Source organism: Brachyspira pilosicoli, assembly GCF_008016535.1.
Lineage (GTDB): Bacteria > Spirochaetota > Brachyspiria > Brachyspirales > Brachyspiraceae > Brachyspira > Brachyspira pilosicoli_A.
The window spans coordinates 1-57671 of the sequence record NZ_SAXY01000025.1 but is presented as its reverse complement, the minus strand read 5'-3'; the positions used below and the strand labels follow the sequence as shown (position 1 = coordinate 57671).

40 protein-coding genes, 2 tRNA genes, 1 other RNA gene, 6 pseudogenes and 1 riboswitch are annotated in these 57671 nt (G+C 26.5%); of the genes and pseudogenes, 25 read left to right on the top strand and 24 right to left on the bottom strand.

Features of this window, described 5'->3' with window-relative positions; translation table 11 throughout:
- Positions 1-163: 163 nt before the first annotated feature.
- Positions 164-382 carry a hypothetical protein gene (locus tag EPJ72_RS03795; protein WP_147730905.1) on the bottom strand — a complete coding sequence of 73 codons (219 nt, stop codon included), beginning with the start codon at positions 380-382 and terminating at the stop codon, positions 164-166.
- 117 nt (positions 383-499) lie between these two features.
- On the opposite strand from EPJ72_RS03795, the gene mutL reads away from it, so the two are divergent.
- Positions 500-2335 (top strand): DNA mismatch repair endonuclease MutL, encoded by a 1836-nt coding sequence (gene mutL / locus EPJ72_RS03790; RefSeq protein ID WP_147730904.1) that lies wholly within the window; start codon positions 500-502, stop codon positions 2333-2335.
- A 389-nt stretch (positions 2336-2724) separates the two neighbouring features.
- Here mutL and EPJ72_RS03785 read toward each other — a convergent pair whose 3' ends face one another.
- Both EPJ72_RS03785 and rpmE read right to left on the bottom strand, forming a co-directional pair.
- Positions 2725-2940 carry a hypothetical protein gene (locus EPJ72_RS03785; protein WP_147730903.1) on the bottom strand — a complete coding sequence of 72 codons (216 nt, stop codon included), beginning with the start codon at positions 2938-2940 and terminating at the stop codon, positions 2725-2727.
- 99 nt (positions 2941-3039) lie between these two features.
- Entirely contained in the window at positions 3040-3243 is a 204-nt protein-coding gene (rpmE, locus tag EPJ72_RS03780; protein WP_013244860.1) for a 50S ribosomal protein L31, read from the bottom strand.
- Between the two features lie 190 nt (positions 3244-3433).
- Here rpmE and EPJ72_RS03775 point away from each other — a divergent pair, with 190 nt between their 5' ends.
- Positions 3434-4369 carry a DDE-type integrase/transposase/recombinase gene (locus EPJ72_RS03775; protein WP_147730902.1) on the top strand — a complete coding sequence of 312 codons (936 nt, stop codon included), beginning with the start codon at positions 3434-3436 and terminating at the stop codon, positions 4367-4369.
- A 202-nt stretch (positions 4370-4571) separates the two neighbouring features.
- On the opposite strand, the pseudogene EPJ72_RS03770 reads toward EPJ72_RS03775, so the two are convergent.
- From EPJ72_RS03770 to EPJ72_RS13600, 5 genes and pseudogenes are all read right to left on the bottom strand, one after another.
- Positions 4572-4730: pseudogene (locus EPJ72_RS03770) on the bottom strand (ATP-binding cassette domain-containing protein); the annotation flags it as partial.
- 208 nt (positions 4731-4938) lie between these two features.
- Positions 4939-5772, bottom strand: coding sequence for a carbohydrate ABC transporter permease (locus tag EPJ72_RS03765; protein WP_147730901.1), 834 nt, complete (start codon positions 5770-5772; stop codon positions 4939-4941).
- Positions 5769-6626, bottom strand: a complete 858-nt coding sequence (locus tag EPJ72_RS03760; protein ID WP_147730900.1) for a carbohydrate ABC transporter permease — start codon at positions 6624-6626, stop codon at positions 5769-5771. Before EPJ72_RS03760 ends, EPJ72_RS03765 begins: the two co-directional genes overlap by 4 nt.
- A 95-nt stretch (positions 6627-6721) precedes the next feature.
- Positions 6722-7321 carry an extracellular solute-binding protein gene (locus EPJ72_RS13605; RefSeq protein ID WP_277871907.1) on the bottom strand — a complete coding sequence of 200 codons (600 nt, stop codon included), beginning with the start codon at positions 7319-7321 and terminating at the stop codon, positions 6722-6724.
- Positions 7302-8042 carry an ABC transporter substrate-binding protein gene (locus EPJ72_RS13600; RefSeq protein WP_277871906.1) on the bottom strand — a complete coding sequence of 247 codons (741 nt, stop codon included), beginning with the start codon at positions 8040-8042 and terminating at the stop codon, positions 7302-7304. Before EPJ72_RS13600 ends, EPJ72_RS13605 begins: the two co-directional genes overlap by 20 nt.
- A 263-nt stretch (positions 8043-8305) precedes the next feature.
- On the opposite strand from EPJ72_RS13600, the pseudogene EPJ72_RS03750 reads away from it, so the two are divergent.
- From EPJ72_RS03750 to EPJ72_RS03735, 3 pseudogenes are all read left to right on the top strand, one after another.
- Positions 8306-10911: pseudogene (locus tag EPJ72_RS03750) on the top strand (BspA family leucine-rich repeat surface protein).
- 366 nt (positions 10912-11277) lie between these two features.
- Positions 11278-13554, top strand: a pseudogene (locus EPJ72_RS03740) (BspA family leucine-rich repeat surface protein).
- Between the two features lie 78 nt (positions 13555-13632).
- Positions 13633-16175 (top strand): annotated as a pseudogene (locus EPJ72_RS03735) (BspA family leucine-rich repeat surface protein).
- A gap of 93 nt (positions 16176-16268) precedes the next feature.
- Here EPJ72_RS03735 and EPJ72_RS03730 read toward each other — a convergent pair.
- From EPJ72_RS03730 to EPJ72_RS03720, 3 genes are all read right to left on the bottom strand, one after another.
- Positions 16269-17591, bottom strand: a complete 1323-nt coding sequence (locus tag EPJ72_RS03730; RefSeq protein WP_147730899.1) for an ABC transporter substrate-binding protein — start codon at positions 17589-17591, stop codon at positions 16269-16271.
- 172 nt (positions 17592-17763) lie between these two features.
- On the bottom strand, positions 17764-19086 hold the full coding sequence (locus tag EPJ72_RS03725) for an ABC transporter substrate-binding protein (RefSeq protein ID WP_147730898.1): 1323 nt from the start codon (positions 19084-19086) through the stop codon (positions 17764-17766).
- A gap of 172 nt (positions 19087-19258) precedes the next feature.
- Positions 19259-20569: an ABC transporter substrate-binding protein gene (locus tag EPJ72_RS03720; RefSeq protein WP_147730897.1), complete on the bottom strand. Its 1311-nt coding sequence runs from the start codon at positions 20567-20569 to the stop codon at positions 19259-19261.
- Positions 20570-20780: 211 nt separating this feature from the next.
- On the opposite strand from EPJ72_RS03720, the gene EPJ72_RS03715 reads away from it, so the two are divergent.
- The 6 genes and pseudogenes from EPJ72_RS03715 to EPJ72_RS03690 all read left to right on the top strand — a co-directional run bounded on the left by EPJ72_RS03715 (position 20781) and on the right by EPJ72_RS03690 (position 27320).
- Positions 20781-21956: a DNA-methyltransferase gene (locus EPJ72_RS03715; RefSeq protein WP_147730896.1), complete on the top strand. Its 1176-nt coding sequence runs from the start codon at positions 20781-20783 to the stop codon at positions 21954-21956.
- Complete coding sequence (locus EPJ72_RS03710; protein ID WP_147730926.1) at positions 21946-22815, top strand: CfrBI family restriction endonuclease; 870 nt, start codon at positions 21946-21948, stop codon at positions 22813-22815. The genes EPJ72_RS03715 and EPJ72_RS03710 overlap by 11 nt, the downstream gene beginning before the upstream one ends.
- Positions 22816-22841: 26 nt before the next feature.
- Positions 22842-25496 carry a valine--tRNA ligase gene (locus EPJ72_RS03705; RefSeq protein WP_147730895.1) on the top strand — a complete coding sequence of 885 codons (2655 nt, stop codon included), beginning with the start codon at positions 22842-22844 and terminating at the stop codon, positions 25494-25496.
- 311 nt (positions 25497-25807) lie between these two features.
- A pseudogene (locus EPJ72_RS13595) lies at positions 25808-25978 on the top strand (uracil-DNA glycosylase family protein); the annotation flags it as partial.
- Between the two features lie 131 nt (positions 25979-26109).
- Complete coding sequence (locus EPJ72_RS03695) at positions 26110-27135, top strand: glycosyltransferase family 8 protein (RefSeq protein WP_147730894.1); 1026 nt, start codon at positions 26110-26112, stop codon at positions 27133-27135.
- A 14-nt stretch (positions 27136-27149) separates the two neighbouring features.
- Positions 27150-27320, top strand: a complete 171-nt coding sequence (locus tag EPJ72_RS03690; protein WP_199749261.1) for a glycosyltransferase — start codon at positions 27150-27152, stop codon at positions 27318-27320.
- A gap of 128 nt (positions 27321-27448) precedes the next feature.
- Here the strand turns inward: EPJ72_RS03690 and EPJ72_RS03685 are convergent, their stop codons facing one another.
- From EPJ72_RS03685 to EPJ72_RS03675, 3 genes are read right to left on the bottom strand one after another with little or no spacing between them, the layout of a single operon-like run.
- Complete coding sequence (locus EPJ72_RS03685; protein ID WP_147730893.1) at positions 27449-28516, bottom strand: glycosyltransferase family 2 protein; 1068 nt, start codon at positions 28514-28516, stop codon at positions 27449-27451.
- A 15-nt stretch (positions 28517-28531) separates the two neighbouring features.
- On the bottom strand, positions 28532-29545 hold the full coding sequence (locus EPJ72_RS03680) for a glycosyltransferase family 8 protein (RefSeq protein ID WP_147730892.1): 1014 nt from the start codon (positions 29543-29545) through the stop codon (positions 28532-28534).
- 30 nt (positions 29546-29575) lie between these two features.
- The gene (locus tag EPJ72_RS03675) at positions 29576-30487 is read right to left on the bottom strand and encodes a glycosyltransferase (protein ID WP_147730891.1); all 912 of its coding nucleotides are present in this window, start codon (positions 30485-30487) and stop codon (positions 29576-29578) included.
- 286 nt (positions 30488-30773) lie between these two features.
- On the opposite strand from EPJ72_RS03675, the gene glgA reads away from it, so the two are divergent.
- The gene (gene glgA / locus EPJ72_RS03665; protein WP_147730890.1) at positions 30774-32267 is read left to right on the top strand and encodes a glycogen synthase GlgA; all 1494 of its coding nucleotides are present in this window, start codon (positions 30774-30776) and stop codon (positions 32265-32267) included.
- Positions 32268-32289: 22 nt separating this feature from the next.
- Positions 32290-32805 (top strand): DJ-1/PfpI family protein, encoded by a 516-nt coding sequence (locus EPJ72_RS03660; RefSeq protein WP_147730889.1) that lies wholly within the window; start codon positions 32290-32292, stop codon positions 32803-32805.
- A gap of 265 nt (positions 32806-33070) precedes the next feature.
- Here EPJ72_RS03660 and EPJ72_RS03655 read toward each other — a convergent pair whose 3' ends face one another.
- Positions 33071-34414 (bottom strand): MATE family efflux transporter, encoded by a 1344-nt coding sequence (locus EPJ72_RS03655; protein ID WP_147730888.1) that lies wholly within the window; start codon positions 34412-34414, stop codon positions 33071-33073.
- Between the two features lie 128 nt (positions 34415-34542).
- Between EPJ72_RS03655 and EPJ72_RS03650 the strand changes: the two genes are divergently transcribed.
- From EPJ72_RS03650 to ffs, 4 genes are all read left to right on the top strand, one after another.
- Positions 34543-35031: a GNAT family N-acetyltransferase gene (locus EPJ72_RS03650; RefSeq protein WP_147730887.1), complete on the top strand. Its 489-nt coding sequence runs from the start codon at positions 34543-34545 to the stop codon at positions 35029-35031.
- Between the two features lie 230 nt (positions 35032-35261).
- Positions 35262-35335: transfer RNA gene (locus tag EPJ72_RS03645), tRNA-Arg, on the top strand.
- A 16-nt stretch (positions 35336-35351) separates the two neighbouring features.
- Positions 35352-35436: transfer RNA gene (locus EPJ72_RS03640), tRNA-Ser, on the top strand.
- A 24-nt stretch (positions 35437-35460) separates the two neighbouring features.
- Positions 35461-35555, top strand: an RNA gene (ffs, locus tag EPJ72_RS03635) — signal recognition particle sRNA small type.
- A gap of 570 nt (positions 35556-36125) precedes the next feature.
- Here ffs and EPJ72_RS13590 read toward each other — a convergent pair.
- The gene (locus EPJ72_RS13590; RefSeq protein WP_277871905.1) at positions 36126-36257 is read right to left on the bottom strand and encodes a hypothetical protein; all 132 of its coding nucleotides are present in this window, start codon (positions 36255-36257) and stop codon (positions 36126-36128) included.
- Positions 36258-36323: 66 nt separating this feature from the next.
- Between EPJ72_RS13590 and EPJ72_RS03630 the strand changes: the two are divergent.
- A pseudogene (locus tag EPJ72_RS03630) lies at positions 36324-37229 on the top strand (integrase core domain-containing protein).
- Here EPJ72_RS03630 and EPJ72_RS03625 read toward each other — a convergent pair.
- Positions 37226-38122 carry a transposase gene (locus EPJ72_RS03625; RefSeq protein ID WP_242004902.1) on the bottom strand — a complete coding sequence of 299 codons (897 nt, stop codon included), beginning with the start codon at positions 38120-38122 and terminating at the stop codon, positions 37226-37228. The pseudogene EPJ72_RS03630 and the gene EPJ72_RS03625 sit on opposite strands and share 4 nt — an antisense overlap.
- A gap of 144 nt (positions 38123-38266) precedes the next feature.
- Positions 38267-38379: riboswitch (TPP riboswitch) on the top strand.
- Between the two features lie 175 nt (positions 38380-38554).
- On the opposite strand from EPJ72_RS03625, the gene EPJ72_RS03620 reads away from it, so the two are divergent.
- The 3 genes from EPJ72_RS03620 to EPJ72_RS03610 all read left to right on the top strand — a co-directional run bounded on the left by EPJ72_RS03620 (position 38555) and on the right by EPJ72_RS03610 (position 42168).
- A complete protein-coding gene (locus EPJ72_RS03620) occupies positions 38555-40195 on the top strand; it encodes a peptide ABC transporter substrate-binding protein (RefSeq protein ID WP_147730886.1) in 1641 nt (546 codons plus the stop codon).
- Positions 40196-40496: 301 nt separating this feature from the next.
- Positions 40497-41276, top strand: a complete 780-nt coding sequence (locus EPJ72_RS03615; RefSeq protein ID WP_147730885.1) for an NYN domain-containing protein — start codon at positions 40497-40499, stop codon at positions 41274-41276.
- A 55-nt stretch (positions 41277-41331) separates the two neighbouring features.
- Entirely contained in the window at positions 41332-42168 is an 837-nt protein-coding gene (locus EPJ72_RS03610; RefSeq protein WP_147730884.1) for a prephenate dehydrogenase, read from the top strand.
- Between the two features lie 366 nt (positions 42169-42534).
- Here EPJ72_RS03610 and EPJ72_RS03605 read toward each other — a convergent pair whose 3' ends face one another.
- The gene (locus tag EPJ72_RS03605) at positions 42535-44154 is read right to left on the bottom strand and encodes a CTP synthase (RefSeq protein WP_147730883.1); all 1620 of its coding nucleotides are present in this window, start codon (positions 44152-44154) and stop codon (positions 42535-42537) included.
- Positions 44155-44316: 162 nt separating this feature from the next.
- On the opposite strand from EPJ72_RS03605, the gene EPJ72_RS03600 reads away from it, so the two are divergent.
- From EPJ72_RS03600 to EPJ72_RS03590, 3 genes are all read left to right on the top strand, one after another.
- Positions 44317-44823 (top strand): hypothetical protein, encoded by a 507-nt coding sequence (locus tag EPJ72_RS03600; protein WP_147730882.1) that lies wholly within the window; start codon positions 44317-44319, stop codon positions 44821-44823.
- Positions 44824-44951: 128 nt separating this feature from the next.
- A complete protein-coding gene (locus EPJ72_RS03595) occupies positions 44952-45353 on the top strand; it encodes a hypothetical protein (RefSeq protein ID WP_147730881.1) in 402 nt (133 codons plus the stop codon).
- A gap of 111 nt (positions 45354-45464) precedes the next feature.
- A complete protein-coding gene (locus tag EPJ72_RS03590; RefSeq protein ID WP_147730880.1) occupies positions 45465-48053 on the top strand; it encodes an ABC transporter substrate-binding protein in 2589 nt (862 codons plus the stop codon).
- Between the two features lie 5 nt (positions 48054-48058).
- On the opposite strand, the gene EPJ72_RS03585 is transcribed toward EPJ72_RS03590, so the two are convergent.
- Positions 48059-50302 carry a tetratricopeptide repeat protein gene (locus EPJ72_RS03585; RefSeq protein WP_147730879.1) on the bottom strand — a complete coding sequence of 748 codons (2244 nt, stop codon included), beginning with the start codon at positions 50300-50302 and terminating at the stop codon, positions 48059-48061.
- Positions 50303-50485: 183 nt separating this feature from the next.
- On the opposite strand from EPJ72_RS03585, the gene EPJ72_RS03580 reads away from it, so the two are divergent.
- Positions 50486-51145, top strand: a complete 660-nt coding sequence (locus EPJ72_RS03580) for a transposase (protein WP_147730878.1) — start codon at positions 50486-50488, stop codon at positions 51143-51145.
- A 165-nt stretch (positions 51146-51310) separates the two neighbouring features.
- Here EPJ72_RS03580 and EPJ72_RS03575 read toward each other — a convergent pair whose 3' ends face one another.
- The 5 genes from EPJ72_RS03575 to EPJ72_RS03555 form a co-directional block, all read right to left on the bottom strand.
- Positions 51311-52309 (bottom strand): aldose epimerase family protein, encoded by a 999-nt coding sequence (locus EPJ72_RS03575; protein WP_147730877.1) that lies wholly within the window; start codon positions 52307-52309, stop codon positions 51311-51313.
- Between the two features lie 489 nt (positions 52310-52798).
- Positions 52799-54469: a DUF4091 domain-containing protein gene (locus tag EPJ72_RS03570; RefSeq protein ID WP_147730876.1), complete on the bottom strand. Its 1671-nt coding sequence runs from the start codon at positions 54467-54469 to the stop codon at positions 52799-52801.
- 22 nt (positions 54470-54491) lie between these two features.
- Positions 54492-55301 carry a carbohydrate ABC transporter permease gene (locus tag EPJ72_RS03565; protein ID WP_147730875.1) on the bottom strand — a complete coding sequence of 270 codons (810 nt, stop codon included), beginning with the start codon at positions 55299-55301 and terminating at the stop codon, positions 54492-54494.
- Positions 55302-55304: 3 nt separating this feature from the next.
- Positions 55305-56183, bottom strand: a complete 879-nt coding sequence (locus tag EPJ72_RS03560) for a carbohydrate ABC transporter permease (protein WP_147730874.1) — start codon at positions 56181-56183, stop codon at positions 55305-55307.
- Positions 56184-56212: 29 nt separating this feature from the next.
- Positions 56213-57463 carry an ABC transporter substrate-binding protein gene (locus EPJ72_RS03555; RefSeq protein WP_147730873.1) on the bottom strand — a complete coding sequence of 417 codons (1251 nt, stop codon included), beginning with the start codon at positions 57461-57463 and terminating at the stop codon, positions 56213-56215.
- Positions 57464-57671 lie beyond the last annotated feature (208 nt).

Genomic DNA, 57671 nt, shown 5'->3' with positions numbered 1-57671 from the left:
AAAAATTAATAATTAAAGATTGATAGAATATTATAATATAGCAAGGTTGTTTTTGCAAATTATTTTTTATGCAGGAATATGGTATTTAATTTATATTAGTTATTTTAAGTAATTATTATTATCATAGTTTTTTTAAATTATAAATAATAGTAAATTTAAAAAATTATTTTTTATTTATTAAAAGAAAAGACGGCACAACTATAGAAAGAAATATTGCTGAACAAAAAAGAAAATCTTCTATTGTCATGTTATAACTATATTTTATAAAATTTTTGTCATGTCTAAATGGGGTAGGTTTAGAATCTCCGTCTGGACCTTTACATTCTTCTTGAGAGAAAATAACTATAATAGATAGTATTGCAATAAATAAAAGTTTTTTCATAAATTAAAACCAAAAATATTTTTCTAATAATAATATATATTAAAAAAATACGCAATTATGGGTATTATAATAATTAAAAAATTTTATTTTTTATTGGAAATATAATATAATTCAAACATGAAAAAAAGTATAATGAAACTTCCGCAATCTGTGGCAAATCGTATAGCTGCTGGAGAGATAATAGAGAGACCTTCTTCAATGTTAAAAGAGCTTCTTGAAAATGCTGTTGATAGCGGTGCTGATAATATAGAGGTAAAAGTAGAAGATGCTGGAATAAAAACTATGATAGTAGAAGATAATGGAAGCGGTATGGCTTTTGATGAACTTCCATTAGCAATTACTCATCATGCTACTAGTAAAATTTATTCTATAGAAGATTTGGATAATATATATACTTTAGGTTTTAGAGGTGAGGCATTAGCTTCTATAGCGGATGTTACAAATTTAGAAATAGTTTCAAAGAGTATTGATGAAAAAACAGGGGGGAAGATTGTTGTTGAGGCTGGGAAAATATTAGAACACAAACCATATGCTTCTGTTAATGGAACTAAGATTACTGCTAAAAATCTTTTTTTTAATATACCTGCAAGATACAAGTTTTTAAAGCATATATCAAGAGAGTTTTATTTGGTTAAAGAAGTATTTGATATGGAGGCTTTGGTTCAGCCTAATATCACTATAAAACTATATAATAATGGAAAGCTTGTAAATAGTTATTTGAAAGTTGATAATTTAAAAGATAGAATTGAAAATTATTTGAATGATAGTAATATTTTTTCAAATTTAATAGAATTAAATATAGAGAAAAATGATATAAATATATACGGACTTTTTTCTAATTCTAAAATAAGCCAGTCTATGAGGAAGAATAATTTTATATTTTTAAATAATAGACCAATAGAAAATAGAGTTATTGCATACGCTATAAAAAATGCCTATTCTAATGCCATACCGAAAGAGAGATATCCATTTTTCTTTTTATATATTAATGTAGATACAAATAAAGTTGATGTTAATGTGCATCCAAGTAAAAAGGAAGTGAGAATAAAAAATGAAAGAGATATTTCAGGCATAATTTATAATGCTATATACAATAATATTAATAGTGTAAATAATTTTTCTTCTGTTAATATTGAAGTTGATGTTGATAAAGATATTACTCCAACATTTCCACTACAAAGTAGTAATAATATAACTACAAATAATCCTAATAATAATTTTTCTAATAATAATTTTGATGAAGCAAAAACTAGTAATAATTTTCAATTTAATAATGAATTAGTATCTAATGCTAATAATGAGTTATATAATAAAAATGATATAAATAATAATAATAATAATAATTTAGAAACTCAAAAAAATAATATAGAGTTTGGTGAGTATGTAAAAGTAGTAGGGCAGGTTTTCTCTTCATATATTATAGCCGAGAGAGGAGGCGAAATGTATATTATAGATCAGCATGCTGCATACGAAAGGCTCAATTATGAGAGAATATACAAAACTTTAATTAATGGTAAATTAGAATATGAGAAACTGCTTATACCTTGTGAAATAGAATATATAGATTATGAAATAGATATATTAAACTCTTCAAAAGAACAGATAGAATCTATAGGTATAAAGTTTGAAGCTAATTCAAAAAATAGCATTATAATAGATGAAGTTCCAATATATATTCCTAAAAATCAAAAGATAGAGAAAGTTATTAAAGATATTTTGGATATATATATTTCCAAAGAGAGTAATAATAGTTTAGAGAAATTAATAAAACATACATGCAGCACAATATCTTGTAAATATTCACCAAAGGCAGGGGATAAACTTTCCATTAATGATATGCAAACATTACTTGATTTACTTGAAGAAGAAAATATATTAACTAATTGCCCGCATGGAAGACCATTTGTTTTAAGACTTTCAAAAGATTATCTAGATAAAAAATTCTTTAGATGATTTAGCTATTATATATATTTTGAAAGCGAATTAATGAATATTTATATTGTTTTAATTTTATTGCTTATATAAATATATAAAATAATACCATATGTTTTTAGTTATATTTAATAAAAATGCAGTTCTTTTGGTTCTTTTATACCAATAAAAGAACTATGGGCGTGTACCCTAAGGGCACGCTTCGCAGGGGACTAGTCCCCACAAATAAGAAAATTCTATTGTTCTTTTTCCCGCAGCAAAAAGAACCAAAAAGTGCAAGTATTTTAGTTTCATATATAGAGAATATATAAAATAATAACATATTTTTTGAGTGGTAAAAAATTTGATAGTATATATAAATTAACAAAGCTTGTTTGTTTTACTATATCTTAATTTATTTTTAAATAGATTTATTGCTTTTCTATAGATTCAAAATAACAAGCCATAAAGTCGCCTTCGCCGCTTTCAAAATCGGTTACCATAGAAGAAACTTTTTTATTAAGTTCTTTTATCATTTTGTATGCTAATTCATTTGCTTTAGATTCTGTTATTTTAGGGTTGGTCTTTAATATTTGAGATATTACTTTATTGATATTTACTCTTTTGTAAACGCCGTCGCTATCCATAAGCCTGCCTTCATCAATAAATAAAGTCTACAAAGTATATAATAATATAGATATAATACTTTATAGACTTAAATATTTGTATATTTATTGATTAAATAATTATTTTTTTAAGCCATAACGTTTTTTGAATTTATCAACTCTACCAGCAGTATCCAATATTTTTTGTTTACCAGTAAAGAAAGGGTGACAATTATGACAAATGTCAACGTGTAAAGTTTTTTGAACTGAATGTATTTTGAAATTAGCACCGCAAGCACAATTTACATCAGTTTCATAGTATTCTGGATGTATATTTTTTTTCATTGATTTATCTCCAAAAAAAATTAAATTATTCTAAACTATCTAAATTATTATATTATAAGTTAAAGTTTATTGCAATAGCTTAAAAATAAATTATGTTTAGGAGTGTGAGATATTGGACATTTTTTAGTATAAAAAAAGCAGTATCCTTGTTATAATATTTTGATATATAAAATAAATAAAGGATACTACTATGAAAAGAGATTATAGCACAGAATTTAAATTATTTATAGTGGATGAAGCATTAGAAACTAAAAATATTAAAAGATTTTTAAAGATGGAAAGAATAAATAAATCCACTTTTTATACTTGGCTTAAGAAATATAAAGACACTGGAACTGTCGCTAATTTTAGTACTAAGCCAAAAACTTCTCCAAATATCTTTAATAATCAAAAAGCTATTAATTTAATTATTGAACTCTATACTAAAGAATATCGAGGTAAGCATTATATTAAAGCATATTTAAATCGTAAAGGCATTAGAATAGGTGTTACAGCTATAGAGAATGTACTAAAAAGAAATAATCTTTGGAGATACAAAACAAAAAAGAAAAAGAAGCGATATGATAAGCGTAAATTTGTCTCTAAAATACAAAAAGAAGGCAAAATAGTTCAAATAGATACTAAATATATCAAATTAGGCAGAAAAACAGTCTATCAGTTCACTGCTGTCGATTTAGCTACTCGCTATAGTTGGAGGCAAATCTATGAAGATAAAACACCTTCTAGTGCTTTATCTTTCTTAAAATATGTCTTAAAAACTTCACCTTTTAAGATACAAGCTATACAAACAGACAATGGTATAGAATATACTTATCGCTGTATTAATACTCCTAAAATAAATATTTTTGATGAATATTGCTTGAAAAATAAATTAGAGAGAAGATATATTCCAGTAGCAACACCAAGATACAATGGCGTAGTAGAAAGAGTACACGGTATAGACGAAAGAGAATTTTATTCACGATTAAATAAAAATATAACTGCAGAATTATTAAGAGAAAAATTAAAAGAATATACACATTTTTATAACAATCAAAGATTGATTTCTTCGTTAGGTTATATTACAATCAAAGAAAGAATCAAAAATATTATAGCAAGTAAAAGTACAATATCTATGGCTCCATGACATAATTATATTCATATTTAAAATTATAATTTTGAAGTTTTTATATTACTGCTAACTATATACATTAATAGTTTAACTATAATACTGTAATTTAAAAAAACTTACTATTTTACTTCTTTTTTAATAATTTCTATCATCTAACAATTAATTTACTATAATTATTTTCTTTGCTTATCAACCATTTTATATTAACTATTCGATTTAAAAAATTTTTATTCGAATATTCTATGCTTCCAGAATTAGGTTTTAATATACCCGTTATAAGCTTAGCGAGAGTAGTTTTGCCGCATCCATTTTTTTCAACTATTGCCGTACATGTATTATCTACATTATCTATATAAAAAGAAACATCATTTAATATATTATCAGAGCTGTCATAAGAAAAAGAAACTGAATTTTATAAACATATATTAACCCCTTATAAAAAATAATTAATTTAAACAAAAAAGCTTTTTTATTTTTGGTTAATATATTTTTATTACATATAAATATTGTATAGTTATTATAAAAAAAATAAATAAAAAAGAGAGACTTAAAAGAAAGCCTCTCTTTAATAATTTAATAAATCATTATTCTTTTACAGCACCGCCTGTTAAACCAGATATAAAATATTTTTGTAATGCTAAGAACACTGCCATTATAGGAACAACAGCAAATATAGCACCAACCATTATCTGTCCATAATCTATTCTCGTGTCTGCTTTTAACTGAGCCAATGCTACAGGCAAAGTAAACTTATCAGGAGAGTTTAATATTATCAAAGGCCAAGTAAAGTTAGTCCACTGAGCAACAAACATGTATATTCCCAATGCTGTTAAAGCAGGAATCATTAAAGGCATAACTATTTTCAAAAATATAGTCCATTCATTTGCCCCATCTATTCTTGCAGCCTCTATAAGAGTGTCTGGAACAGAATGGAAGTTCTGCCTCATCAAAAATATACCAAAAGCTCCGGCTATATCAGGAAGTATTATAGCTAAGTGAGTATTTTGTATATTTAATGTTGTCATCATTCTATATAAAGGAACTAATTTAGCATGTGCAGGAAGCATCATAGTAAGCATTATTATAACAAATACTATATTTCTTCCTTTGTAATTAAATTTAGAAATAGAATATGCTGCCATAGAACAAACTAATAAATTTATCACTGTATAAAGAATAGCAATTTTAAATGAATTAAATAAAGCATTCCATATAGGTATTCTCTCTTGAAGATTTTTTAAATTTTCAAAGAAATTATCCCCAAAAGTTATAGGAGGCGGAAACAAGAAAATATCTCCAGACACTCTTGTAGAAGCTATTAACATGAAGAATAAAGGATAAATACAAGCTATCATACCTATTGTAAGAACTATATAAAGAATTATTCTAGTCATTTTTTGTTGTTTTGAGTTTCTCATTTTTTATCCCCTCCAACTTTTAATTGCAATCTAGAAAGAAGTCCAACTATTACAAGTATTGCTACAGAAATAGTTGCCGCATAAGTTAGGTTTATAGATTGGAAAGCCTGTCTGTATATATATAATCCCAAACTTATAGTAGAATTATTAGGACCTCCATTTGTTAAAAGGTAAGGTTCTGTAAATAAATTTAGAGTACCTATTGTAGAAAGTATTGTTGAAAATAATATAACAGGTTTAAGCATAGGTATTGTTATATGTATAAACTGCTGCACGGCATTAGCTCCGTCAATTGTTGCAGCTTCATAATAATCTTCAGATATACCCTGAAGTCCTGCTAATATTATTATCATATTATATCCAGTCCATCTCCAAGTCATTATAAGCATTATTACTATCCTAGCAGGCCAAGTCTGAGTAAGCCACATAACAGGTCCTAAATTAAATAGAGATAGTAAAAAATTTACAACACCTCTCTCTTGAAACAATAATACAAACATTAAACTATATGCAACAGATTCTACTATAAACGGTATAAAAAATACTGTTCTATATAAACCTTTTAATTTAGTAATTCCTCTATGCAATGCCAAAGACAGTAATATAGCTAACATTGTCATTATTGGCACTTGTATAATTAAGTATATTAGTGAGTTTTTTAAAGATACATAGAAATATTGATCTGATAAAAGCCTTTTGAAATTGTTAATTCCATTAAAAACTAATTGCCCCCTATTTTGGGTCATAAAGCTTAAAATTATTGTTTCTATAAGCGGATATATGCTAAAACAAACTATAAATATTAAAGCGGGAGCAATAAAGAGCCAAGGCGTGATGTTTTTTTTTGTTCTCATAATGCTTATTTCCTTGTTGTTTATATTGCGTAATATTGCAATTTCTGTATATGATAAAACAAATATCATATACAGAAACTATATCATTATTTTTATTATTTTACAATCTTTCTTCCAGTTATACTATTTGCCTGTTCAGCAGCAGCATCTAAAGTTGCCTGTATATCTGAATTATTGTTTACTATCTCTTCATAAGCACTAACAGCTACATTTCTTAAATCGGAATAATCATCTGAATTATAAATAGCAGGAGGTATATTTTTTGTAACATTACCTAATATTTCATTATAATTTTGATTACCAAAATAAGGATCTGGCTGTTTAAATCTTTCATCTTCATAAGCAGGAAGATAAGAAGGGAACAAACCGAATTTTTCATACATCAAAAGCTGACTGTCTACATTAAGTAAAGAATGCTCTACAAAAGCCCAAGCAGCAGCCTGTTTAATAGGATCAGTAGCTGTTATTGTTAGAGTAGAACCTCCTAAAGAAGAAGCCCTTACTCCGCCTTCTGTATAAGCAGGCATTTCCATAGCTCTCCATTTTCCTTTCATTTCAGGCATTTGGTCTTTCATAGTGCCGCCCCACCAGCCGCCATTAAAGCTTATAGCTATTTCGCCATTTTTATGTGCCCTTATTCCAGCATCCCAGCTAGTTGTATTTAATACCAAACCTTCATCTATAAGTCTTTTCACTAACTACAGCTTTAGGAGATGATAAAGTAATATTTCCATTTGTATCAAGATAATAAACATTATTTTGAACCATTAAAGTTCTCCATATACCATCATCTTGAGTAAATCCAAAACATGTTAATTTTACATTAGGCAATTTAGCTTGTAAATCTTTACCAGCCTGTATTAAATCTTCATAAGTTTTTATTTGATTGGTATCTATACCAGCTTGTCTGAATAGGTCTTCTCTATAATAAACAACTACAGGACCTGAATCCCAAGGTATTGAAGTTAATCTTCCCTCTGAATCATAACTTGTAGGTACTTTTGAAGGGTCAACTTTAGAATCTAAATCAGCTGGAGCTAAAGTTTTCATATCTAAAAATCTTTGAGGATAAGTTTCTACATAAGTTTGAATGAAATCACTTTCGATTTGCATTACATCTGGTATTCCCTGCCCAGAAGACAATACAACACCAGCTTTTTCATATAATTGAGGCGGACCTCCAAATTCCTGAACATTAATTTTAATTTTAGGGTATTTTTCATTGAATGTTTTTGCTGTTTCCATTAAAGCCTTAGCAGCAACATTCCACCCCCACACTGTTATTTCTGTTTCTGTGTTTGCATCTATTGTTGTAAGTTCAACTACAGTTTGCTCGGCAGGTTTGTTTCCTGAACAAGCCATCATCATAATTGTAACCGATACCAAACAGATGCATACAAAAAGCTTCCTAATCATAATGATTCTCCTATTACTTAATATAAATATATTATAATAACATTTTACATAAAAATCAATTTCAAAAATGTAAAAAAAAACCAGTATATTTTTTATTATTCAACAGTATTATTTTATATAACTATACTTCACAAAAATATATTAATTTCATATAACAAAAAAACACTGCCGTAAATTATAATCAATCATATTGCTAAAATAATAACAATACTAAATAAAATCATTTTTTATTATAGAAATTCATTTAATATCATATATACTATATAAATGCAAATTATGTAAACTCATATTCAGGAGGAACTTATGAAAAATATAAACCGCAAACAAAAGAAGAATTAGAAAAATTAGTATATGCTGACGGAATAAAACTCTATGATGTAGATACAAGCCTTATCACAGATATGAGTGAGCTTTTTTATAAAAGCAGCAGAAAAGATTTTGAAGGCATAGAAGATTGGGATGTTTCTAATGTTGAGGATATGTCTTATATGTTTGCATATATGAGTTATGATAGTTTTGAAAGCCGTTCTAAAGCTAAGTTTAATCATAATCTTAACAAATGGAATGTATCTAAAGTTAAGCATATGAGTTTTATGTTTTATTATTGTAATGATTTTAACCAGCCTTTAGATAAATGGGACGTTTCAAATGTTGAGGATATGTTTAGAATGTTTGATAACTGTAAAAAATTTAATCAGCCTTTAAATAGCTGGAATGTATCCAATGTAACAAATATGAGCGGTATGTTTCAGGTAGCTGAAAGTTTTAATCAGCCTTTAGACAAATGGGACGTTTCAAAGGTTACAACTATGAGGGCTATGTTTAATTATGCTAAAGCGTTTAATCAAGATATAAGTAATTGGAATGTTAGTAAAGTTGAAGATATGGGTTATATGTTTAGTATATGCGTTAATTTTAATCAGCCTCTTAATGATTGGGACGTATCTAAAGTAAAAACTATGGAAGGTATGTTTAGAAGTGCTTTCAAATTCAATCAGCCTTTAGATAAATGGAATACTTCAAAGGTTGAAAATATGCATGAGATGTTTAATGAGGCTTTAAAATTTAATCAGCCTTTAAATAGCTGGAATGTTTCCAATGTAAAAACTATGGAATGTATGTTTCGCGGTACTGAATCTTTTAATCAGCCTTTGGATAAATGGGATACAAAAAAATTAAAAACGATGTTTGGAATGTTTGACTTTGCCAAAGGTTATAATAGTTTTGACTCATTATCAAATTGGGATTTAAGTAAAGTATCAGAAATGAGTAATTTATGCTTTGGCAGATATGAAGAGTTGCCTTTAAGAATCAAAGCATATCTTCAGGCATTTTATGGTTCTTATAAAGATTATTTAACTATCACAAAAGAGAATGTAAGAGAAGCATATAATGCTATATCGAAAGACACAAATAAAAAAGTTTTGTCATTAAAAAAGAGATTAGAAAGCGAGTTTAGTGAAGAGCTTTCATCAGTTACTAATAATTATAATTTTAAAACCATAGAAGAAGTAGAAAAGTATGTGGAAGATAATTATAATAAAAAAGATGATAAGAAAGTAAGCTTTATAAATGATTGTAAGGTTTTAATAAAAGACAAATCAAGAGAAGTTGAAAATAAAGTTTTAAAATATATATATTTGGAATATTTGCTTCTTAAAAGAGATGTTAAAAGATTAACACAAATTGACAATATAGTTAATTTTCTTGATAAAGAATCATTCATAGAGTTTATTAAAAACATTTATGATAAAACCAATAAAGAAACAGCCGCTTTTATTTATGGAATATATGGAGGTGATGATGCTCTGTATAATATATATAAAAAAGAACAAGATACAAAACTTTCTCTTTTAATAATTAAACTAAATAGTGAAAGTAAGTATGCACTTAGGTTATTGTATAAAATATATACAAGCACAAAAAAATCTGAAGTTCGTTATGAAGCTGATAAATTGATTGACGAAGTGATGAAAAAAATGGATATTGACTATAATGAATTCCAATTAAGATTTTCTTCAAATTTATTATTTAATTCTGAAGGAGAGATGCTTTTAAATAAGGATTATAAATTAATTTTAAACAGTGATTATTCTTTAAGCTTGTTTGATATAAAAAATAATAAAGAATTAAAAAAGATTCCTCAAAACTTTGATGAAAATTTAAAAGAAGAAATAAAAAATTTAAGAAAAGAAGTTGCTGACTTTATAAAAAATACTTCTCATCTTTTAAGTGTTCTACTAATAGAAGGTAGAACATACAGTTATGATTTTTATAAAGATGTTTTTGTTGATAATGAATGATGAATAAGTTTGCTTCAACATTAATATGGAATCTATATGATAAAGATTATAATTTTTTAACAACTTTTAGATATTCAGGCGATGGAAGCTATTCAAACTGTGATGATGAAGAAGTAAAAATTGATGATAATAGTTTTGTAGGTTTAGCAAGTCCTGTAGAAATAGAAGATGAAACTATATCTAAATGGAGAAAGCAACTTGAAGATTATGAATTATCACAGCCATTAGAACAATTATCACTTATAAAATTAGATAAAAATAATTTGCAAAAGGAAATAGAAAAGATTCAAAATGTGGAAATAAGTTATGTTACTTTTAAGAATTTTGGAAGCAGATATGATATGGATGCAGATTTTGTAGGATATAAAGTTATTAAATCATATTCATTTGAGTCAGATGATGGGGATAGTTTTTTGATAACTGCAGATGTTAATGCTGATACAAGCTATAGCGATAAAGTAAAAATTAATATTTATTTTGAAAATGGAGAAGAGACAAGTAAAAGATTTATTTATAGTTTATTGATATTGATGATTCATGATTTTAGATTAACAGATTTATTTTAATAATTATTTTAAAATTGTTTATAAAACATAATTTTTTTTATTGTTCTTTTTCTTGCAGCTATACTCTGCGGAGTTGGTAAAAGAACTAAAAAGTGCAAATGCTTTAGCTTTATATCTTTGGTATATATAAAATAATATATATATTTTATATATACATAAAAAGCTATACTTTATTAAATGCAGTCTTTTTGGTTCTTTTGGCCACAAAAAGAACTGGGGTGCGGGGCAAAGCCCTGCAAATATTTTAAATTAAAAAATTATTTTGACAAAATATATTTGTTTAGGTATATAGTAAGTATTATTATTTGTAGTTAATTGAGTGCTACTATTTACATATATTAAAATTTATAATGAGGATATGAGATTATGAAAAAATATAAACCAACAACAAAAGAAGAATTAAAAAGATTAGTATTCACCAACAACGGTATAAAACTTAGTTGTATTGATACAAGTCTTATTACAGATATGAGCGACCTTTTTAATAAAAGTGAAAGAAAAGATTTTGATGGCATAGAAGAGTGGGATACTTCTAATGTTGAGAATATGGCTTATATGTTTGCATATATGGGCTACAATGTTTTGGGAAAATACTCAAATACAGAGTTTAATTCTAATTTAAATAATTGGAATGTATCTAATGTTGAAGATTTATCAAAGACGTTTCGTTATTGTAAAGCTTTTGATCAGCCTCTTAATGATTGGGACGTATCTAATGTGAAAAATATGAAATGTATATTTGAGGACTGTGAAATTTTTAATCAGCCTTTAGATAAATGGGATACTTCTAATGTTGAAAGTATGGAATTTGCATTTAGAGCATGCGGTAAATTTAATCAGCCTTTAAATAGCTGGAATATGTCTAAAGTAACAAATATAGAGCATATGTTTGCTTTTACAGAAGAATTTAATCAGCCTCTTGATAAATGGGATACAAGAAATGTCATTAGTGTAATGTTGTTGTTTGCCTATGCACGCAAGTTTGATCATTATGAATCTTTAGCAAATTGGAATTTAGACAGTTTACAAGCTATAAGTATAATTTGTGATGATACGGATAAATTACCTAAAAGAATTCAAGTATATAGGCAGGCATTTTTTCCTAAGGAAGATATTATAAGTATAACAAAATTTAATGTTAAAGAAATATATGAGCTTATTGCAGATGATAAAAATAAAAAAGTTGTAAGATTGAAAAAAAGACTTGAAACTGATTTTTCATCATAGCTTTCATTTGTCACAAATGATTATAATTTCAAAACTATAGAAAAAGCAGAAAAATATGATGAAAGAAATTACAATGCTAAAAAATATGATAAGAAACTTGAGTTTATAAAGAATTGTCATGTATTAATAAAAGATAAATCAAGAGAAGTAAATATCAATCTTATAAAGTATATATATTCAGAATATTTGTCTTTAAAGAAAACTATTAAAAAATTAGAAAAAATTGATAATATGGTTAATTTGCTTGATTTAAAATAATTTGTGAATTTTACTAAGGAAATTTATTTAAAAAATCAAGATGAAGATATTACTGCTTTTGTTTATGCTATGTACGGAGGAGATGAAGCTTTAAAGAAAATATCAGAATTAATTTATACTATTGAATCAATAAATCTCCTTACAATGATAAGCTTCAATATAGAAAGCAGATACGCTCAGAGTTTATTATATAAAATATATATAAATTCAACTAAAAGTGCAATTCGTAAAGAAGCAGCAAAAATGATTAATGAATTGCTTGAAAAAATGAATATTAGTTATACTGAATTTAGATTAAGATGTACGACTAATTTTGGATTTAATTCTAAAGGTGAAAAAATATTAAATGATGATTATAAATTAATTGTTAACAATGATTATACTTTAAGTTTATTTGATATAAAAAATAATAAAGAATTAAAAAAACTACCTCAAAATCTTGATAAAAAATTAAAAGATAAAATAAAAGAATTAGGTAAAGAAGTAAATAAGTTTATTAATCATAGTTCGCATATTTTAAATATTATGTTAATAGATGGTGATATATTTAACTATGATTTATTTAAAGAAGTTTTTATTGACAATTATTTAATGAATAAATTTGGTTCTGGGTTAATATGGAACTTATATGACAAAGATAAGAACTTTATAACAACTTTTATATATACAAATGATGGAAACTATTTAAACTGTGATAATAAAAAAATAAAAATTGATGATAATAATTTTATAAGTTTAGCAAGCCCTATAGAAATGAACGATGAAACTGTAGATAAATGGAGAAAACATATTGAAGATAATGAATTATCACAGCCTATAAATCAATTTACATCTATAAAATTAAATAAAGATAATATAAAAAAAGAAATAAAAAAGATAAAAAATATAGATGCAAGCTATGGAGCTTTTAAGGCATTTACTAAAAAATATGATATGCATAGCAATGATGCAGATAATGATACTATAACCTATACATTTACAGCAAATGATGGATATATTTTTACTATGTCTGCAAAAGTTGATGAAGATATTGAATATGATGATTTGGTAAATATTACTATTGATTTTAAAAAAGCTAAAAAGCAAATAAGCAATAGATTTGTTTATACTTTTTTAGTATTTATAATTTTGGATTTTAGATTAACAGATTTATTTTAATAATTATTTTAAAATTTTTTATGAAACACAAAAATTTTTATATATGATAAAATTATATAACTATCTTTAGGAGAGGTTATGAAAAAATATAAACCAACAACAAAAACAGAATTAAAAAAATTGGTATTTACTGATGGTATAAAACTTAATTGTGTTGATACAAGTCTTATTACAGATATGAGTAAACTTTTTTATGAAAGTAAAAGAAAAGATTTTGAAGGCATAGAAGATTGGGACGTATCTAATGTTACAAATATGGATATGATGTTTGCATATATGGGTTATAATATGCTTGTAAGATACTCATCTATAGATTTTGATCAGGATTTAAGTAATTAGAATGTATCTAAAGTAAGAAGTATGAATAATATGTTTGCTTATTGTTCTAATTTTGATCAGCCTTTGGATAATTGGGACGTTTCTAATGTTGAATACATGTCATTTATGTTTTGCGGTGCCAAAGAGTTTAATCAGCCTTTAAATAGCTGGAACACATCAAAAGTAAAAAATATGAGGGGAATGTTTCAGGAATGTGAATTTTTTAATCAGCCTTTGGATAAATGGGATACTTCTAATGTTGAAGATATGTCTAATATGTTTATTAAGGCAAAAAGATTTAATCAGCCTTTAAATACTTGGAATATAAATAAAGTTAAAGATTTATCAAGTATGTTTGCATATTGTGATGCTTTTAATCAGAATATTAATGATTGGGACGTTTCTAATGTTACGAATATGGATTCTTTGTTTAGGCAATGCGAAAAATTAAATCAGCCTTTTGATAAATGGAACACTTCTAATGTTATAAATATGGAAAAGACATTTTTCTCATGCATGAAATTTAATCAGCCTTTAAATAGTTGGAATGTATCTAATGTAGAAAATATGGATATGATGTTTTATATGGCACAAAGTTTTAATCAGCCTCTTGATAAATGGAATACACAAAAATTAATAACTGCAGCGGGACTATTTAGATTTGCTTATAAGTATGATTGTTATGAATCTTTAGAAAATTGGAATTTAGATAATTTGCAGGAAGTTGGTACTTTTTGCGATGATGAGGATAAATTACATACAAGACTTAAAGTATATATGCAAGTTTTTTATCCTAAAGAAAATTATATAACTATAACAAATAATAATGCAAAAGAAATATATAATTTAATACTTAAAGATAAAAATAAAAAAATTGTAAGATTGAGAAAAAAATTGAAAGCGATTTTAGAGAAGAGCTTTCAATTTCTGAAGATAATTTTAATACTATAGAAGATGCAGAAAATTATATAAAAAATAATTACAAAGAAGATAAGAGACTTAAATTCATAAAAGAATGCCATGTACTTGTAAAAGACAAATCAAGAGAAGTAAATATTAAAGTTATAAAGTATATATATTCAGAGTATTTATCTTTGAGTAATATTATAAGGCTAAAAAGAATTGATGATATAGTGAACTTGCTTGATATGGAAACATTCGTAAAACAAATTAAAGAGTTTTATTTAGAAAACAAAGGAGATGCTGCTTGTTTAATTTATGGAATATATGGAGGAGATGAAGCTTTAAAAGATATATATGAATTAAAGATTGATTCAAGTTTTTTTCTTTCACTAATAAAACTCAATATAGAAAGTAAATATGCTCTAAAATTGTTATATGAAATATATACTACTACAAAGAAAAGAGATATAAAAAAAGAGGCTTCTAAAATTATTGATGAAGTGCTTGAAAAAATGAATATTAGCTATAGCGAGTTTAAATTAAAGTGTATGGCAAATTTTGGATTTAATTCTAAAGGTGAAAGAGAGTTCAATAAAGATTATAAATTAATTTTAAATAGTGATTATTCTTTAAGTTTATTTGATATAAAAAATAATAAAACATTGAAAAGCATACCTAAAAATTTTAATGAAGAATTAAAAGAAGAAATAAAATATTTAGAAAAAGAAATACATAAGCTTATGAGAGCAAATTCTTATCTTTTAAGCATTATATTAATAGACGGCGAAATATATAATTATGATTTATTTAGAGAATATTTTATTGATAATATTTTAATGAACAAATTTGTCTCAACTTTAATATGGAACTTATATGATAAAGACAAAAAAATTATAACAACTTTTAGATATTTAGGAGAAGGTAAATATTTAGATTCTGAAAATAAAGAAATAAAAATTGATGCTGATAGTTTTGTTGGTTTAGCAAGTCCTGTAGAAATGAGTGATGAAACTATAGACAAATGGATAAAGCACCTTGCATGTTATAAATTATCACAGCCTTTAGAGCAATTAACATTAGTTAAATTAGATAAGAAGAACTTGCAAAAAGAAATAAAAAAATTATCAAGCATAGAAGGAACTTACGGAGCTTTTAAGGATTTTGCAAAAAGATATGAGATGTATACTCATGATAAGTTTGGAGATAGTATAACATATATATTCCAATCAAATGATGATGATATTTTCTCAATGTCTGCAGATATTGACGAAGATACAGAATATGATGATATGATAGAAATTAATCTTAGTTTTGAAAATAAAAATTATAATAAAATTAGCAGCAGATTTATTTATACTTTTTTAGTATTTATAATTTGCAGTTTTAAACTTAGAGATTGATTTTAAAATATTTTATATAATAAAAGCCTTAAAAGTATAATAACACTTTTAAGGCTATTTTTTTCTGAATAAACTATTAATAAACTATAAAAATTATTTAGCTATTGTTCTTCCTGTAGCAGAGCTTATTTGATTTGCTGCATCTTGTAATGAAGAAGCTATATCCTTATTGTTATTTATAACATCTTCATAAACGCTTACAACTGTATTTCTTACTTCAGCAAAGTCATCAGAATTATATATAACATTAGGTATTTGCTTAGTTACATCAGCCAATGTTTTATTAAAATTATCTCCGAAATAATCATCAGCTTTTAAGAATCTTTCATCATCATAAGCAGGAAGATAAGAAGGGAATAAACTAAATTTTTCATACATCATAATTTGATTATCCACATTCATTAAACTCTCTTTTATAAACCCTAAAGCAGCAGCCTGTTTGATAGGATCAGTAGCAGTTATAGAAAGCCCAGCACCTCCAGATGAAGAAGCTCTAGCAGCATCTTTATTAAGAGCAGGTATAGGCATAACTCCCCATTTACCTTTCATTTCAGGCATTTGGTCTTTTATAGTACCGCCCCACCAGCCGCCTATTATGTATGAAGCAACTTCTCCGTTTTTATTAGCAACTATAGAACCATCCCAGTTAACTACATTCTTAGCAACGCCTTCATCTATAAGTCTTTTTATCATTTCAAGAGTTTCTATAGCTTTTTGAGATGAAACAGTTATTTCTCCCTTATCATTCAAATAATATGATTTATTAGCTATTAATAATGATCTGAATAAATTCTCATCTTGAGTAAAAGGAAGACCTGTCATATAAACATTAGGAAATTTTTCCTGAAGCTTCTTGCCTGCTGCAATATAATCCTCAAAAGTTACAATAGAATTAGGATCAATTCCTGCCTCTTTAAACAAATCTACTCTATAAAACATAACTACAGGACCAGAATCCCAAGGTATAGATACTAATTTACCTGTGCTGTCATAACTTGAAGCAATTTTAGAAGGGTCCACTACTCCATCAATAGTTATATAATCTTTCATATCAAAAAAATATTGAGGATAAGCTTCAGAAAAAGTTTGTATATAATCGCTTTCTATCTGAATTACATCAGGTACTCCATTTCCTGAAGACAATATTACACCATATCTTTCGTATACATTTTGAGCTAATCCAAATTCTTGTACATTTACTTTAATTTTTGGATATTTCTCATTGAACACTTTTGCTGTTTCCATTAAAGCTTTAGCAGCAACATTCCAAGCCCACACTGTTATTTCTGTTTCTGTATTAGCATCTATTGTCGGAAGTTTAGAACTTGTTTGATCTGCACCTTTATTGCCAGAACAAGCAGTCATAAAAACCACAAACAATACTAACAAAAAACTACAAAAAAAGTTTTTAGTCATAGCGATTCTCCTAATATTTATTTAATAATATTTATTATAATCAACTTTTATATAAAAAGCAATTTGAAAATAAAATTAATTAATAATTATTTTTCTAATATAAAACTATATATCTATAAATTCTTTACAGCAGTATAAATATAAAATAAATATACTGCAAATTAATATATTCTTATTTCGCTATTTTTCTTCCTGTAGAACTGCTTATTTGATTTGCTGCATCTTGTAATGAAGAAGCTATATCCTTATTGTTATTTATAACATCTTCATAAACGCTTACAACTGTATTTCTTACTTCAGCAAAGTCATCAGAATTATATATAACATTAGGTATTTGCTTAGTTACATCAGCCAATGTTTTATTAAAATTATCTCCGAAATAATCATCAGCTTTTAAGAATCTTTCATCATCATAAGCAGGAAGATAAGAAGGGAATAAACTAAATTTTTCATACATCATAATTTGATTATCCACATTCATTAAACTCTCTTTTATAAACCCTAAAGCAGCAGCCTGTTTGATAGGATCAGTAGCAGTTATAGAAAGCCCAGCACCTCCAGATGAAGAAGCTCTAGCAGCATCTTTATTAAGAGCAGGTATAGGCATAACTCCCCATTTACCTTTCATTTCAGGCATTTGGTCTTTTATAGTACCGCCCCACCAGCCGCCTATTATGTATGAAGCAACTTCTCCGTTTTTATTAGCAACTATAGAACCATCCCAGTTAACTACATTCTTAGCAACGCCTTCATCTATAAGTCTTTTTATCATTTCAAGAGTTTCTATAGCTTTTTGAGATGAAACAGTTATTTCTCCCTTATCATTCAAATAATATGATTTATTAGCTATTAATAATGATCTGAATAAATTCTCATCTTGAGTAAAAGGAAGACCTGTCATATAAACATTAGGAAATTTTTCCTGAAGCTTCTTGCCTGCTGCAATATAATCCTCAAAAGTTACAATAGAATTAGGATCAATTCCTGCCTCTTTAAACAAATCTACTCTATAAAACATAACTACAGGACCAGAATCCCAAGGTATAGATACTAATTTACCTGTGCTGTCATAACTTGAAGCAATTTTAGAAGGGTCCACTACTCCATCAATAGTTATATAATCTTTCATATCAAAAAAATATTGAGGATAAGCTTCAGAAAAAGTTTGTATATAATCGCTTTCTATCTGAATTACATCAGGTACTCCATTTCCTGAAGACAATATTACACCATATCTTTCGTATACATTTTGAGCTAATCCAAATTCTTGTACATTTACTTTAATTTTTGGATATTTCTCATTGAACACTTTTGCTGTTTCCATTAAAGCTTTAGCAGCAACATTCCAAGCCCACACTGTTATTTCTGTTTCTGTATTAGCATCTATTGTCGGAAGTTTAGAACTTGTTTGATCTGCACCTTTATTGCCAGAACAAGCAGTCATAAAAACCACAAACAATACTAACAAAAAACTACAAAAAAAGTTTTTAGTCATAGCGATTCTCCTAATATTTATTTAATAATATTTATTATAATCAACTTTTATATAAAAAGCAATTTGAAAATAAAATTAATTAATAATTATTTTTCTAATATAAAACTATATATCTATAAATTCTTTACAGCAGTATAAATATAAAATAAATATACTGCAAATTAATATATTCTTATTTCGCTATTTTTCTTCCTGTAGAACTGCTTATTTGATTTGCAGCACTTTCTAATGCTTGTTTTATATCAGCATTATTATTTAATACCTCTTCATAAGTGCTCATAGAAACACTTCTAATTTCCGCATAATCTTTAGTAGTATATATTACCTGAGGTATTTCTTTTGTAACATTTGCTAAAATACTATTATATTCATCTCCGAAATAATCATCAGACTTCAAAAATCTTGGGTCATCATAAGCAGGCAAATATGATGGAAATAAACCATATTTCTCATACATTATAATTTGATTATCAACGTTCAATAAAGTTTGCTTAACAAATTCAATTGCAGCAGCTTGTTTAACAGGGTCAGTAGCAGTAATAGTTAAATCAGAACCACCCAAAGAAGAAGCTCTCACTCCTCCAGCAGTGTATGCTGGCATAGGCATAATTTTCCATTTACCTTTCATCTCAGGCATCTGATCTTTTATAGTGCCTCCCCACCAGCCGCCTATTATATATGAAGCTATATCTCCATTTTTGTTTGCCATTATAGAACTATCCCAATTTACTGTATTCATTGCTATGCCTTCATCTATAAATCTTTTTAGCATAGATATGCTTTCTATAGCTTTATCAGATGAAATAGTAATTTCTCCTTGAGCATTTAAAAAATATACTTCATTTTGAACTAGTAAACATCTCCACAAATTATCATCTCTGCTGTATGGGAAACCTGTCATTTTTACATTAGGAAATTTTTCTTGCAACTGTTTTCCTGCCTTAATAAAATCATCATAAGTTACTATAGAGTTAGGATCAATTCCTGCTTCTTTAAACATATCTTCTCTATAAAACATTACCACAGGACCTGAATCCCAAGGTATAGAAACCAATCTTCTTTCACTATCGTAGCTAGTAGAAAGTTTTGAAGGGTCTACTTTACCTTCTATATCTATATAATTTTTTAAATCCATAAATCTTTGAGGATATGTTTCAGTATAAGTTTGAACATAATCACTTTCTATTTGCATTATATCTGGTATTTCTTTCCCTGATGCTAACACAACTCCATATTTTTCATAAGCTTGTACCCCTCCAAACTCTTGAACTGTTACTTTTATCTTTGGATACTTTTGCATAAATATATCTGCCATCTCTGTCAAAGCACGAGCAGCAACATTCCAGCCCCACACTTCTAATTCTGTTTCAGTATTTTCATCTATTACAGGAAGTTCTGTTGATGAAGCTGTTTCTGTTTTATTATTACATGATATTAACATCATAGCTGTAATAATAACAAGTATAAATATTTTTTTAAGCATAATGCTATCCTCTTTTTGTAATTATTTATTATATAATTAGTATAGCAAGTTTTTATAATAATTCAAATAATTACATATATATACCAATTTTTTTAAGATTATATTTTTATTTAAATATCAAGATAAATTCAATAAAACACATAAAAAAATTAATAATTGAAAAATATTATATATAGTATAAAATATTATAATTAAAAAATTAAAGGTAATTATGGTTAATAATATCAGTATAATAAAAAATAAATATACATTATCAGATATTAAAGAATTAGGTTTAAAAAAATCAGAAGAAAATTTAGATTTATTAATATCAATGTTTAATTCTTCTAACTATAATATAGAATTAAGAAGAGAAATAGTATCTTCTATAGGTAGACAGAAAAACGATGAAAAAATTTTAAACTTTATAAAAAATAATGTATATTCATGCAATATTATGGAATTGGTATATCAGATGTATCGTACATGTTTATATAAACAAAAAAATAATTATAGTTTTCGTAAATTAGGAGATGATATTTATAATTATTTTGATAATGAAGTTTTAATAAAAATGAAAGAATATTATAAATATAAAAGTAAATCTTCAGCATCTAATACAAATAGAATTAAAGCAATAACTAAGCCTACTTTGTTATGTGGAGATAATATAGATACTATAAAAAAAATTCCAGATGGTGAAGTACAGCTCATATTTACATCACCACCATATTATAATGCTAGAGAATATTCAAATTATAAATCATATAAAGAATATTTAAATAAAATGTTTTTAACATTAAAGGAATGTAATAGAGTTTTAGAAGACGGAAGATTTATAATAATTAATATTTCTCCTGTTATAACAAAAAGAGTTGGTAGAGAATTTGAAAGTATTAGATATCCTATACATTTTGATTTTCATAATTTATTATTAAAATCAAATTTTTATTTTGTTGATGAAATACAGTGGATAAAACCAGAAGTTACAGTAAAAAATAGAAATGGAGGTTATCAACAAACTAGAATGCCTTTATCTTATAAGCCAAATTGTATAAATGAAAGTATTATGGTATATCGCAAGAATTCTAATTTTTTATTGGATAAAAATATAAAAAAATATAGTAAATCATTAGCAAATGATAAAAATATTCCTATTGATACATCAAATTGTTGGTATATATCTCCAAAATCAAGTAAAGTACATCCTGCAGTTTTTCCAGAAGAATTATGTAGAAAAATTTTAACATATTATTCTTTTAAATATGACACGGTATTGGATCCATTTGCTGGTATAGGTACTTTTGGTAAAGTTGCTTTAGAAATGGAAAGATTACCAATACTATGTGAAATAAATAAAAAATATTATGATATTATATTAGATAAAGGTTTTTATGATGAAATTTGAAGATAGAATAATAAATGATACTGTAGAAAAACTTATTAATGGAGATGATTATCGTAGTGAAATAATAAATGCTATAAATGCCAAATTTTTTGATTTTTCTATAAAGTTTTTTAAAGATATAGTTGAAGCAAAATTAAATAGTAATTCAATTGATTTAGAATGGTATAAAAAATATTTTATAGTTAGAGATGATTTGAAAACTGAAGATATAGCTATTTATGCTGGTATGAATAAAAAAACTATAAATAATATACATGGAAGTGCAACAAAAGAAATTGTATTAGATGTATCAAAATCAAATTTTGACTATCTTACATCTTTAATAGATGAATTAAGTATAGATGATAATGAGGCATTATATGTACAGATAAAAATCACATATAATAATGTATCTATAGAATTATCATTAGCTGAAAGTTTATTAGTAATAAATGCTTTAGCTACAAAAAAAATAGCCATACGTGGAGGTGCTTGGTCTTCAATTGGTAAAAAAGTAGAAAAACCATTGATGTTGAAATTATGTGAATTATGTAATGTAAAAAAGAGTAGTATTAATTCTGAAGTTTTTAAAAAAGATGGTAATTTAGATTTTGATAGAGAAGTTGATTTTAAAATCTTGACAAAAGATAATAAATGGTTAAGATGTGAAGTAAAATTGATGGGTAAAGGAAATCCAGAATCAGCTGATGCTGTTATAGCTCGTAATTCTGATATTTTTGTTGCAGATACTTTAAGTGAGCAAAATAAAAAACAATTATCAAAATTAAATATAGAATATTTAGAATTAAAAAATCATTCTAAAAATGATATAATAAATAAATTTAATGAAATATTAAAAAAATTAGATGTAAAAAAATAATATATAAAAAATTGAGGAAAAAGAATATGAAACATACTTTAGAAGAGTCATATACCCCTAAAAACATTGAAGACAAATTATATAATTTCTGGAAAGAAAGCGGATTTTTCCATGCAGTTATGGATAAAAATAAAGAACCATATTCTATAGTCATACCTCCTCCAAATGTTACAGGCGTACTTCATATGGGACATGGTCTCAATAACACGCTTCAGGATATACTTATAAGATTCCATAGAATGCTTGGAAAATGCACTTTATGGATGCCGGGTACTGACCATGCGGGTATTGCTACACAAAATGTTGTTGAAAGAAGATTAAAAGCTGAAGGCAAAAATAAGCATGATTTAGGAAGAGAGGCATTCGTTAAAAAAACTTGGGAAGTAGCTAATGAACATCACTCTATAATAGTAAAGCAATTAGAGAAAATAGGCTGTTCATGCGATTGGGATAGAGAAAGATTTACTCTTGACGAAGGTTTAAGCAATGCTGTTAGAGAGGTATTTGTTGAGCTTTATAATCAGGGTTTAATATATAGAGGAAAATATCTTATTAACTATTGTCCAAGCTGCGGCACTGCTTTGGCTAATGATGAAGTTGAACACGAAGAAGTTGCTGGTGCTTTGTATCATGTTAAATACCAAATAGAAGGAAAAGATGAATATATTGAGATAGCTACTACAAGACCTGAAACTATTTTGGCTGACGTTGCTATTGCTGTTCACCCAGATGATGAAAGATACGCTCATCTTACAGAACAAGACGTTTTAATACTTCCTATAGTAGGCAGAAAATTAAGATTAGTAAAAGATACTTATGTTGATAAAGAGTTCGGTACAGGAGCTTTAAAAATTACTCCAGCACATGACCCTAATGACTTTGCTATAGCTCAAAGACATAATTTAGAAATAATAAATATACTTAATGCAGACGGCACATTTAATGAAAACACTCCATCTAATTATCAAGGAAAAACTGTAAAAGAGGCAAGAGATTTAATTATAAAAGAACTTGAAGAGATAGGAGCATTCGTTGGAAAAGATAATATCAAGCATCAAGTAGGACACTGCTACAGATGTCATAATGTTGTAGAGCCTTATTACAGTGACCAATGGTTTGTAAAAATGAAGCCTTTGGCAGAAAAAGCATACAAGGCTGTTAATGACGGCAATACCAAAATATATCCTGAAAGATGGATTAACACTTACAATCACTGGATGACTGATATTAGAGATTGGTGTATAAGCAGACAATTATGGTGGGGGCATAGAATTCCTGTTTGGTACTGTGATGACTGCGGCGAGATGATGGTTTCAAAAACTGATATTACAGAATGTACTAAATGTAAATCTAAAAATATTCATCAAGATGAAGATGTACTTGATACTTGGTTTTCTTCTTGGTTATGGCCTTTCTCTACTTTCGGCTGGCCAGAGAAGAATGAGGAATTAGAATATTTCTATCCTACTACAGCACTTGTTACAGGTTATGATATATTATTCTTCTGGGTTGCTAGAATGATTATGGCAGGTACTCATTTTATGAATGATGTACCTTTCAAAGATGTTTATCTTAACGGACTTATAAGAGATAAAATCGGAAGAAAAATGTCTAAGAGTTTAGGAAACGGTATTGACCCTATAGAAATTATAGATGAACATGGAGCTGATGCATTTAGATTTACTTTATCATTTATAACTTCATTAGGCGGACAGGATATTTGGCTTGACAGAGAACTTTTCAAAATGGGAGGAAAGTTTGCTAATAAAATTTACAACAGTGCTAAATATATTTTTGGAAACATTGAAGATAATGCTAATATAAAAGATTTAGATAGTTATATACTTGAAAATAAAGACAAATGGATATTATCAAGGCTTCAAAAAGCTATTGAATCAACTACTCATAAATTAAAAGAGTATAGATTTGATGAGGCTTCTCAGACTATTTATAAATTCTATTGGAATGAGTTTTGTGATTGGTATATAGAGATAAGTAAATTTGATTTGAAAGATGAAAGCAAAAAAGAAAAAACTATTGCAGTTCTTTTATATGTACTTGAAGAATCAATGGCTATGATTCACCCATTTATGCCATTTATCACAGAAGAAATTTATTCTAATTTACCAAAACATAATATCGATTCAAAAGCATTGATGATTAGAGAGTACCCAAAATCTAATGCTAAATACATATTTGAAGATATAGAAAAAGATTTCAACTTAATTCAAGACATAGTGTCTGGAATAAGAAATTCTCGCTCATCATTTAATTTGCCACCAAACAAAAAACTTGATGTAATAATTCGCTACAGTTCTGATTATTTCAAAAATACTTCAGAAAGCTATAAAGATATTATATCAGCACTTTCACTTACAGAATCATTGAACATAGTTTCTTCAAAAGATAGTGAAAGAAACAAGGGTTCATTTGTAAAAGTATTTGAAGGCGGTGAAATCAATGTTAATCTTGTTGGCATAATAGATTTAGAAGCAGAGAAGAAGAGATTAGAAAAAGAAGCAGCAGGTTACAAAAAAGATTTGGAAGCTGTAAACAAAAAACTTTCTAATGAAAACTTTATGAGTAAAGCTAGACGAGAAGCGATAGACACAGAAAATAGAAAGAAAAAAGAGTTTGAAGATAAATTAAAAGGTATAGAGGAAGTTTTAGCTTCTCTATGATTTTTAATATATTTCATAATTAAAAACTTGGCTTATGATTTATTTCCATATTTAATAGAGCATTATCATACGCATGCATTAAGATATGAATATTATTTAAAAAATTTTTTATTTAATCATTTATTTTTTTATTTTGTTAATAGTTATTCAGAGGATATATTTAATTATTTTAAAGAATTATTTATGCATATTTATAGAGATAATAATTGTAGGCCAACAAATTTATTTTTAAAATTTTACTATAGTAATGCTTTAAAAAAATTAAAGTCTTTTCAATTGTATAATAAATTGTATACCTCTTTTTTTAGAAAAATATTTTGGGTTTGTCGGAAGAGATAATTAATTCCGTTCGTGAGAGATATCTTATTGTGAAAAACAAAAAAATAAAAATAGCAACCATTACTTTAAAAATTAGCCCTATTAAAGGAGTTAGCCTTTATTCTACAAAACAATTATTATTTAAACACTATTTGAATAGATAAAATATTATAATAATTTTAATTATATAAATATATATTATTTATTTATTTATTTATTATTGTTTTTTTATATAAAATAATATATATTTCAAAATGTAAATATTTATAGTAATTTTTAATTTTATAGGTATGTTATGATAGATATAAATGTATGTTTTGCTTCAAATGACGGGTATGCTCCATATATGGGAACTGCAATAGCATCATTACTTTCAAATGCTGAAGATGATGAGAATATTAATATATATATAATTTCAGAAAATATCAATGATTTAAATAAACAAAAACTTTTATCTTTAAAAAAAATAAGAGATTGTAATATAAGTTTTGTAGAACCTAAAGAAGAAATTTTTAAATATATCTCAAAATATAATATGAAGGCTAATTCTACTTGGTTTAGATTGTCAATTCCTTCTTTAATTCCTAATGCTGAAAAGATAGTATATTTAGACGGAGATATGATAATTAATTCAAGCTTAAGAGAATTGTTTTTAAATGATATGGAAGATTATTATGCTTATGTAGTAGAAGATGTTATGGATAGGATAGATGAAGTTAAAGGACCTATAGGTTTTAGTAAGACGGATAAATATTTTAATGCTGGTTTTTTAATGATAAATAATAAACTTTGGATAAAGGATAATTTAGAAGATAAATTTTATAATGCAGTAGATACTATGCCTATATTAAGCTATAAAGATCAGGATATACTTAATTATTGTTTAAAAAATAGAGTAAAGTTTATAGATAAAAAATGGGATTTTTTGGATAGTAAATCGTGCTATAGAAAACTTAGACCAGATATTAATAATATTAGTATTATGCATTGCATAGGAAAACCTTGGAAAAAAGAATGTAATGTTTCTTTTTTTGCTGATGAGTTTTGGAAATATTATCAATTAACACCTTGGTTTTTGGAGCGGCCTATAGATGCTATACAAACTATATTGGCTCAAAAGTACGGAGATTATGAAGAGGCTAAATTAAAAATAAATGATGTAAGATGTTTTGGTGTTTATCATAATAGAAATACTTTAGAGATAGTGATATTTTTTATAAAGATACGAATAGAAATGAGTTTTAAGAATGTAAATAAAATAGCTTGGTTTATACCAGTAAGGAAGTGGAGGGAAGCTTTTAAAAGAGCTTTCGATGTTTAATAAAGGATAATTTTATGCGAATGGATATATGTTTATCAGCAGATGATAATTATGCAAAATATATGGGTACAACTATTGCTTCAATACTTTCAAATTCTAAAGAAGATGAAGAAATATATTTTCATTTACTAGACGGCGGAATAACAGAAGAAAATAAAAATAAATTATTATCCTTAAAAATATAAAGAATTTCAATATTATGTTTTATAGTCTGAATAATATAAATTTAACTTTATATAATAAAAAAATAATTTGATAGATGTCTATAAAAAATTAAGAGATAAATTCAGGAGCAATATTTTAGATTAATTTGTTATGGTATAATATTTTTGCTTCTTAGTATTTTTAATATGAAAGATGGGGTACATTTTCTTATAGTTTTATACAAAGTGACGAAGTAGTAATAAAAAGTTTTATAATTATTTTTTTCTAATGTTTTAAAGTAAGCATTTTTTAGATAAGCATTTGATGCTTTTAAATCATTTTTATTTAGGTTTATATTTTTGAATAGTTTATATATTCTATTATACTCTTTTTTAATATTTTCCTTTGAATATAAGCTATTTATAGTATTAAACAGCATATATACAATAATATCAAATACATAACCAATATATTTTCTGTTGTTTTGATAATAAGCTTTTAAAGATTCATTAGAAATTTCTATAATATTTCCTATATAATCTTTATTTACTATATGTGTACCTTCTTTATTTCTTTGTACGCAATTGTATACGGCTTTATTATTTATAGCTATAATAGGATTAAAAGCCAACACAGTTAATATGAAGCATAAATCTTCACCATTTCTTATAGAATTAAACATTATATTGTTTTTTAAAATAAATTCTCTTTTTAATAATTTACTCCATACAGTCGTTGTTATTGGTTTATTATTTGGTTTAGTAATATTCATTGAATTGATGAAATCAGCGATTGATAACTCATATAATCCTTCTTCTATGGGTTCATTTTGGCTTTTTAAATTTGTTTTTATTTCATAATTTTTATTATATGTTTCTATATTTTCTGTTTTTGTTAAATCGCTATTATATTTTTTTGATGTACTATATAATTCATAAAAATAATTTTCATTTACATAATCATCAGAATCTACAAAGCCTATATATTCTCCTTTTGCTTGTTTTATTCCAACATCTCTATTATAGCCCATGCCCATATTTTTTTCGCTTTCTATAAGTATTATTCTATTATCTTTCTTTTGAAATTCTTTTATTATATTAATGCTGTTATCTGTGCTTTTATCATCTATGCATATAATTTCAATTTCTTTAAGAGTTTGATTGATAACACTATTTAAGCATTTTTCTAAATATTGTTCAGTATTGTAAACTAATATTATTATACTTACTTTTATCATATTTATATTCTTATTTTATCTAAATTTATTTTTAAAATCTTCACGCCATTTTTTTACAGGTATCCACCATGCTATTTTTGATATATTTCTGTAATCAACAGCATCTATAGTGATTCTTATACCAAAAATAACAATTTGTAATTTTTTAGAGCTTGTGTAAACACCAAATAATTTTAAATGATTACTTCTAAATCTAATATCATCATAATCATAAAACTGCTGCTTAATCATAGTTTGAATAGCTGTTATTGGTTCTTCAAAAAACCAAGGGGTAAGCTGATAGTATTTCCAATAATCTTCTAAAAAATACGGCTGTCCGCATTTTTCTTTCCAAGGTTTATGTTCAACAAAATGAATAATGACAGCTTCATCTTTTGTAGGTTCTGTAGATTTTAAATTATACTCTTTTGATGGCAGATAATTCCATTTTCTGTATACAAATTTAGCTTTATCCATAAAACAATGATTTAATATATCTTGGTCTATAAATTTTAGTTTGCTTTTGTTTTCTTCAAAAAAAGAATAAAATTTTTCTGGCATATTATCCTCTATACATAGTTTATTATTTAATAATAACACGCCAGAATTAAAATATTGTCTATCTTTTCCAATACCTATAGATTCTTTGTGTTCTTTATATATATCTACATATAAATCTTTTATAACTAATGCATAATAATTATCAATGTCTACAGAAAACAATTCTTTTAAACTTCCATTAACTATAATATCAGAATCTAAATACAATACTTTATCAGCATTATTAATTAATTCTGGTATCAATAATCTTAAACATATAGCTAGATTATCATATTTGTTATTTTCTACTCTGTAAAACTTTATATCAAAATCTTTTATCTTCTTTAAAGAAAAAAGTTTGTTTTTAGTATTTTCAGAAATATTAGGTTCTATTATGTGAAATATAATATTTTCATCATCGTCAGTATTTTTTAATATAGAAGCCATAGTAACGCCCATATATTTTGCATAGTTATTATCAGCACATAAACATATATTATAATCTTGCATTTTTTTATTTACCTCTTTTGTTTATAATTTCTATCTTCCAGAAAGACCAATTTTTCTTAATAAAAATCCTCTAACTTTATTTCTTAAATTATAATTTGGTATAAGCCACACTATTTTGTCTATAATTTTTCTTTTTTTATATATTTCATTATAAGTTGTATTTCCGCCTGCTTCTATCCATATTTTATTATTTTCTTCCCAATATTTATTGTAAGTTCCTCTCCAGAATTTTGCAGGTCCTATAGAATGAACTATGTATGCATCATTTACAATAGGTGAGTCAGGCATACAATTATAATGTTCGCTTAAAACATTTGGCTTTACATTGAATTCTTGTAAGCATATATTTAGTATGTCTTCATCGTTACATTCATAAATTTTTATTTGTTTATAACACCATTCTTTTAATTCTTTATATCTTGGAAAATTATCATTAATTAAAAATAGTCCAGCCATTGCTCTTATCATATCCATATTATATTTTTCTTTCATTTTATTTAAAGTGAATTCTCTCATTTTATAATGCAATGGTATAGTTCCATTTTTATAAAAACTTATAGAAAAACAGTCATTTATATTTATAATATTTGATATATCTTTTTGTATAACCATATCAGTATCCATATAAAGTATTGTTTTATAATCATCAAGCATATCAAATATTTCAAATCTGGCAAAAGTAAAGAATGAATAATATGTTATATCTGCCGTATTATCATTAATATTAAATGGAGGTTCATAGATTCTAATAATTATTCTTGGGAAAATTTTTTTAAGAGCGTTTTCATCATTGGCTTCTAGTTTATCTGTATAAAATACAATGTCATATTCTTCATCTTTTAAATTTTGAAATAGATATTTTTTAGCACCTATTATAACATTTCCAACTGCAAAAGCTTCATTTCCTGTAGAGCATAACAAAAGAGCTATTTTCTTTTTCATTTTTTATATTCCTAATTTATTTTAATCTTTATTATTATAATATATAACAGCAAAAAAATAAATAATTTAATATTTTTAATAGTTATTTTATATTGAAATATTCAGTTTAATAATGCAGCTATTACTTTAAAAATTATCCCTATTAAAATAGTGAGACTTTATTTTACAAAACAATTATTATTTAAACATTATTTAAATAACTAAAAAATATATTATTATTTTTGCTTGAAGTTTTTTTATAAAGTAGTATATTTAAAATATATTTACATATTTAGGAGTTTTTAATATGTCAAAAATGAGAGTAGTTATAGCTTCATCAGAGGCTGTTCCTTTTATAAAGACAGGAGGTTTAGCAGATGTTGCTGGATCTTTACCAATATATTTAAAAAAGTTAGATGTAGAGGTTTCTGTTGTTATTCCAAAATACAGAGACATTGATTTTAAGGGCTGTCATTTAGAAAATGTACTTCCTACTATGGGTGTATGGATGGGTACAGGCGAAGAGTGGTGCAGTGTTTTTAAGACAGTATATAATGGTATAGATTTTTATTTTATAGAGCATCATCATTTCTTTAGCAGAGAAGGGCTTTATCATGATAATGCTTTTAATGATTATCAGGACAATGCTTGGAGATTTGGATTTTTTTCAAGAGCAGTGCTTCAATTATGTAAAGATTTAAATTTAAAACCAGATATAATTCATGCTAATGATTGGCAAACAGCAGCAATACCAGCATATATAAAAACTTGGCATTGGAATGATGAAGTAGGTAAGGCGGCAAGCGTACTTACTATACATAATGCCAACTATCAGGGTATTTATAATGCAGCAAGCACTTATAATTATTTGGGTTTAGGTTGGAATAATTTTAGCCCAGATACTTTTGAGGACCATGGCAATATTAATTTATTAAAGGGCGGAATATTTTTCTCTGATTTAGTTACAACAGTAAGCCCAACTTATGCAAGAGAGATAGCTTCTCCTTATGGCGGTCATGGAATAGCACCTTATTTAAATAATAAAACAACAAGTTTCTTTGGCATATTAAACGGAATAGATGAAGATGTTTGGTCGCCAGAAAAAGATACTATGATAGCGGCACATTTCTCTTCTAAAGATATGAAAGGTAAAAAAATATGTAAAATAGAGTTACAAAAGAGATTTTTGCTTGCAGAAGATGATGATGTAGCTTTGATTGGAGCTATAGGAAGGTTTGTTGATCAGAAGGGGTATCATTTACTTGCTTCTGTTATTGAGCCTTTAATGGCTAATATGAAGTTTCAATTTTGTATACTTGGTACAGGCGATAAAGGTTTTGAAAGTTTCTTTGGTGATTTGCCTAAGAGATATCCTGGAAGAATTGGCTCTTATATTGGTTATAGCAATGAATTATCACATTTAATAGAGGCGGGTGCTGATATGTTTGTAATGCCTTCTTTGTTTGAGCCTTGCGGACTTAATCAGATGTATTCTCTAAGATATGGAACTATTCCTATAGTGCATGCTACTGGAGGGCTTGAAGATACTGTTGAAAATTATAACGAGGCTACAGGGGAAGGTTCTGGATTTAAGTTTTATGATTCTAATAATTCTGCTTTATATAATACTATTGGCTGGGCTATTAGTGTTTATTATGATCATAGGGATAAATTTGAAGCTATGCAAAAACGTGTGATGAAGATAGATAATTCTTGGGAGAAGAGTGCTAAAGAATATGTAAAGGCATATAAGATTGCTATAGAAAACAAGAAGAATTATGATAAAAATTGCGGACTATAATAAAAAGGAGAATGTTTAAAAAATGTCTAAAAGTGTAGTATATGTGGTTGCAAATGAAAATTTTCAAGATGAAGAGTTTTTTGAAAGCAAAAAGATTTTAGAAGCTAAAGGATATGATATAAAATTAACTTCTAGCATAATAGGCGAGGCACATGGGAAATTGGGCAGTACTGTTAATACAGAGTTTTTATTTAGCGAAGTGAGTACGGATAATTTTGATGCTATAGTTTTTGTTGGGGGGGTTGGCTCTATAAAGCTTTGGGACGATTGGCGTGCACAGGGGCTTGCTAAGTTATTTCTTGATAATGGAAAAATAGTAGCTGGTATTGGGAGCGGTGTTGTTATAATGGCTAATGCTGGTATATTGGCAAATATTAATGTTGCTTGTTTAAAAGAAAATGAATCTCCTGTTAGGCATAATAATGCTAATATTGTAGAGGAGAATGTTGTAGTATCTGGCAATATAATAACAGCTAATGGGCCGCAATCTGCAAAAGAGTTTGGCAATGTTTTGCTTAATGCTTTAGAAGCAGTATAAATTTGTTTGATAGTATATATTAAAAATTTAAAGTTTGTAAATACATAAATAAATACATGCATATTGCCATAAGAAGCAAAAAGGCTTAATTTAGCTCAAATTTAATAATTTCTTTTTAATAAAGTATAATTATTAATATTTAGTGTTATCTTGTTACTTGCACTTTTTGCAACTTTGACGAAGTCCGCACCGCGAAGGCGGGAAAAAGTTGAATAAATGAAATGATGGTATTTTGAGTTATTTGAAAGAATTTTTTAATATTATCTTATAAATTAATTAAAATATCCGGTTTTCTATTTTTGTATAACAGAACAGAAACAATTAAGGTTGCTATTTCGCTTATAGGAAGAACTAAAATTAAACCTATAAAACCTATTATATTAGGCAGAGTTAATACTAATACTATTGGAAGTATTGTGCTTCTTAAGGCTGCAACTATTGCTGAAGCTCCTGCCTTTTGTACAGATGTGTAGTAGGCACTCATTATAATATTTATTCCTACACCTATAAAGGTAGGTATTGATGCTCTTACAAAAAAATTAGCTTCTTCAAATGTTTGTACATCAACATCTTGTAAAAGCATTTTTACTAATGAACTTGGATTTATTAATAATATAATTGATATTAGTATTGATATAATAGAAATTAAAAATATTGATATTTTTAGAAAATCCTTCATTCTATTTTTATTTTTAGCACCATATGAAACGCTTACTAATGGTTCTAATGCTTCACCAATAGAATATGCAAGCATTATAAAAAACATGATGGCATAATTAGCAACGGAATAAACAAGTATGCCGTTATTACCAGAAATATTATATGCTGTGATATTAAATAGCCAAGGTATGAGTCCTGAAGATAAATTACTTAGAAACTCTGAAAATCCATTGAATGATGCTTTTAATATATAAATCCAGCCTCCATAAACTTTTATAATTTTTAATTTACAATTTGGCTTAAAGAAGTATAACAACCCCATAATAAATGCAATCATTTGAGATATTGCAGTAGCCCAAGCAGCACCAGATATTCCTAACTTAAAAACTACAATAAAAATAGGGTCTAATATCATATTTGCTATAGAAGATATTATAAACATTAAAGAAGCAAATTTTGGTGAGCCATTAAGCCTTACAAATTGACTAAGTACATAAGCGATTCCCCAAAAAAATGTAGCAAATAATACGCCCTCAATATAATCTAATGATAATTGATATATTTCTCCATGAGCTCCAAACAATGGAAGTAAATTTTTTCTAAGTATATATGCTATTATAAGAGGCAAAGTTGCTATTGTAAGCACTACAATTAATGTTTGAGTGAATATTAAATTAGCTCTTCTTATATTATTTTCCCCTATGCATTTGCCAGCGAGGGCAATAGAGCCTATTGTAAGCATTACGTATATACCAAATGATAAAGCAGTGATTGGCCAAACTATATTAATTGCAGTGAAAGCATTAGCAGATATAAAATGTGCCACAAAAAAGCCATCTACAAATACTGCAGCACTTCCCATAATCATGCCTAAAATGCTTGGTATAGCAAATTTAAAAAATAATTTTATGCTATTATTTTCTATTAAAGTTTTATTATTAAGTTCCATTTTATGTGCCTGTTTAGTTTAAATAAAAAATATTGGAAGTACGCTTTCAGACCAATATTAAGTATAAATATTTTCATTTATTTGTCAATAGTATGCATATAATATATAATAATATAAAGGACTTAACTATGGAAATAATAAAATATAATAAAAAATATGCTAAAGATGCTATAAAGATATGGAATAATATTATAGAGGATGGTATTTATTTTCCTCAAATAGATGTTTTAAAAGATGAAGATGAGACAGATAAATATTTTTCTTCTCAAGACCATACTGGCTTAGTAATAGAAAGCGAAAAAGTTTATAGAGTTTACATACTTCACCCTAATAATATAGGAAGATGCGGACATATATGCAATGCTTCTTATGCAGTAGATAAAAATATTAGGGGTAAAGGAGTAGGTGAGGCTTTGGTCAGAGATTCTATTAAACAGGGAGCTAAATTTGGATATAGAATACTTCAGTTTAATGCTGTTGTATTATCTAATGAAACTGCTCATAAACTATATAAAAAAATAGGTTTTAATGAAATAGGTATTGTAAAAAAAGGATATCTTAATAAAAATAATGAATATGAGGATATAGTTCTTTATTACATAGATTTGACTTTATAAATATATATATATATATATATGATAGTAGTCAAATTAATTTTTTATGAAGCAAATAAAGGTTTTTATCGTATTAGAATTTATAAAAGTTATGATTTCATTAGCATTTAGAATATTTTTATTTAAAGACATATACGCTTTTATAAAAAATGACTAAACAAATAACTAATATACAAATAAATATTTGCAAAAAAAATATTTTTATGTTATGATTTTTAGACTATAAAACCTATGTGCCTGTAGCTCAATTGGATAGAGCATCAGATTGCGGTTCTGAAGGTTGGAAGTTCAAATCTTCTCAGGCACGTTTAAATTAAATATATGGAGAGATGTCCGAGCGGTTGAAGGAGCACGATTGGAAGTCGTGTGTATGTTAAAGTACCGTGGGTTCGAATCCCACTCTCTCCGTAGTTTAGTTTTCTACATCTCTTATAACGGGGTTCTACGGCAGTTGATGATGAATCCGCCAGGTTCGGAAGGAAGCAACGGTAAGTCAACCCAACTGGGTGCTAGTTCTCCTGTTATAAGGGGCCTTTTTTATTTATAACAATTTTTTAATATAAATATATTTTCCTATATAACTTTTTTATTCAACTTTTCTCGTAGCAAAAAGTGCTATTATTTTGGAATATGTAAATCTAAAATAATATCTATATTTTGTATATACATAAAAAGTTATACTTAGTTAAACGCAGTCTTTTTGGTTCTTTGTGTCAACAAAAGAACTTGGGGTGCAGCACAATAATAAAAAAGATAAAGATTTTGTTGTTCTTTTTCTCGCATTACACGGTGTGTACTTCGTTAAAGGTAAAGCCCCGTAAATATCTTAATTTAAATAAATAGTTTTTAACAAACTTCAATATATAGTTAAACAAAAATATTTTTTCATGTAAGTTTTTGTTTTATTCAACTTTTTCCCGCAGCAAAAAGTTGCAAAAAGTGCAAACATCTTAAATCTACACTCTACTAATATATACAAAAATAATAATTTTATCTTTATAAAAATTAAAACCTTATCAAAATATACAAATCAGTAAAGGAAAACAATAAAATTCAAAAACTTTAAATTTATAAACTTAAAAATTTATACTCTACTGTCATGGAGCCATAGATATTGTACTTTTACTTGCTATAATATTTTTGATTCTTTCTTTGATTGTAATATACAATAACGAAGAAATCAATCTTTGATTGTTATAAAAATTGTTTAGGAGCCATACATATTGCACGTTTTTTTAGTTTAAAAAAGTAGGTATTCCTTATAATATATATAGTTCAAATTTAAAGGAATACCTATGAAAGAATATACTTCAAATCAAAGAAAAAAGATAGTTCTAAAAATTAATAAAGTTAAAAATAAAGAAGTATTAGCTTTAAAATATAAGATTAGTATTAGAACATATTATTATTGGAAAAGCCAATTAGAAACTTATTCTATTATAAAACCTAAATCTACTAAACCTAAGAATAATAAAAATAAATTGAAAAATAAAAAGATTATTAAAAGAATAATTGAAATAAGAAAATTATACGGTTATGGTAAATTAAAAATAAAAAAACAATTAGAGTTAGAAGACATTAAAGTAGGAACAACAGCTATAGAAACTGTTCTAAAAGAAAATAATTTGTATAGAAGTAAAAAGAAAAAAATTAAGAGAAAACATAAAGGAAAGCATGCTATTTATATTAAAGAAGCAGGAGAAAAGGTACAAATAGATGTTAAATATGCTTTTTTTGGAGAAATACATTATTATCAATTTACTGCTGTAGATATAGCAACAAGAATGAGCTTTAGATATTTATACGATGAAAAAAGTCCATACAGTACCATTGATTTTATGAAACGACTTATAGATTATTTTCCTTTTAGAGTACATTGTATTCAAACAGACAATGGTACAGAATTTACTTACCGTAAACATTCATTTAATACTGAACACCCATTAGATATATTTTGTAAGAAAAACTATATTAAAAGGGTTTATAGTCCAATTGCATCACCTTGGTATAATGGTGTAGTAGAGAGTACACAATGACAAGACCAAAAAGAATTTTATGACTTTTGTACACAAGAATTAACATTAGAGAAAGCAAATAAAAACATACAAAAATATAATCATTTTTTCAATTATAAACGAATACATTCTGCTTTAAATTATGATACACCTATGCTATACTTTAATAAATTAAGGAATTCCTAACTGCAATATGTTTGGCACCTGTGCAGATTGTTATAAAAATGTGTATATTCTTTTAATTTTTCTCTTAATAATTCTACAGTGATATTTTTATTTAATCTTGAATAAAATTCTCTTTCGTCTATACCGTGTACTCTTTCTACTACGCCATTGTATCTTGGTGTTGCTATAGGAATATATCTCCTCTCTAATTTATTTTTTAAGCAGTATTCATCAAAAATATTGATTTTAGGAGTATTAATACAGCGATAAGTATATTCTATACCATTGTTGCCACAGGCACTTCCTTCGGTCGCAGTTTGTATAGATTTTATCCTAAAAGGTGAAGTTTTCAATACATATTTTAAGAAAGATAAAGCACTATAAGGTGTTTTATCCTCATAGATTTGCCTCCAACTATAGCGAGTAGCTAAATCGACAGCAGTGAACTGATAGACTGTTTTTCTGCCTAATTTGATATATTTAGTGTCTATTTGAACTATTTTGCCTTCTTTTTGTATTTTAGAGACAAATTTACGCTTATCATATCGCTTCTTTTTCTTTTTTGTTTTATATCTCCAAAGATTATTTCTTTTTAGTACATTCTCTATAGCTGTAACCCCTATCTTAATGCCTTCACGATTTAAATATGCTTTAATATAATGCTTACCTCGATATTCTTTAGTATAGAGTTCAATAATTAAATTAATAGCTTTTTGATTATTAAAGATATTTGGAGAAGTTTTTGGCTTAGTACTAAAATTAGCGACAGTTCCAGTGTCTTTATATTTTTTAAGCCAAGCATAAAAAGTAGATTTGGGTATTTCTTCTATCTTTAAAAATCTTTTAATATTTTTAGTTTTTAATGCTTCATCCACTATAAATAATTTAAATTCTGTGCTATAATCTTTTTTCATAGTAGCATCCTTTTTATTTGTTTTATGTTCAAAATATTATAACAAGGATACTGCTTTTTTTATACTAAAAAATGTCCAATATCTCACACTCCTTAACAAATTTATACTCTACTATCTTGATTAAAAATAAGAATATTATACAATATTATCAACATGGGGAGCTTATAAAAGGCTGAGAGGAAGTTTATATAATTAAATTTCGACCCTTATAACCTGTTTGGGTAATGCCAGCGTAGGGAATTATCTCTTTTATTATTCTATTTATACTTTTAATAAAATGAGACCTTTTCTAATGTTGGTCTTGTTTTATTAAATTATTCTTTAAACAAACAAGACTAAAAAACAAATTTAGTTAAAGAAAATTAAATAAAGCAAGACAAACGGTGTTATAAAAATCTCTCTTTAATACTTTTTATTTTTAAGGAGTTTTTTATGACTTGTAATTTTAAACCAAAAAACTTTTTTATTAAAACTTTATTTCAAACATTTTTTATTTTTCTAACTTTATTATTAATCATCTCTTGCAGTAAAGAAACAAAAAGCATTAAAGATGAACTTACAGTAAACTTAGGTTATGAGCTTCAGTCTATTGACCCAGCAATAAATGATGAAACATATGGGTTTATTTATATTAATCATGCTTTTGAAGGATTATTAACAAAAGATATAAGCAACAAAATAGTTGGAGGTGCTTCAGATAAATGGGAGATAAGTGAAGATAAATTAAAATACACATTTCATATAAGAGAAGATGCAAAATGGAGTGACGGTAAAAAACTTACAGCTAATGATTTTGTTTATTCATATAGAAGAGTGGTTGATCCTAAAACAGCTTCACCTATAGCATATTTAATGTATTATATAAAAAATGCAAAAAATATAAACACAGGTAAAAAACCTATTGAAAGTTTGGGCGTTACTGCGGCAGATGAGAACACTCTTGCAATAGAACTTGAAAATCCTACACTATATTTTGAAGATATTTTGGCTTCTGGGGGATGTTATATGCCTGTGAGAGAGGATATTATAAATAAATACGGCGATGATTGGACTTGGAAGCCTGAGGCATATATTGGAAATGGTGCTTACAAGATGACAGAGAGAAAGCCTGATGAGTTAATAGCATTTGAGCTTAATACTAATTATTGGGATTATAAAAATCAGATTGCTAAAAAAATTAATTTTGTTTTGATAGCCGATGAATATATTTCTTTAAATGCTGTTAGAACAGGCGATGTTGATTTTTCTATTAATGCACCACCTATTGGTGAAATAGAAAGTTTGATAAAAGAAAACCTTATGGCTGTAAGTGACATTATAGGAGTTTATTATTTAGATTTAAACACAAAAGATAAAACATTGTCCGACAAGAGAGTAAGAAAAGCATTATCTCTAGCAATAGACAGAAATTACATAGTAAGCAATATTGGCCACGGCAAACTAATAGCAGCAGAAAGCTTTGTTGCTCCTATTGTAAAAGGTTTTGAAAAATCTTTTAGAGAAGAGAGCAGCAATTTTATAATAGCTAATAATTACAGCAATAATGTAGAAGAGGCAAAAAAATTATTATCTGAAGCAGGATACCCAAACGGAGAAAACTTTCCAATATTAGAAGTAAAAGTTTCATCTGGTTTTTATACCACAGTATTAGAGGCAATTCAACAAATGTGGAAAAATAATTTAAATATTGATGTAGTAGTTAGAACGGAAGAGTCAAAAATCACACTTCCTTTCAGACAATCAGGCAACTACAAAATAGCTAGAACAAGCTGGACAGGCGATTATAATGACCCGCTTACAATACTTCAAATTATGACAAGCGATAGCGATATAAACTACGGCGGCTTTTCAAATGAAAGATATGATTATTTAATAAACTTTGCCGCCACTTCAACAAATAAAAAAGATAGAATGGAAGCATTAAAAGAAGCAGAGGCAATTCTTTTTGAAGAGATGCCTATAATACCTTTTATATATAGAACAGACTTTTTAGTTGTAAATCCCAAATTAAAAAATTATATTGATGAACCTTTGGGAAGATATAAATTTAATTATGCATATATTGAAGAGTAGTTTTAATAAATTATAATTTTAAGAAATAAAGTGCTATTTTTAAATTTAATAGTATTTTATTTCTTAAAAAAATCTTACTTATATACATTTTTCTTATTGTACTAATAAAAATATTAAATCTTACTATATTTTATGCCTAATTATAAATCATAACCGCTTGCTGCAATTTTTTATGTTAAAAATTTTACACTGCATTTGAATAAAAAATACATAAATTAAATATTTCATTGTTTTTTTAGGTATTGTTTTTTTTGAGATTAGTTTATAAAATAAAAAGAAATTATATAATTTTGGATTATTTATGAAAAGAATTGGTATTTATATAGACTTAGAGAATATTACTCATTTAAACTTTAATATTAATTTAAAATTGATTCTTGAAGATGTAGTTAAATTTTATAGAACTAACTTAAAAGATAAAGATATTTATTATTCAATAAAAAAAGCTTATGGCGACAGTAAGTCTATAGAATCTTATGGGAAATCACTTAGAAATTTGCATATAGATATAATTCATCGTGTGAATATACGCAAAGGTAAAAATATGTCCGATATGATTTCATCTATAGATGCTTTTGAAGATTTTGTTATTAATAAAAATACAGATATAGTAGTATTTATAAGCAGAGATGTTGATTATACTATTGTAATGGAGAGATTAAAGAGGCATGGAGCTATAACTGCTATAGTTACAACCATTACCAATGCTGATAGAGATATTTTTAAAAGTGTTTCTAATAAGATTTTTAAAATAGAAGAATATGAATCAAAAGAGAATGATAAAAATAATCAATTAGATGAATATAGTTTGCAGTATTTGAAGTTTTTTTATAATAGGGTTATTGAAGTTTATGAAAATACAGAAAGTAAAAAGTTTTCTATATCAGATATATGTAATAAAGTAAATATGGATTTTAAATTAGAGAAAGGAGAAAGTGCTATAGAAAAGACTTATTTCAAGAAGATAAAAAAATTATTTACATACTTAAAAAAAAATGATATATCAATAAAAATGGAAAGAGATCATTTTAGTATAGATAATATTCAAAAGCTGTACCATTTTTTTATAAGTTTAGACTAGATATTATTTAGATGTTTATTATCAATGAAGTTATAATATATTAGGAGATTTATTTATGATTAATATAGCTGTTATTGGTTTGGGTTTAATGGGTGGCTCTTTAGTTAAGGCTTTAGATGGTTATAATATATGGGCTTTAGATACTAATAAAGAAGCTGTAGACAGTGCTTTAAAAGATAAATATATACAAAAAGGAAGTTATGATTATTCAGATATAGAAGAGATGTTTTCTTGGGCTCACATTATTATGATATGCACTTTGCCTTCTATAGCTTTAGATATTATAAACAAATATTCTTCATTTATTACAGATGATAAGATACTGTCAGATTTTTGCGGGGTTAAGAGTGATATATTTAATGCAGTAAAAACAAAAAAATATGTATCGCTTCATACTATGGCAGGTAAAGAGAAAGGCGGCTATAATAACTCAAGCGAATCATTATTTAAAAACTCTAATGCTATAATAATCGCTAATGACAATGCTAATAAGGAAGACATAAAAAAAATAGAAGATTTAGCTTTAAATATAGGATGCAAAAATGTAATTGTATCAACAGAAAAAGAACATGATAAGATGATAGCTTTTACTAGTCAGCTTATGCATATAATAGCTTGTTCTATAGTTAATCATAAAGATTTTTTAGCTTCACTTGGTTTTGAAGGAAATAGTTTAGGCGACCACACAAGGGTAGGTACAATAGATGCTAATATGTGGAGCGAACTTTTTGCAAGAAACTCTCATTATTTATCTTTGTCTTTGGAAGAGTACATAAAAAGGCTAGAAGATTTTCAAAATGCATTACAGAATAATGACAGAGAAAAACTTAGAGAATTAATTTTAAGTTCTAATAGTATAAAAGAGAAATGGAATAATTTTAAAAGCAAATGATTTTTAATATTATATTTTTCAGTAATTATATTTTTTTATTTTTTATTGTTCTTTTCTTGCAGCTACTTGGTGAGGACTTCTTCAAAGTTTTGGCTTTTAATAAAGTTTTACTAATTTTTAATTAAAATACATAGTGTTATCCTATATTTTTTTAAAATTAGTATAATTTTTTGTATTCTTTATTTGCACTTTTTTGTTCTTTGACGAAGTCCGCACAGCGACCGAAGGAAGTGCCTGCGACTGAAAGGAGTGCCTGTGGGTGCGACCGTAGGAAGTACCTTTAGGTATGGGTGCGAAGGCGGGAAAAGAACAATAAAAAAAATTGACAAACTTAAAAATTGTTAGTATTTATAATTCAAATAAAAATTATTTATTTTTAAATTTTTTAGCAGCTTCAATAAAGCCAACAAATATAGGATGCGGGTTTGTTATTCTTGATTTCAATTCTGGATGAAACTGAACTCCTATCATAAATGGATGGTCTTTTATTTCTGATATTTCAACCAAATCAGCATCTTTTGTTTTTCCTGTAATTATAAATCCTGCTTTTTCCATTTTCTCTATATATTTATTGTTAAACTCATATCTATGTCTATGTCTTTCACTTATTGTTGTTGAGTTATAGAGTTTATGAGCTAAAGAACCTTCTTTTATATTACATTCAAAAGCACCAAGCCTCATAGTGCCGCCTTTAAGCATAATTTTCTTTTGTTCTTCCATCATAGTGATTATTGGATTTTTACAATTTTCATTTATCTCTATTGTGTTTGCATCTTCAAGTTTTAATACGTTTCTTGCAAACTCTATACTCATAAGCTGCATACCCAAACATATTCCCAAATAAGGAATTTTATTTTCTCTAGCATATTTAATAGCTTTTATCTTTCCCTCTATTCCTCTCTCTCCAAATCCACCGGGTATAATAAGACCATTAACATCATCAAAATATGTAGATATATCTTCTTTATCTTCCAACTCTTCTGCATTTATCCATTTTATATCAACATTAATGTCGTTATATATTCCGCCATGATTTAATGCCTCTATTAATGATATATAAGCATCTTTCATAGATATATATTTTCCAACTATAGCAATACTAACTCTTTCATTTTGTATAGCTATATTTTTTTGTTTAGCTACCAATTCTGTCCAATTAGATAAATCTATCTTAGCAGTTTCTAATTTGAAATGCTTACATACCACATCTGAAAGTCCCTGAGCTTCAAGCATTAATGGTACAGAATATATATTAGGCTCATCAAAGTTCTCAAATACATTTTGTTTTGGTAAGTTACAGAATAATGCTATTTTAGATTTATGAGATTCTTCTAAATGTTTATTTGTTCTGCATACTAATATATCAGGTATAATGCCGCTTTGCATAAGTTCTTTTACACTATGCTGAGTTGGTTTTGTCTTAATCTCTTCAGATGAACTTATAAAAGGTATCAATGTAACATGTACATACAAAACATTATCCTGTCCTAATTCTGTTTTTACCTGCCTTATAGCTTCAATATATGGCAATGATTCTATATCACCAATAGTGCCGCCTATTTCTGTGATAACTATATCAGTTTTTTTTGTATCATTTTCTCTGTATATTCTTCTTTTTATTTCATTTGTAATATGAGGTATAACCTGAACAGTTTCTCCAAGATATTTACCTTCTCTTTCCATATTTATAACATGCTGATATATTTTACCAGTAGTAACATTGCTGTATTTATTTAAATTTTCATCAATAAATCTTTCATAATGCCCAATATCTAAATCTGTTTCAGCCCCATCATCAGTAACAAAAACTTCACCATGCTGAAAAGGACTCATAGTACCCGGGTCAAGATTGATGTAAGGGTCTAATTTTTGTATAGTTACACTTAAACCGCGAGCTTTTAGTAGTCTTCCAAGTGAAGCAGCTGTTATACCTTTACCAAGTCCAGATACAACTCCGCCTGTTACAAATATGTATTTAGTATCCATAGTTTCCTCTATTATTCCTTTTATTCCTTTAATAATTTTGATTATAAACAATATCATTAAAAAAATATAAAATCAAGGTAAATTTTTTATTAATTTTAATATTTTTTGTTATATATTAGAAATAAAGATTTTTTAATAATTATTTTTTAAGAGGTGTTAGTTATGATAAGGTTATTTATTAGTTTAGTTATAGTTTTGGCTTTAGCTTCTTGTTCGGATTCAGACAAGAAAGAAGAAAATAATGCTTCTTCAGAAGTGGTTGCTGATTATGTTCAAGTGGATTCTCCAAATTCTTTTATTCCTTTAGGCATAAGCACTACAGTAGCTCCTCCAGAACATGGACAAAATGCTAAATATTTTATAGCTAACAAAGATGTTGCCGAAGTTAATTTTGATTATATGAATAATAATTATACTTACAGAGCTTCAAAAAATACTAATAATTTACTTTCTTTTTATGGGGATTATGTTAATAGCGGAAAAAACTTTACAGAAGAAGAAAATAACATTGTTGTAGAATATAATACCACTTCAAATAATGAAAAGTTTACATTATGGAGAGTAGATGATATTTATTATATATTGTCAACACAAGCAGAAGATGATAAAGATTTAACTAATCTCTCATCGCTTTATATCAAGTCTATACACTGGAATAAAAATAAATAAAAGTATAAATGATTAAATAATAGAATATAAAACTAGGCATATGGATTTTTATCTGTATGCCTATTTTATTGACAATTGATATTTTTATGCTATAATTTTTATTGTTAGAAACAACAATGGAGGATAAAATGGCTATTTTTGGAGTAGGTGCTACTTTTAATAATACTGAAGATGTAAGTAAAGAATTTATTAATAATAATGTTGCTGGAATAGGTTGGGGTGAAAAAGATGCTCCTGATTTACATCAATTCATACAGTCTTTAAAAGTTGGTGATATTATTTATATAAAATCATTTGCTCCAAAAACTCAGATGATTACAGTTAAAGCTATTGGTATAATAATTGATGATAAAATTGTTAAAAAATTCTCTATTGGAAATCATAGAATAGGAATTGGAAGAAATATGAAATGGATTAATAAAAAAACTTTTACAATAGAAAATCCTAAAGGTAAGCATAATGTTGTTAATAATAGTTTTTATGAAGAGTTTAATCCTGAAATTCAAAAAGCTATTATAGATAGAATTTAAATTTGTTTAAACAAAATTTTCCTTTAATATAAATTTATTATTTTATTGACATTTATTTCTTATGTTATATATTATGTTAAGTTGTATTATTGCATCTAACTGGGGATTAAAATGAAATATAATAATAAATTCTTTTTTTTAATAATATTCACTATATTAATTTCATGTTCTAATAAGAGCCAAGAAGAAATAAAAAAAATAGATAGAGGCGGGGCATTAATAGATAAAATAATATATGAAGTGAGAACAGATATGACAATAGCCATTAAAGATGTAGCAGACGGCCGTGCTGATTTAATGGCTAGCGGTATAGACGGAAGCACATATTTATCATTAAGTGAAAGCGATTTGGAGAAGCTTGATACTTATGCTGTGCCTTCTGGTTCTTGGTCTTTGCTTTTTAATCCTGTTCCAAATAAAGCCCCTTATACAGTTATTACAAGAGATGGAAAAACTCATTTTAATCCTCTTGCTATAAGAGAAGTAAGATTTGCAGTGAATTTTTTGATAGATAGAAAAAAGCTTGTTGATGAAATTTTAAGAGGGGCAGGGGAGCATTCATTTACTCAGGCAACACCCGGTCAGCCCGGCACTTATAGATATAATCTCATTCCTTCAAAAATGGGTATGACAGCAAACGGCAATGAAGAAAAAGCAATTAACGATATAAATAATGCTATGGAAAAAGCTGCTAATCTTCCAGAAAACAGAGGAAAGCTAAAAAAAGAAAATGGCTGGTGGAAATATAATGGTGAGACAGTAACTATTAAATTTGTTATAAGAGTAGATGACCCTACAGGAAGGCTTCCTGCAGGCAATGCAATATCTGACTTAATAGAAAAGACAGGCATAAAAGTAGAAAAACTATTATACGACAGAAACAAATCCACCCAAGTTGTATACGGCTCTGACCCAAAAGATTATGAATGGAATATTATAACTGAAGCTTGGGGGGCAGGGGCTACAAGAGCTTGGTGGGACGTTACACTTAGGCAAATGTATGTAAGAGAGGGCAACTATATGCCGGGCGGAAACATTGCTGAATTTTGGAATTATGACAATAAAGAAGCTTCTAGAATAAGCGATAAAAATTCAAACGGCTGGTTTTTAACAGCTGATGAATATTGGAGCGGCAATATGCGTTTGCAGGAGATTGGGCTTGAAGATGCTGTGCGAATATATTTAAACTCTCAAACACAGTTTTTTGTAGCAAACAAAGAAAGATTTAACAGAAGAATGCTTTACGGTGTTGGCGATGGTGTTAATGATTGGTCTATAAGAAGTGCCGACATAAAGTCAAATAGAAACGGTGAAAAAGTATTAAGAGTTCTCCAGCATTCTGCACAAGGTTCATTATTTATAAGCCCTTGGGACCCTGTAGGTGTAGGCGGATTTTCTGATGCATATTCTGCTATAATGATAGGCCCTTGCTCTGATGCGGGTGCTACATTTGAATCGCCTTCCACAGCAAAAACAGAGTTTATACTTGGTAAGGCTGATACTAATAGTTTAGAAATAGGTGTTAGAGCTGGTGATAACGGCATACCTGTAGGCACTGTAAAAGTTCCTAATAATGCTAAAATGTATAACCCTTATACTCAAAAATGGGAAGAAGGTTTAACTACGAAAGTTGAAAATGGTGAGATAGTTTATAAAAAGGCTGATAATCTTACCGCTTATGTAAAATGTGATTTTAAACCAAAAAGCTTTAAATGGCATCATGGCATAGATTCGTCTCTAGTTGATTTGATGTATGGAAGTGTATTTATTGCAAACATAATAACAAAGACAAATGAAAATGATAAGTATTATGATTCTGCTATGGCTGGAAGATATACTTCTGCTATGGATAATGCCGTTGGAAGTATAATAAATGAAGATGGAAGTTTTACACTCTATGGAAATTATTATTGGCCAATGGACATGAATAGGCAAATTGCTATTGCTGCAGTTGGTCCTAAAATAGGCAACCCTAATAGAAACACTGTTATTCCTTTTGAGATAAATGAAGCTATAATGAAAATGGTCCTTGAGGGTTCTAAATCTGGTAATGTTTATACTATTTCACAGGATCAATCATTGACTGCTATAGATGTAAAAAATCCTATATGTGTAGCTGATATAAAAGAAAAATTAATTGAAATGCGTGATTCTCAATATATACCTGTTGGAATAGAATACTTTATTACAAAAGAAGAGGCTATTAAAAGATATCAGGCTGCTATTGACTTTATAGATAAATACGGGCATGCTTATATATCAAATGGACCTTTCTTTATTTCAAGAATAGATTCAAAGGCTAATTATATAGAATTAACTGCTTTTAAAGATTATGCTTACACTGCTGAATATTGGATAGAAAAACTATCAACAAAAATGAGCAGAATAGAAGATATTGAAATGCCTGCAATAGTAAATAAAAACAATGATATGAATATAGATATTTATGTTTCATCATACAATTATCCTAATAATGCTTTAGAGATGCCAGACCCTAATACAAAAGTAAAAGTGCTTCTTCAATTACAAAATGGAAGCGAAAGAGAGTATAATGCTGTTTTAGAAAATGATGTGTTTAAGCTCACTATAGCAAAAGAGGAATTAGCATCTCTTCCAAAAGGTAATTATATTGTTGTAATAGAGTCCTATATTGCCGATGAAACGCCTTATATAGAAACAAGAAACTTTATATTACAATAAATATTTTAAATCTCGTTATATGAATTATCATTATTCATTTTATATAGTTTTATGTTTTCATTTTTTAGTATGCATTTCATGAGATTTATATCAGAATCATCAAAACTATATGATAAATATACTGCTTTTACTTTTAGTTGTAACTCTTTTTTATATGATATTATTTTATCTCTCTCTTTATAAAAAATAGAAAGCAAATTGCCGTATTCTATATTTTCATTATATGATAAAAACTTAGCCTTTTTACCGTATACATAAATATTATTGTTGTTATTAATAATGCATATATTAGAATCCAATAATTCATATTCTACGCATATAGTGTCAGTATTCCAATTATTAATATCATCTATATTTTTATAAAACGAAATTATATTTGTCTTTTCTAATATAGGTTTTAATGCTCTTAAATGATTTTCTGTGAACTCATCTTTTAATATAGTATGAGAATCACAAAATTGTATTCTGTTTTCAAATATGGTTTTTAAAGTGTTGGTATCATATTTAAAAGTTTGATATATTGTTTTTGTATAATTTGTATATGTGATGCTTTTCTCTAAACATTTATCTGTTAGTTTTAAAAAATCATTATAACTAATTTTTTTATTTGCAAGTAAGCTGTATGAAAGCAAAAATATACTGTAACTCGCTAAACTATTATTCTCTAAATATTTTAAATAAGTTTCTACAATAGAAGGGTAGTCATTTTTTAAGAAAAACAAAATAGCAATATTGTTATAATAAATAAAATTGTCTTTGTTTGTTTCTAAAAGTTTTTTATAGTATTTTATAGCTTTATCATAATTTTTTGTGTAGAAGTATGAATTAGCTATAATCTCATTATTAACTAGATTATTATTGTTTTCTTCAAATAAAGTTATTATTTTTGAATACTCTTTTTTATCATACAAAATATTTATAAGCTTATCATAATATTTATTATTTTTTCTAACACATACAAATGCCTTATCATAATCTTCTAAATCTATATAAATATTAAAAAGCATATCTATATAATTTTCATTTATATTATCAATGTTTTTATTTAGATAATATGCCGCAGTTTCTTTTTCACCTTTATTATAATAACAAATAGCTATTCCATAATAAGCTTCATCATTATCATTAATATCTATAGAAGATTTAAAATATTTTATAGCTTCATTATAATCTTTTAAATTTAAATATGCATTAGCTAAATTATTATAAGCCTTATAATACATATCATTTATTTCTATAGCCTTTTTAAAATATTCTATAGATTTATCATATTCTTCATTTGATAAGTAGCAAAGCCCAATAAAATTATAAGCCTTATATGGATTAGGATTTCTTTCTATTACCTTATTAAAATGTTCTATTGCTTCATAATAGTATTTTTTGGAATAATAACTAACTGCCAATTTATAATAATCTGTAAAAGAATCTAAATCAAACTTTCTTGCTTTATCAAAATATAATGCTGCTTTATCAAAGTTTTTTTTGTTAAAAAATATTAATGCAAGATTGTTGTAGGCATTAGCATATTTAGGATTAATTTCTATTGCCTTATTAAAATATTCTATTGCTTTGTCATAATCTTTTAAGTAGGAATATATTGCTCCTAATGTATTTGATATTTTGTATGAACGGCTGTTGCTTTGCAAATATCTATTTAAACATTCTATAGCTTTATCATAATTGTCAATATTATAATAACACATTCCAAGCATATCATAAGCTTTAAAAGTCATTTCATCCATACTTTTTGAGTTTTCAAAGAAGTTTATTGCTGCTTCATAATTTTTGCTTCTATAGTGATATAACGCTAAATTGTTATAGGCTTTATCATATTTTGGATTAATTTCTATTGCTTTATTAAAACATTCTATAGCTTTATCATGTTCGTTTTTTTTATAGTAACTTATGCCAAGTAAATTGTATGCAGTATAAGATTTTGGCATTATTTTTAATGTTTCATAAAAGCATTCTATAGCTTTATCATAGTTTCCTATTGCATGATAGCTTATACCAAGTAAATTGTATGATTTAAATGTGTTAATATCTACTCTTTTAGCTTCTTCAAAAAATTTGATTGCATCATCAAATTTTTTTATCTCAACACATAATTGTCCTTTATATAGATTTGCTCTATAATTTTTTGGTACTTTTTTTAGAATATTATCTAATGCTTCTAAAGTTCCTTCATAATCTTCATTTTTTATATTATAGGATATATGATTTAAAATATTATCCATAGAGTTTTGCATACGTAAAACCTCAAAATGTATAAAATGATATACTATATTTTACAATATATATGTATATTATGTCAACTAAAATATTTTTTTATTTTGTTTAGGAGTGTGAGATATTGGACATTTTTTAGTATAAAAAAAGCAGTATCCTTGTTATAATATTTTGAACATAAAACAAATAAAAAGGATGCTACTATGAAAAGAGATTATAGCACAGAATTTAAATTATTTATAGTGGATGAAGCATTAGAAACTAAAAATATTAAAAGATTTCTAAAGATAGAAGAAATACCCAAATCTACTTTTTATGCTTGGCTTAAAAAATATAAAGACACTGGAACTGTCGCTAATTTTAGTACTAAGCCAAAAACTTCTCCAAATATCTTTAATAATCAAAAAGCTATTAATTTAATTATTGAACTCTATACTAAAGAATATCGAGGTAAGCATTATATTAAAGCATATTTAAATCGTGAAGGCATTAAGATAGGTGTTACAGCTATAGAGAATGTACTAAAAAGAAATAATCTTTGGAGATATAAAACAAAAAAGAAAAAGAAGCGATATGATAAACGAAAATTTGTCTCTAAAATACAAAAAGAGGGCAAAATAGTTCAAATAGACACTAAATATATCAAATTAGGCAGAAAAACAGTTTATCAGTTCACAGCTGTAGATTTAGCTACTCGTTATAGTTGGAGGCAAATCTATGAAGAGAAAACACCTTATAGTGCTTTATCTTTCTTAAAATATGTCTTAAAAACTTCACCTTTTAGGATAAAATCTATACAAACTGCGACCGAAGGAAGTACCTGTGGGTATTGCCACAAAGAACCAAAAAGGCTGCATTTTTAAACTAAAATTGAGTTTTATTCTACATTATTTGATACATATTTTTAAGTATAATGCTAAATAAATTGTACTTTTTGCTACGGGAAAAAGTTGAATAAAAAACTCATATATAAACAATAAAATTAAAAACACTATAAATACTTACTAATTTAGTTTTAAAAAAATACATTATAAAGCTGCAAACTTATAAATAGTTCTATGCTTAAACTCTCTGTCTGGATAAAGTATTATACTTGGAAAATGATTATAATTTAAAGATAAAGTAAAATACTGTGTCTCCAAACAAAAAGCTTCATGTTTATTTAATACTTGTCCTCTCACCTGTAAATTGTTTAGAAAATTAGAAGTATAAAGCAAAACAGAAGGCATATCTGTAAACACCTCTAAAGATATTAAACTCTCTTCAGAAATAACTTTTACTCTAGATTTTTTGATATCATTATCATCAAATACAAAACAGTTATCGCATCCGCCTTTGGCTTTTATTATACTGTCAATCTCTTTCATATTTCTAAAATCATAAGGAGTATTATCAACTTTTATAATCTCTCCAGAACTATCACCATTTTCACTTTCAGGTAAATAATAATTAGCATCTATTGATATTTTATGATTGTTAATTTTACCCTTTCCATTCAAATTAAAATAAGAATGATTCATTATATTCACTGGAGTTGGTTTATCAGTTGTTGCTTTATAATCTATTACAACTTCATTATCTTCTGTAAGTGTATATGTAACAGTTAAATCTAAATTACCTGGATAACCTTCTTCACCGTCTTTTGACAAATAATGAAACTCTATTTTATTTTTATCAATTTCTTTTGAAGTAAAAAACACATAAGAAAGCCCATCAACTCCGCCATGTGCATGATGAGGAGGCTTATTTGGATTTAATTTATATTCTTTATCCCCTATTCTAAAAACAGAATTCAAAGTTCTTCCAGCAACTCTACCAACTGTAGCACCCATATGACCATTCTTTGCCTTAGCACTATAAAAATTAATATCATCAGAACCAAAAGCTACTTCAATATTCTCTCCTCTTCTATTCTTAAAAAATATGCCTGTGATAGAAGCTCCAACATCTGCTAATTTTAACTTTAATCCATTGTTATTTTCTAATGTGTATACAAATGAATTTTCTCCAAATATTTCTTTTGTCATATACTTATCTCCTAGTAATATTTTTTTAACCATTTATTTATAATTTTACATCTTATAATCAAATATTAGCTTCACAAGTATATCCTCTGTTACATCATCATACAAAACCTTTCTTCCTAAACTATTAATATCTGTTTCAAATTGAGTTCTATTAATTACAGCATTGCATCTATGCTAATATATATTTTTTGTATTTATATACAATTTAAATGTTATATAAAACATAATTTTATCAGAATCATTATTTCAATATTCATGCTCTATAGTAACATTTTTCTTTTAATATTTTATAAAACTTTAATATAATAAAAATATCTTCTTTACTTAATCTGTATCCTTCATGATTTTTATATTCTTTTAATCTTAAATGTTATTTTTATTTTTTATATTAATATTATAATAAAAAGATGATAAAAGAATTAAAAAGCATCATTATAATTTTTTATTAAATACATATTCTAATTTCTTTCAAAATATGTAATAAAAAAGTTAATTGTTTATTTTATCTAAAATATGTTTATTAACTTCATCTCTTAATTTTAAAATATAGTCATCTTCCGTAGGAAATTTACTAAAGGTTATTACAGAATCATTTTCTATTAATTTCATAACAAAGTCTTTAGAAGTAATTGAAGATAACAATTGAAATGCTCTTAAATCATCAAGTGCCTGTTTAAATACTTTTAATCTTAAAGAAACAATAGGCTCATCATTCTTTCCTGGATATACCACAAAAGAATCTCCTCCAGGAAATCCCATATCAGCATCTGTTGTATAAAAAGGATCTATAAGTCTTCTTGAATATTGTGAATACCAAAAATTATATCCCCAATGTAAAAAGCCCACTATATCATATTTAAACAATTGTGTTGCAAGTATTCTATTTCTTGCACTAGGCATAGAGAAAAATCTATTACTAACATTTACACATTGTACACAACAATAATAAGTCCACAAATTTTTAACATCAGCCTTTATAAAATCATCTATATGGTCATTAGCTGGTATAGGATTTTCTAAAGCACCGGATTTATAAAACTCTATATCTGATAAAGCATCTATAATAATATAATCCTTCAATAAAGGCTTTATAATATTTTTTGCTTTCTTATAATCTTCTAAATGCTCCAAAGAAGGCTCATCAGATACATGGAAAAAACATTTTTTATCAACACCAAGTTTTTGTAGAAATGATAATAAATTTAATATAAACTCATTTAAAAAATCAACATATTCTTTAGAATCAGATTTTGTATCCCAACCAAAAATTTTCTTCTCATTTCCATTTTTATCCTTAGCTACAATTTTAGGAGCATTTTTAGAGCCCCACTGTGTAAAGAAATGTGATATTTCAAAATATTCTATACCTAATTCCAAACACAATTTTATCCATCTTTCAAGTTTATCAAATTTAAATATATATTTACCATCATCAATTGTAATATCAACAAGCTGCACAGTAGGACGCTCTCCGCCTATAGCAATATCCAATGGAGGAGTAAAAACAGGAGTTAATATCATATTCATTCCATAATCTGCTGCTGTTTTCACATAATTTCTTATTAAATTCCAATGTCTTTCGCTAAATATATCAGCATTATAATAAGAACTTAAACAATCTGAATGAAACCAATTTGTATAATATAAAGTCTGTTTAGGCAATTCAAAATCTAAAACCTCAATTTCTTTTGTTACAGTTAAATAATCATTTTCATCATTATTTAAAATAAATCTAACTTCTATATTATATTTTCCAGCTCCATTTAAAGGCTTAAAATCTATCCAAACAGCTCTCCAATATGTCAATAAAATAGCTTCACCATTAACCGACTCTTCCAATATATCAGGAAATACCCCCGGCATAACAGATATATAATTAGGGTCATTATATGCCTTTGGATAAGTTGCTAAATCAGTATGCACTAAATTAACATTATATAATTTAATTTCATCATTTTTAGCTATATTATTATTTACTCTAATTTCTATTTTTACTTTATTAGTACCATTAAGTATATCATTATATTTATACGCAACTTGAAATGAAAATACTTCATTTTTTGCAATTGTCCTATTAATATATTTTTCCTCAATGTTGTCTCTATTCGGAAGTACCTTAGCCAAAGAACTTAATAATTTTAATTCTAAATTTTCTTTCATAAACTTAATCCTTAAATAAAAATTATTCTTTTGAACCTGTAAAGGTAATACCTTGTACAAATTGTCTTCTTAAAATTATATAAAATATAAATGGCGGCAAAAAGTTTAAAGTAGCCCCAGCCATTACTAAACCATAATTACTAACATAGTTGCCCTGTAATGTAGAAAGGGCTAAAGGTAAAGTATATTTATTAGAATCAGATGTCATTATCAAAGGCCAAGTAAAATCATTCCACACTGTTATAAAAGTAAATATTGTAAGTGAAATAATTACAGGCTTAGACAAAGGAACTACTATTTTTGTAAAGACCTTCCATTCAGAACATCCATCCATCTTTGCAGATTCTAAAAGTTCATTAGGCAAAGCATCCATAAATTGTTTTACTAAAAATACACCAAAAGCATTAATAACAGGTATTGCCAAACCAATATTATTATCTAATAAACCAAAAGCTTTCATTATAATGAACATAGGAACTAATTTTACTTGCCCAGGCATCATCATTGTAGCTATATATATATAAAATATAATATCTCTAAAAGGAAATTTCTTCTTAGAAAAACCATATGCCGCCATAACAGATATAATTGCATTTACAAAGCAAGCTATAATAACAACAACTGTACTATTTTTAAAATAAGTAAAAAAGTTATAATTTTTGAAAATAGTGACATAATTATCTAAATTCATTTGAGATAAATTAATACTCAATTTTCCAAGTGAATAAGTCTTTGTAAAAGAAGTTAAAACCATATATATAAAAGGATATAAAAATAAAAGTGCTATAAAAACTAAAAATATATTTAATAACTGATTTTTCAATACTTTCATTAATTAGTCCTTCATTATTTTTTTTTGTAAAATAGAAACCACAAGCACTATTATAAATAATAATACAGATACAGCTGAAGCAAATCCCATATTAAATTGCCTAAAAGCGGTATTATAAATAGTATAAACTAAAGTAATAGTTGCTGTGCCAGGTCCTCCGCTAGTTAATGCATATATTATTTCAAATGCTTGGAAAGCCCATATAAGTCCTAATGCAATAACTAAAAAATTTATAGGTTTTAGCGCTGGGATAGTAATATTAATAAATTTACTATACTTATCAGCACCATCTACATCAGCCGCTTCATATAAATTTTGAGGTATATCTAAAATACCCGCTATATATATAACCATAAAATATCCAACATTCTTCCATATAGTTAAAAAACATACACTCAATAATGCTAAATATTTATCTCCAAGCCAATTTATAGATTTTATACCAATAAGATTTAAATACCCATTAATAATACCATCATTAGTAGATAATAATATTCTCCAAATAGCCCCAACCAATATAGCAGAAGCTATAACAGGTACAAACATAGAACTCTTTACAAAACCATCTATTTTACTCTTTATCTTACGGCATATAATACTTGCTATTAATAAAGATAATAATGTTTGTATAGGTACAGTGATTATCGTATATATAAAAGTATTAATTAATGCAGGCTTCATAAAAGGATCAGAAAACATTCTTTTATAATTTTCCAACCCTATAAATTCTGGAGCCTGCACAACATTATATTTTTGAAAACTAAAAAAGAACACCATTAATAATGGTACTATAGAAAAGACTATTATAAAAAATAAACTAGGAGATATAAATAAATATCCGCTTATAAAATCTTTATTAAATCTTCTTTTTTCAGTTTTCATAATTTAATCTCTCATTAAAAAATAAATAATTAATTGTTTTCTAAAACCTGTCTACCATATTCAGCAGACTCTTTAATTACTTGCTCAGGAGTTTTCTCACCCAACATCATAGATTGTATATTTTTAGTTAATGCATCAAATACTACTGTAGAACCTTTTACTTTAGGTAATGTTTTTAAAATATCTGTTTGAGTAGTATAAAGTTCCTGATATAAAGGATCATCTAAATATTTTTCTTCTTTAGAGATAGGAGGGAACTTTGCTAAATCTGTATGGAACTTTTCCATGCTAGCAGCACTTGTTAAATAATGCATTAATTTATATGATAAATCTTTTTTATCTTTAGACATTAAAACCAATTGGTCTATAGCAATAAAAGTTTTCTGCTGTTTATCTTTTAAAGAAACTATAAAGCCCCATTCAAAATCAACATTATTTAAAAATTTAGATGTAGATCTTGTATCTGTAATAGTAAAAGCAACATTTCCTTTGTTAAATACATCAGACCCCTCACTTCCAGCTATTGACATTGTAGATTCATGAAGAACTTTATATTTAAATTTTAAATCATATAAAAACTGAATTGTCTTTAAAGCTTCAGGAGAATCAAAAGCTATTTTACCATCTTCAGTAAAGAAATCTCCGCCTGCCTGCCATAAGAAAGGAGTAAGATATCCATTCATATTACCAAAATGTCCGCCGCCCATTGTCATTATAGTACCAAATTGGTCTATTACGCCATCTCCGTTAGTATCTTTTGTAAGTTTTACGTTAGCATCTATAAAATCCTGCCAAGTAACAGGAGGTTTTACGCCTTCTTTATCTAATAAAGTTTTGTTATATACTATTATTCTAGCATTACCAACAACAATAGGTAAACCATATAACTCACCATTTATTTTAGCATCTTCCAAATATAGATAATTAGTTTTATCTGCTTCTGTTAGATATTCATCTATTGGATATATTGCACCTAAATCTAAAAAATCTGCTATTATTTCATTATACATATATCCAACATCTGGACCTCTTCCAGAACTTACACCAGTCAAATATTTCTCTTCATAATTAGCCCAAGAAATGATTTCTACATTAATTTTTACATTATTTTCCTCTTCAAAAGGTTTTACCAATTCTTCCCAAAAATTTTTATCAAGTGTATCTTCAGTTCCATAAGGAGGCATCCATAAAGTTAAAGTATTGCTTCCAGAAGAACTATTACCAGAACCACAGCCATAGACAAATAAACTTAATAAAACTAATAAAATAATATTCTTCATATATATTTCCTTACGAATAATTTTATATACTATAGTATACTAATAAAATATAATTAAGTCAATTAAAATATAAAGTTTTTTTGTTTAGGAGTATGAGATATTGGACATTTTTTAGTATAAAAAAAGCAGTATCCTTGTTATAATATTTTGAACAGAAAACAAATAAAAAGGATGCTACTATGAAAAAAGATTATAGCACAGAATTTAA

Excerpts from the sequence above, each read along its gene's own strand:
- EPJ72_RS03795 (WP_147730905.1), bottom strand. The coding sequence starts at position 382 with ATGAAAAAACTTTTATTTATTGCAATACTATCTATTATAGTTATTTTC.
- mutL (WP_147730904.1), top strand. The coding sequence starts at position 500 with ATGAAAAAAAGTATAATGAAACTTCCGCAATCTGTGGCAAATCGTATA.
- EPJ72_RS03785 (WP_147730903.1), bottom strand. The coding sequence starts at position 2,940 with ATGGATAGCGACGGCGTTTACAAAAGAGTAAATATCAATAAAGTAATA.
- rpmE (WP_013244860.1), bottom strand. The coding sequence starts at position 3,243 with ATGAAAAAAAATATACATCCAGAATACTATGAAACTGATGTAAATTGT.
- EPJ72_RS03775 (WP_147730902.1), top strand. The coding sequence starts at position 3,434 with ATGAAAAGAGATTATAGCACAGAATTTAAATTATTTATAGTGGATGAA.
- EPJ72_RS03765 (WP_147730901.1), bottom strand. The coding sequence starts at position 5,772 with ATGAGAAACTCAAAACAACAAAAAATGACTAGAATAATTCTTTATATA.
- EPJ72_RS03760 (WP_147730900.1), bottom strand. The coding sequence starts at position 6,626 with ATGAGAACAAAAAAAAACATCACGCCTTGGCTCTTTATTGCTCCCGCT.
- EPJ72_RS13600 (WP_277871906.1), bottom strand. The coding sequence starts at position 8,042 with ATGATTAGGAAGCTTTTTGTATGCATCTGTTTGGTATCGGTTACAATT.
- EPJ72_RS03730 (WP_147730899.1), bottom strand. The coding sequence starts at position 17,591 with ATGACTAAAAACTTTTTTTGTAGTTTTTTGTTAGTATTGTTTGTGGTT.
- EPJ72_RS03725 (WP_147730898.1), bottom strand. The coding sequence starts at position 19,086 with ATGACTAAAAACTTTTTTTGTAGTTTTTTGTTAGTATTGTTTGTGGTT.
- EPJ72_RS03720 (WP_147730897.1), bottom strand. The coding sequence starts at position 20,569 with ATGCTTAAAAAAATATTTATACTTGTTATTATTACAGCTATGATGTTA.
- EPJ72_RS03715 (WP_147730896.1), top strand. The coding sequence starts at position 20,781 with ATGGTTAATAATATCAGTATAATAAAAAATAAATATACATTATCAGAT.
- EPJ72_RS03710 (WP_147730926.1), top strand. The coding sequence starts at position 21,946 with ATGAAATTTGAAGATAGAATAATAAATGATACTGTAGAAAAACTTATT.
- EPJ72_RS03705 (WP_147730895.1), top strand. The coding sequence starts at position 22,842 with ATGAAACATACTTTAGAAGAGTCATATACCCCTAAAAACATTGAAGAC.
- EPJ72_RS03695 (WP_147730894.1), top strand. The coding sequence starts at position 26,110 with ATGATAGATATAAATGTATGTTTTGCTTCAAATGACGGGTATGCTCCA.
- EPJ72_RS03690 (WP_199749261.1), top strand. The coding sequence starts at position 27,150 with ATGCGAATGGATATATGTTTATCAGCAGATGATAATTATGCAAAATAT.
- EPJ72_RS03685 (WP_147730893.1), bottom strand. The coding sequence starts at position 28,516 with ATGATAAAAGTAAGTATAATAATATTAGTTTACAATACTGAACAATAT.
- EPJ72_RS03680 (WP_147730892.1), bottom strand. The coding sequence starts at position 29,545 with ATGCAAGATTATAATATATGTTTATGTGCTGATAATAACTATGCAAAA.
- EPJ72_RS03675 (WP_147730891.1), bottom strand. The coding sequence starts at position 30,487 with ATGAAAAAGAAAATAGCTCTTTTGTTATGCTCTACAGGAAATGAAGCT.
- glgA (WP_147730890.1), top strand. The coding sequence starts at position 30,774 with ATGTCAAAAATGAGAGTAGTTATAGCTTCATCAGAGGCTGTTCCTTTT.
- EPJ72_RS03660 (WP_147730889.1), top strand. The coding sequence starts at position 32,290 with ATGTCTAAAAGTGTAGTATATGTGGTTGCAAATGAAAATTTTCAAGAT.
- EPJ72_RS03655 (WP_147730888.1), bottom strand. The coding sequence starts at position 34,414 with ATGGAACTTAATAATAAAACTTTAATAGAAAATAATAGCATAAAATTA.
- EPJ72_RS03650 (WP_147730887.1), top strand. The coding sequence starts at position 34,543 with ATGGAAATAATAAAATATAATAAAAAATATGCTAAAGATGCTATAAAG.
- EPJ72_RS03625 (WP_242004902.1), bottom strand. The coding sequence starts at position 38,122 with ATGAAAAAAGATTATAGCACAGAATTTAAATTATTTATAGTGGATGAA.
- EPJ72_RS03620 (WP_147730886.1), top strand. The coding sequence starts at position 38,555 with ATGACTTGTAATTTTAAACCAAAAAACTTTTTTATTAAAACTTTATTT.
- EPJ72_RS03615 (WP_147730885.1), top strand. The coding sequence starts at position 40,497 with ATGAAAAGAATTGGTATTTATATAGACTTAGAGAATATTACTCATTTA.
- EPJ72_RS03610 (WP_147730884.1), top strand. The coding sequence starts at position 41,332 with ATGATTAATATAGCTGTTATTGGTTTGGGTTTAATGGGTGGCTCTTTA.
- EPJ72_RS03605 (WP_147730883.1), bottom strand. The coding sequence starts at position 44,154 with ATGGATACTAAATACATATTTGTAACAGGCGGAGTTGTATCTGGACTT.
- EPJ72_RS03600 (WP_147730882.1), top strand. The coding sequence starts at position 44,317 with ATGATAAGGTTATTTATTAGTTTAGTTATAGTTTTGGCTTTAGCTTCT.
- EPJ72_RS03595 (WP_147730881.1), top strand. The coding sequence starts at position 44,952 with ATGGCTATTTTTGGAGTAGGTGCTACTTTTAATAATACTGAAGATGTA.
- EPJ72_RS03590 (WP_147730880.1), top strand. The coding sequence starts at position 45,465 with ATGAAATATAATAATAAATTCTTTTTTTTAATAATATTCACTATATTA.
- EPJ72_RS03585 (WP_147730879.1), bottom strand. The coding sequence starts at position 50,302 with ATGCAAAACTCTATGGATAATATTTTAAATCATATATCCTATAATATA.
- EPJ72_RS03580 (WP_147730878.1), top strand. The coding sequence starts at position 50,486 with ATGAAAAGAGATTATAGCACAGAATTTAAATTATTTATAGTGGATGAA.
- EPJ72_RS03575 (WP_147730877.1), bottom strand. The coding sequence starts at position 52,309 with ATGACAAAAGAAATATTTGGAGAAAATTCATTTGTATACACATTAGAA.
- EPJ72_RS03570 (WP_147730876.1), bottom strand. The coding sequence starts at position 54,469 with ATGAAAGAAAATTTAGAATTAAAATTATTAAGTTCTTTGGCTAAGGTA.
- EPJ72_RS03565 (WP_147730875.1), bottom strand. The coding sequence starts at position 55,301 with ATGAAAGTATTGAAAAATCAGTTATTAAATATATTTTTAGTTTTTATA.
- EPJ72_RS03560 (WP_147730874.1), bottom strand. The coding sequence starts at position 56,183 with ATGAAAACTGAAAAAAGAAGATTTAATAAAGATTTTATAAGCGGATAT.
- EPJ72_RS03555 (WP_147730873.1), bottom strand. The coding sequence starts at position 57,463 with ATGAAGAATATTATTTTATTAGTTTTATTAAGTTTATTTGTCTATGGC.